Source organism: Azospirillum thermophilum (assembly GCF_003130795.1).
Classification (GTDB): Bacteria; Pseudomonadota; Alphaproteobacteria; order Azospirillales; family Azospirillaceae; genus Azospirillum; species Azospirillum thermophilum.
The window spans coordinates 1,525,211-1,581,234 of sequence record NZ_CP029353.1; the positions used below are offsets into that span (position 1 = coordinate 1,525,211).

At 68.9% G+C, this 56,024-nt stretch carries 50 protein-coding genes and 1 pseudogene (2 of these 51 running past the window's edge); 23 read left to right on the forward strand and 28 right to left on the reverse strand.

The annotated features are described in order from the left end of the window. Positions 1-669, forward strand: partial view of a carbonic anhydrase gene (locus tag DEW08_RS13490; protein ID WP_109327896.1) — the 3' portion only. The gene continues 12 nt to the left of window position 1, outside the view; 669 of the gene's 681 nt are visible here — the last part of the coding sequence; its start codon lies beyond the left edge, outside the window; its stop codon occupies positions 667-669. A 10-nt stretch (positions 670-679) separates the two neighbouring features. Here the strand turns inward: DEW08_RS13490 and DEW08_RS32350 are convergent, their stop codons facing one another. Next, complete coding sequence (locus DEW08_RS32350) at positions 680-910, reverse strand: hypothetical protein (RefSeq protein ID WP_245986225.1); 231 nt, start codon at positions 908-910, stop codon at positions 680-682. Further along, a complete protein-coding gene (locus tag DEW08_RS13495) occupies positions 889-2,430 on the reverse strand; it encodes a tetratricopeptide repeat protein (protein ID WP_245986226.1) in 1,542 nt (513 codons plus the stop codon). Before DEW08_RS13495 ends, DEW08_RS32350 begins: the two co-directional genes overlap by 22 nt. A 214-nt stretch (positions 2,431-2,644) precedes the next feature. On the opposite strand from DEW08_RS13495, the gene DEW08_RS13500 reads away from it, so the two are divergent. Beyond that, positions 2,645-3,082, forward strand: a complete 438-nt coding sequence (locus DEW08_RS13500; RefSeq protein WP_245986228.1) for a hypothetical protein — start codon at positions 2,645-2,647, stop codon at positions 3,080-3,082. Positions 3,083-3,106: 24 nt separating this feature from the next. Here DEW08_RS13500 and DEW08_RS13505 read toward each other — a convergent pair whose 3' ends face one another. Both DEW08_RS13505 and DEW08_RS13510 read right to left on the reverse strand, forming a co-directional pair. Then, positions 3,107-3,568 (reverse strand): TIGR02444 family protein, encoded by a 462-nt coding sequence (locus DEW08_RS13505; RefSeq protein ID WP_109329837.1) that lies wholly within the window; start codon positions 3,566-3,568, stop codon positions 3,107-3,109. Positions 3,569-3,585: 17 nt separating this feature from the next. Further along, positions 3,586-4,671 carry an ATP-dependent 6-phosphofructokinase gene (locus DEW08_RS13510; RefSeq protein ID WP_109327899.1) on the reverse strand — a complete coding sequence of 362 codons (1,086 nt, stop codon included), beginning with the start codon at positions 4,669-4,671 and terminating at the stop codon, positions 3,586-3,588. Positions 4,672-4,850: 179 nt separating this feature from the next. Between DEW08_RS13510 and DEW08_RS13515 the strand changes: the two genes are divergently transcribed. Next, entirely contained in the window at positions 4,851-5,051 is a 201-nt protein-coding gene (locus DEW08_RS13515) for a YdcH family protein (RefSeq protein ID WP_109327901.1), read from the forward strand. Between the two features lie 53 nt (positions 5,052-5,104). Here DEW08_RS13515 and DEW08_RS13520 read toward each other — a convergent pair whose 3' ends face one another. Beyond that, positions 5,105-5,554, reverse strand: a complete 450-nt coding sequence (locus tag DEW08_RS13520) for a group III truncated hemoglobin (RefSeq protein WP_245986229.1) — start codon at positions 5,552-5,554, stop codon at positions 5,105-5,107. 213 nt (positions 5,555-5,767) lie between these two features. Between DEW08_RS13520 and purE the strand changes: the two genes are divergently transcribed. From purE to DEW08_RS13535, 3 genes are all read left to right on the forward strand, one after another. Further along, positions 5,768-6,235 (forward strand): 5-(carboxyamino)imidazole ribonucleotide mutase, encoded by a 468-nt coding sequence (gene purE, locus DEW08_RS13525; protein WP_109329841.1) that lies wholly within the window; start codon positions 5,768-5,770, stop codon positions 6,233-6,235. Between the two features lie 2 nt (positions 6,236-6,237). Beyond that, positions 6,238-7,308: a 5-(carboxyamino)imidazole ribonucleotide synthase gene (locus DEW08_RS13530; RefSeq protein ID WP_109327903.1), complete on the forward strand. Its 1,071-nt coding sequence runs from the start codon at positions 6,238-6,240 to the stop codon at positions 7,306-7,308. 372 nt (positions 7,309-7,680) lie between these two features. Further along, positions 7,681-9,363: an EAL domain-containing protein gene (locus DEW08_RS13535; RefSeq protein WP_109329843.1), complete on the forward strand. Its 1,683-nt coding sequence runs from the start codon at positions 7,681-7,683 to the stop codon at positions 9,361-9,363. Between the two features lie 23 nt (positions 9,364-9,386). On the opposite strand, the gene DEW08_RS13540 is transcribed toward DEW08_RS13535, so the two are convergent. The 5 genes from DEW08_RS13540 to fumC form a co-directional block, all read right to left on the reverse strand. Continuing rightward, positions 9,387-9,614 carry a hypothetical protein gene (locus DEW08_RS13540; protein ID WP_109327905.1) on the reverse strand — a complete coding sequence of 76 codons (228 nt, stop codon included), beginning with the start codon at positions 9,612-9,614 and terminating at the stop codon, positions 9,387-9,389. A 65-nt stretch (positions 9,615-9,679) separates the two neighbouring features. Next, the gene (locus DEW08_RS13545) at positions 9,680-10,417 is read right to left on the reverse strand and encodes a DUF599 domain-containing protein (protein ID WP_109327907.1); all 738 of its coding nucleotides are present in this window, start codon (positions 10,415-10,417) and stop codon (positions 9,680-9,682) included. 77 nt (positions 10,418-10,494) lie between these two features. Further along, a complete protein-coding gene (locus DEW08_RS13550; protein ID WP_109327909.1) occupies positions 10,495-11,031 on the reverse strand; it encodes a GNAT family N-acetyltransferase in 537 nt (178 codons plus the stop codon). A 16-nt stretch (positions 11,032-11,047) separates the two neighbouring features. Then, positions 11,048-11,251: a ribbon-helix-helix domain-containing protein gene (locus DEW08_RS13555; RefSeq protein WP_109327911.1), complete on the reverse strand. Its 204-nt coding sequence runs from the start codon at positions 11,249-11,251 to the stop codon at positions 11,048-11,050. A gap of 61 nt (positions 11,252-11,312) precedes the next feature. Beyond that, positions 11,313-12,701: a class II fumarate hydratase gene (gene fumC / locus DEW08_RS13560; protein WP_109329845.1), complete on the reverse strand. Its 1,389-nt coding sequence runs from the start codon at positions 12,699-12,701 to the stop codon at positions 11,313-11,315. Positions 12,702-12,958: 257 nt separating this feature from the next. On the opposite strand from fumC, the gene DEW08_RS13565 reads away from it, so the two are divergent. Both DEW08_RS13565 and DEW08_RS13570 read left to right on the forward strand, forming a co-directional pair. Further along, on the forward strand, positions 12,959-13,231 hold the full coding sequence (locus DEW08_RS13565) for a hypothetical protein (protein ID WP_109327913.1): 273 nt from the start codon (positions 12,959-12,961) through the stop codon (positions 13,229-13,231). A gap of 366 nt (positions 13,232-13,597) precedes the next feature. Beyond that, positions 13,598-13,810 carry a hypothetical protein gene (locus DEW08_RS13570; protein WP_109327915.1) on the forward strand — a complete coding sequence of 71 codons (213 nt, stop codon included), beginning with the start codon at positions 13,598-13,600 and terminating at the stop codon, positions 13,808-13,810. 28 nt (positions 13,811-13,838) lie between these two features. Here the strand turns inward: DEW08_RS13570 and DEW08_RS13575 are convergent, their stop codons facing one another. Then, positions 13,839-14,342, reverse strand: a complete 504-nt coding sequence (locus DEW08_RS13575; RefSeq protein ID WP_109327917.1) for a GNAT family N-acetyltransferase — start codon at positions 14,340-14,342, stop codon at positions 13,839-13,841. 195 nt (positions 14,343-14,537) lie between these two features. Here DEW08_RS13575 and DEW08_RS13580 point away from each other — a divergent pair, with 195 nt between their 5' ends. Next, the gene (locus DEW08_RS13580; protein ID WP_109327919.1) at positions 14,538-15,089 is read left to right on the forward strand and encodes a peptidylprolyl isomerase; all 552 of its coding nucleotides are present in this window, start codon (positions 14,538-14,540) and stop codon (positions 15,087-15,089) included. 81 nt (positions 15,090-15,170) lie between these two features. Here the strand turns inward: DEW08_RS13580 and DEW08_RS13585 are convergent, their stop codons facing one another. Beyond that, complete coding sequence (locus DEW08_RS13585; RefSeq protein ID WP_245986231.1) at positions 15,171-17,819, reverse strand: serine/threonine-protein kinase; 2,649 nt, start codon at positions 17,817-17,819, stop codon at positions 15,171-15,173. 234 nt (positions 17,820-18,053) lie between these two features. On the opposite strand from DEW08_RS13585, the gene DEW08_RS13590 reads away from it, so the two are divergent. Beyond that, a complete protein-coding gene (locus DEW08_RS13590) occupies positions 18,054-18,965 on the forward strand; it encodes an aldose 1-epimerase (protein WP_109327921.1) in 912 nt (303 codons plus the stop codon). A gap of 16 nt (positions 18,966-18,981) precedes the next feature. Here DEW08_RS13590 and DEW08_RS13595 read toward each other — a convergent pair whose 3' ends face one another. Next, positions 18,982-19,794, reverse strand: coding sequence for a lysozyme inhibitor LprI family protein (locus DEW08_RS13595; protein ID WP_109327923.1), 813 nt, complete (start codon positions 19,792-19,794; stop codon positions 18,982-18,984). Between the two features lie 14 nt (positions 19,795-19,808). Next, the gene (locus tag DEW08_RS13600; RefSeq protein ID WP_245986233.1) at positions 19,809-20,759 is read right to left on the reverse strand and encodes a hypothetical protein; all 951 of its coding nucleotides are present in this window, start codon (positions 20,757-20,759) and stop codon (positions 19,809-19,811) included. Between the two features lie 241 nt (positions 20,760-21,000). On the opposite strand from DEW08_RS13600, the gene DEW08_RS13605 reads away from it, so the two are divergent. From DEW08_RS13605 to DEW08_RS13620, 4 genes are all read left to right on the forward strand, one after another. Continuing rightward, positions 21,001-24,354, forward strand: a complete 3,354-nt coding sequence (locus DEW08_RS13605; RefSeq protein WP_109327925.1) for a transglutaminase family protein — start codon at positions 21,001-21,003, stop codon at positions 24,352-24,354. 208 nt (positions 24,355-24,562) lie between these two features. After that, positions 24,563-26,563 (forward strand): di-heme-cytochrome C peroxidase, encoded by a 2,001-nt coding sequence (locus tag DEW08_RS13610; protein WP_109327927.1) that lies wholly within the window; start codon positions 24,563-24,565, stop codon positions 26,561-26,563. A 266-nt stretch (positions 26,564-26,829) separates the two neighbouring features. Continuing rightward, positions 26,830-29,376: a circularly permuted type 2 ATP-grasp protein gene (locus tag DEW08_RS13615; RefSeq protein ID WP_109327929.1), complete on the forward strand. Its 2,547-nt coding sequence runs from the start codon at positions 26,830-26,832 to the stop codon at positions 29,374-29,376. A gap of 4 nt (positions 29,377-29,380) precedes the next feature. Next, positions 29,381-30,307 (forward strand): transglutaminase family protein, encoded by a 927-nt coding sequence (locus DEW08_RS13620; protein ID WP_245986235.1) that lies wholly within the window; start codon positions 29,381-29,383, stop codon positions 30,305-30,307. 32 nt (positions 30,308-30,339) lie between these two features. Here the strand turns inward: DEW08_RS13620 and DEW08_RS13625 are convergent, their stop codons facing one another. From DEW08_RS13625 to DEW08_RS13645, 5 genes are all read right to left on the reverse strand, one after another. After that, entirely contained in the window at positions 30,340-30,729 is a 390-nt protein-coding gene (locus DEW08_RS13625) for a response regulator (protein WP_109327933.1), read from the reverse strand. Then, positions 30,722-32,290 (reverse strand): sensor histidine kinase, encoded by a 1,569-nt coding sequence (locus DEW08_RS13630; protein ID WP_109327936.1) that lies wholly within the window; start codon positions 32,288-32,290, stop codon positions 30,722-30,724. Before DEW08_RS13630 ends, DEW08_RS13625 begins: the two co-directional genes overlap by 8 nt. A gap of 261 nt (positions 32,291-32,551) precedes the next feature. Next, positions 32,552-34,159 carry a peptide chain release factor 3 gene (locus tag DEW08_RS13635; protein ID WP_109327938.1) on the reverse strand — a complete coding sequence of 536 codons (1,608 nt, stop codon included), beginning with the start codon at positions 34,157-34,159 and terminating at the stop codon, positions 32,552-32,554. Positions 34,160-34,310: 151 nt separating this feature from the next. Further along, positions 34,311-35,351 carry an aspartate-semialdehyde dehydrogenase gene (locus DEW08_RS13640; RefSeq protein ID WP_109327940.1) on the reverse strand — a complete coding sequence of 347 codons (1,041 nt, stop codon included), beginning with the start codon at positions 35,349-35,351 and terminating at the stop codon, positions 34,311-34,313. A gap of 296 nt (positions 35,352-35,647) precedes the next feature. After that, on the reverse strand, positions 35,648-38,149 hold the full coding sequence (locus DEW08_RS13645; protein WP_109327941.1) for a glycogen/starch/alpha-glucan phosphorylase: 2,502 nt from the start codon (positions 38,147-38,149) through the stop codon (positions 35,648-35,650). A 231-nt stretch (positions 38,150-38,380) separates the two neighbouring features. On the opposite strand from DEW08_RS13645, the gene DEW08_RS13650 reads away from it, so the two are divergent. Beyond that, positions 38,381-38,854, forward strand: a complete 474-nt coding sequence (locus DEW08_RS13650) for a GNAT family N-acetyltransferase (RefSeq protein ID WP_109327942.1) — start codon at positions 38,381-38,383, stop codon at positions 38,852-38,854. Between the two features lie 476 nt (positions 38,855-39,330). After that, complete coding sequence (locus tag DEW08_RS13655; protein WP_109327943.1) at positions 39,331-39,804, forward strand: sigma-70 family RNA polymerase sigma factor; 474 nt, start codon at positions 39,331-39,333, stop codon at positions 39,802-39,804. A 70-nt stretch (positions 39,805-39,874) separates the two neighbouring features. Here DEW08_RS13655 and DEW08_RS13660 read toward each other — a convergent pair whose 3' ends face one another. Beyond that, on the reverse strand, positions 39,875-40,525 hold the full coding sequence (locus DEW08_RS13660) for an SDR family oxidoreductase (RefSeq protein ID WP_425429120.1): 651 nt from the start codon (positions 40,523-40,525) through the stop codon (positions 39,875-39,877). Beyond that, positions 40,513-40,734 carry a Rossmann-fold NAD(P)-binding domain-containing protein gene (locus DEW08_RS33800; protein WP_425429124.1) on the reverse strand — a complete coding sequence of 74 codons (222 nt, stop codon included), beginning with the start codon at positions 40,732-40,734 and terminating at the stop codon, positions 40,513-40,515. Before DEW08_RS33800 ends, DEW08_RS13660 begins: the two co-directional genes overlap by 13 nt. 402 nt (positions 40,735-41,136) lie before the next feature. On the opposite strand from DEW08_RS33800, the gene DEW08_RS13665 reads away from it, so the two are divergent. Together DEW08_RS13665 and DEW08_RS13670 are read left to right on the forward strand one after the other, a co-directional pair. Then, positions 41,137-41,361 (forward strand): anti-sigma factor family protein, encoded by a 225-nt coding sequence (locus tag DEW08_RS13665; RefSeq protein WP_109327944.1) that lies wholly within the window; start codon positions 41,137-41,139, stop codon positions 41,359-41,361. A gap of 294 nt (positions 41,362-41,655) precedes the next feature. Beyond that, positions 41,656-43,116: an alkaline phosphatase D family protein gene (locus DEW08_RS13670; RefSeq protein ID WP_109327945.1), complete on the forward strand. Its 1,461-nt coding sequence runs from the start codon at positions 41,656-41,658 to the stop codon at positions 43,114-43,116. 10 nt (positions 43,117-43,126) lie between these two features. Here DEW08_RS13670 and DEW08_RS13675 read toward each other — a convergent pair whose 3' ends face one another. Next, complete coding sequence (locus tag DEW08_RS13675) at positions 43,127-44,422, reverse strand: tetratricopeptide repeat protein (protein ID WP_245986238.1); 1,296 nt, start codon at positions 44,420-44,422, stop codon at positions 43,127-43,129. Between the two features lie 521 nt (positions 44,423-44,943). Between DEW08_RS13675 and DEW08_RS13680 the strand changes: the two genes are divergently transcribed. Next, positions 44,944-45,570, forward strand: coding sequence for a transglycosylase SLT domain-containing protein (locus DEW08_RS13680; protein ID WP_245986241.1), 627 nt, complete (start codon positions 44,944-44,946; stop codon positions 45,568-45,570). Positions 45,571-45,636: 66 nt separating this feature from the next. Continuing rightward, positions 45,637-46,491 carry a 23S rRNA (adenine(2030)-N(6))-methyltransferase RlmJ gene (locus DEW08_RS13685; protein ID WP_109327950.1) on the forward strand — a complete coding sequence of 285 codons (855 nt, stop codon included), beginning with the start codon at positions 45,637-45,639 and terminating at the stop codon, positions 46,489-46,491. Positions 46,492-46,572: 81 nt separating this feature from the next. Here the strand turns inward: DEW08_RS13685 and DEW08_RS13690 are convergent, their stop codons facing one another. The 6 genes and pseudogenes from DEW08_RS13690 to DEW08_RS13715 form a co-directional block, all read right to left on the reverse strand. Further along, positions 46,573-47,211 (reverse strand): phasin family protein, encoded by a 639-nt coding sequence (locus DEW08_RS13690; protein WP_109327952.1) that lies wholly within the window; start codon positions 47,209-47,211, stop codon positions 46,573-46,575. A 323-nt stretch (positions 47,212-47,534) separates the two neighbouring features. Beyond that, positions 47,535-48,515, reverse strand: coding sequence for a branched-chain amino acid ABC transporter permease (locus tag DEW08_RS13695; RefSeq protein WP_109327954.1), 981 nt, complete (start codon positions 48,513-48,515; stop codon positions 47,535-47,537). Between the two features lie 2 nt (positions 48,516-48,517). Next, positions 48,518-49,404 (reverse strand): annotated as a pseudogene (locus DEW08_RS13700) (branched-chain amino acid ABC transporter permease). Between the two features lie 96 nt (positions 49,405-49,500). Next, positions 49,501-50,730: an ABC transporter substrate-binding protein gene (locus tag DEW08_RS13705; RefSeq protein WP_109327956.1), complete on the reverse strand. Its 1,230-nt coding sequence runs from the start codon at positions 50,728-50,730 to the stop codon at positions 49,501-49,503. A gap of 560 nt (positions 50,731-51,290) precedes the next feature. Then, positions 51,291-51,764 (reverse strand): MarR family winged helix-turn-helix transcriptional regulator, encoded by a 474-nt coding sequence (locus DEW08_RS13710; protein ID WP_109327958.1) that lies wholly within the window; start codon positions 51,762-51,764, stop codon positions 51,291-51,293. 282 nt (positions 51,765-52,046) lie between these two features. Next, the gene (locus DEW08_RS13715; protein WP_109327960.1) at positions 52,047-53,108 is read right to left on the reverse strand and encodes an enoyl-CoA hydratase/isomerase family protein; all 1,062 of its coding nucleotides are present in this window, start codon (positions 53,106-53,108) and stop codon (positions 52,047-52,049) included. Positions 53,109-53,371: 263 nt separating this feature from the next. Here DEW08_RS13715 and DEW08_RS13720 point away from each other — a divergent pair, with 263 nt between their 5' ends. The 3 genes in view from DEW08_RS13720 to hemB are tightly spaced (at most 57 nt apart) and all read left to right on the forward strand, a layout consistent with a single transcriptional unit that may run on beyond the window. After that, positions 53,372-54,277 carry a diacylglycerol/lipid kinase family protein gene (locus tag DEW08_RS13720; RefSeq protein WP_109327962.1) on the forward strand — a complete coding sequence of 302 codons (906 nt, stop codon included), beginning with the start codon at positions 53,372-53,374 and terminating at the stop codon, positions 54,275-54,277. 7 nt (positions 54,278-54,284) lie between these two features. Continuing rightward, positions 54,285-55,133: a metallophosphoesterase family protein gene (locus DEW08_RS13725; RefSeq protein ID WP_109327964.1), complete on the forward strand. Its 849-nt coding sequence runs from the start codon at positions 54,285-54,287 to the stop codon at positions 55,131-55,133. 57 nt (positions 55,134-55,190) lie between these two features. Then, positions 55,191-56,024 carry the 5' portion of a porphobilinogen synthase gene (gene hemB, locus DEW08_RS13730; RefSeq protein WP_109327966.1) on the forward strand. It continues 171 nt past the right edge of the window, so only the first 834 of its 1,005 coding nucleotides appear in the window; it begins with the start codon at positions 55,191-55,193; the stop codon falls past the right edge of the window.

The window sequence follows — 56,024 nt, forward strand, 5'->3', positions numbered from 1 at the left end:
AAGGATCAGAACGAGGCCATCCGCCAGCTTCTGGCCGGCATCAAGGGATTCCGGGCGCGCTACTACGAGCGGCGTCCGGACAGCATGCGGCAGCTCGTCACCGAGGGGCAGCATCCCGAGGTGCTGATGATCGGCTGCTCCGACAGCCGCGTCGACCCGGCCCTGTTGACCCAGGCGGAGCCCGGCGAACTGTTCGTGGTGCGCAACGTCGCCAACCTCGTCCCGCCCTACCAGCCCGACGGCAGCTACCACGGCACCTCCGCCGCCATCGAATATGCGGTGAAGGTCCTGAAGGTGTCGCACGTCATCGTCCTGGGCCACGCCCAGTGCGGCGGCATCCAGGGGCTGATCCGGCTGCGCACCGGGCAGGCGACCGACGACGACTTCGTCTCCCCCTGGGTGTCGATCGCCGGGCCGGCCTGCGACCCCTACATCGCCGGCACGAGCGAGGAGGCCAGCCAGGGCGACATCGACCGGCTGCAGCAGTTCCCCGACGTGGTGGAGCGGGCGGCGGTGCGGGCCTCCGTCGAGAATCTGATGACCTTCCCCTTCGTCCGCGAACGGGTCGAGGCCGGGACGCTCAGCCTGCACGGCTGGTGGTTCGACCTGGAAACCGGCGACCTGTGGTCGATCGACCCGCAGACCAAGATCTTCCTGCCGGTCGAGTGACCGGACGCGGTCAGGCGAGCGCCGCCAGCGCGTCGGCCATCCGGCGCGCCACGCTCGCCCAGTCGCCGACGGCCGGCTGGCGGAACAGCCGGGCGGTCGGGTACCAGGGGCTGTCCTCGCGGTCGAGCAGCCAGCGCCAGTCCGGCGAGAAGGGCAGCGCCACCCACAGCGGCACGCCGAGCGCCCCGGCGAGATGCGCCGGACCGGTGCAGGACGAAATCACCAGATCGAGGCCGGCCATGATGGCGGCGGTGTCGGCCCAGTCGGCGATCTCCGGCCCCAGGTCGGTGAAGCCCGGTGGAAGCGCCGCCCCGGCCAGATCCTCCCGTCCCGGCCCCATCTGCAGCCCGAAGAAGCGTATCCCCGGCACGCCGAGCAGCGGCCGCAGCCCCTCCAGCCGGGGCGAGCGCAGGCGGTCGCCGGGGAAACGCGGATTGCCGGCCCACACCAGACCGACCTTCGGCCTCCCCTCCCCAGCCGTTTCCGCCAGCGGGCGACGCGCGCCGGGTCGGGGCGCAGGTAGGGAACCGCCGCCGGCACGCCGTCGAGCGTGGTGCCGAAGGCGAGCGGCAGGCTCATCAGCGGGCATTCCAGGTCGAAGGACGGCAGCGGGTCACCGCGCCCGATCACCTGCGCGACCCCCTCCAGCCCACGCACCAGGGGGAGGAGCGGCGGCTGCACCTCCAGCACGACACGGGCGCCACGGGCGGCGACCAGCGGCACAAAGCGCAGGAACTGCAGGGTGTCGCCCAGCCCCTGCTCGGCATGGAGCAGGATGGTGCGGCCGGCGATCTCCTCCCCCCGCCAGGTCGGCTGCGGGAAGGGGCGCCAGGGCGGCTCCGCCCGGTCGTCGCGGCGGCGCCAGTCGAACTCCGGCCAGCCGCCGGCATAGTCGCCGGCCAGCAGGCGCGCGAATCCGCGGTTCCAGTGCAGGCCGGCATCCTGCGGACGGACCGCGAGCGCCCGGTCGAAGTCGGCCAGGGCGTCGCCCGGGCGGGCGAGGGAGATCAGGGCCGCGCCGCGCGCCGCCCACAGGTCCGGACCGGGACGCCGCACCTCCGCCTCGGCGAAGGCCGCCAGGGACTCGGCGGCGCGGCCCTGCTTGGCGAGCACGCTGCCCAGGCTCTCCCAGGCCTCCCCCAATCCCGGCTGCCGGGCGACGGCGGCGCGCAGTTCGGCCTCCGCCTCCGCCCAGCGCTGCTGCCGGGCCAGCGCCGCGCTCAGCGTCAGGCGGACCATCGGACGATCCCCTGCGGCGACGAGCGCCCGCCGGGCCAGCCGCTCGGCCCCGGCCCCGTCCAGCGCCGCGAGCAGGGCGTCCGCCCGGTTCACCAATGCGTCAGCATGGGCCGGCGCCAGGGCCAGGGCGAGCGCCGCCGACCTTGCGGCCTCCCCCGGCCGGCCCAGCGCCCGCAGGGCGGCGGCACGGCTGGCACGGGCATCGGCGAGCTGCGGGTCGCAGCACAGCGCCCGGCGGTAGGCCTGCTCCGCCGCGACCGCATCCCCCGTCGTCTGCAGCGCCCCCGCCAGGTTGGACAGCACCCCGGCCCCGTCCGGCCGCAGGCAGACGGCGCGGCGCAGCGGCGCCACCCCCTGCGGGGACCGGCCGGTCTGCGACAGCAGGACACCCAGGAGTAGCAGAGCATCGGCGCACAGCGGGTCGGCTTCGAGAATACGGCGATAAAGCTCTTCAGCCTCCGCCCAGCGGCCGGACTGGTGGTGGTCGAGTGCAATCAGAACGGCTTGTTCGACTGTGACCATGGGGCGTCCGCAGTGACAGTTGGCAAGAAGGTGACAATTGGTAGAAATTTGATGGTTGCGATCATTGATGCTGCAACGCACCTTGACGATGCCGCCCTTGGGCAAGCCAGAAGCGAGCACGGCTTTCATTGCAGGTCTGCTCAGGGCCGGCCGCAAGTTGCCAGGATCGAGCGGTCGAATTATGGTGCGCGACCAATAACCGGGAGAGGGTTGGATGTCGATGGGTCTGGACCGGAACGGCTTGCCGTGGCACGCCGTCGGGCGGGTGGCGGGCGGGTTCGCCGGTGCGGTGCTGTCGGCCGTCGTGGCGCTCTCCGGCGGGCAGGCGCTGGCATCCGAAGGCGCCAAGGCCGGCGGCAACGGCTGTCCCTGGGCGCAGGACGTGACGCTGGAAGTCAACGGCAAGGCCCTGACCATCACCCAGACCGTCTTCACCGCCAAGGGCGTCGAGCCGACGGTGATCGACGGCTACCAACTCTTTCCCGAGATCGACCAGCTCAAGCTCCGTATCGTCGGCCCGCGCGGGCGGGAGTGGGAAGCGGCGCTGACCCGGCTCGCCGGCGGCAAGCGCTGCAACGCCTTCTATGTCGGCAAGGCGGTCGCCGTCACCGACACCGAGCAGGACCCCAACATGCTGATCCTGAACCGCTGAAGCGCGGCGGTCAGCAATCTGCGGTCAGAGCGCGTCGATCACCGTATCCAGCGCCGGATCGCCACCCGGCACCGCCAGAAGCAGGTTGGCCGCTGCCGTCTCCCGCGTGCCGCCGGGTGCGGGCCGCAGGCCGCAGGCGGCGAACATCCGATCCTGCTGGATCCGCTCCGCCTCCAGCTCCGCGGCCTTGAGCCGCCGGTAGAGCGCGTCGTCCTCCTCCTTCAGGCGCCGGCGCACCGCACGCAGGGGCCGCACGACCTCCTCCCGCCATGTCCGGCCCCCGGCATCGACCGCGGCGAGCGCATCGGCGGTCAGCCGGACACTGCAGGCCATCCCCGCCCAGGCGGCGAAGAGCAGGACATTCACGTCCACGCCCCTGCGGTCCTGCAGCGACAGGCAGGCGGCCGGAACCCCCGGCCGTCCGTAGACGGCCAGGGAGAAGTCCCAGAAGGGATTGCCGGAACCGGCTGCCGGCCGGTCGTCCACCGGGAAGCCCCGCGCGCTCAATCGCCGAGGCTGATGCCGAGACCGCGGGCGGTCTTGACCAGGGCGCTGTCCAGCTCGACGCAGGAGTAGTGCGCGATGGCCTCGGTGATCGGGACGTCGATCACCCCGCGGTTGGACCAGGCGACCATACGGTCGAACTTGCCCTCCGCGATCAGGTCCACGGCGTGAACGCCGAAGGCCGAGGCGACGAGGCGGTCGCGGGCGCTCGGCGGGCTGCCGCGCTGGACGTGGCCCAGCACGGTGACGCGGGTCTCGGCCCCCGTCGCATCGGCGATCTTCTCGCCGATATAGTCGCCGATGCCGCCATAGCGCTTCTCGCCGCCCTGCAGCAGCTTCTTGACCCCGGTGCCTTCGGCGGTCTTCACCGCCTCCGACACCACGACCAGGGCGAAGTTGCGGCCGGACGCCCGCACCTGCTTTATCTTGTTGGCGATGCTGTCGATCGAGTAGGGCACTTCCGGGATCAGGATGACGTCGGCGCCGCCGGCGATGCCGGCTGCCAGCGCGATGTGCCCGGCGTCGCGGCCCATCACCTCCAGCACCATCACGCGCTGGTGGCTGGCCGCGGTGGGCTGCAGCCGGTCGAGCGCCTCGACCGCCACGCCGACCGCGGTGTCGAAGCCGACCGACACCTCGGTCATGCCGAGGTCGTTGTCGATGGTCTTGGGGATGCCGACCATCTTGAGCCCGCCCTTCTCGGCGAGCTTGTGCAGGATGGCGAAGCTGCCGTCGCCGCCGATGCCGATCAGCGCGTCGAGGCCCAGCTCGCGGTAGCCGCCGATGATCTCGTCGGAACGGTCCTTGGTGGTGCCGTCGCCCATGGGATAGGCGAAGGGGTCGCCCCGGTTGGTCGTGCCGAGGATCGTGCCGCCCTGGCGCATCATGTGCCCGTCCACGTTGGAGAGGTCGAGCGTCTGATACTGCACGGGGCGCTGCAGGAAGCCCTGCGTGCCTTCCTTGATGCCGAGGACCTGCCAGCCGTAGGTGCCGACCGCCCGGTGCACCACGGCCCGGATGACCGCGTTGAGGCCGGCACAGTCGCCGCCGCTGGTGAGGATGCCGATGCGCTTGCGAGCCGTCATGGAACCTGTCCTGTTTCACCTGCCCGTTGCACGGAGGTCCAGTGTTACCCGAACCGGCCGCTCCCGCAAACCATAACCTCTGGACGAGCCCGAGGTTTCGCGGTGCCGCTGCTGAGGAAATCTGCTATAGTCCGCGCCGCTTTGCCAGCCGGCACAACGGGCGCGATGCCACGAGCGCGATGAACGAACAAGAAATCTTGAAGGAAAAACTCGCCACGCTCCGCAGCGAGCACCGCGATCTGGACGATGTCATCGCCCGGCTGGCCGAACGCGCGCCCTATGACCAGCTCCAGATGCAGCGGCTGAAGAAGCGCAAGCTGATGCTGAAGGACCAGATCACCCTGCTGGAGAGCCGGCTGCTGCCCGACATCATCGCCTGACGCATCATCGCCTGACGCGATTGCCTGACGGGGCGCCCCGGCGCCTGATCGGGCTACCGGGCGGCCGGCGCGGCGCTGCCCTTCGTCTGCTCGTTGAAGAACTGGATCCCCATCTGGAAGCTGCGGGCGATCTGCTCCGCCTTGCCGACGAAGAAGGCGGCGCCGTCGGGCGGAAACACCTCGGCCGCCGTCTCGCGGAACAGCTCCAGCCAGCGGGCGAAATGCTCCGGCTCCAGCCCCATGCGGACATGGACCGGCATCGGCCGCCCCTCGTACCGCATGGTCAGCAGCGCGACCGAGGACCAGAAATCGACCATCTTGGACAAATGCGGTTCCCAGTCGGTGATGGCGCGGCCGAAGATCGGGCCGAGCACGGGATCGCCCTGGATCTTGCCGTAGAAGGTGCGCACCATCCGGTCGATGGTCGCCTCGGTGACGCCGGCGGCGGCCATGCGCTCCTCCGCCATGGCGGTTCGGATGTCGGCGCGGCTGGTCTCGCTCATGGTCTTTCACCCGGGAAAACGCTGTGGGATGGGGTCTAGGTAACCTTCCCGGCGCCGCGGTTAAAGGTCTCTTGGCGTCGCATGCGCGGTCCCGCTGGACAGAATCGCCGGTTTTCCTATAAACCGCCGCTTTCAGGACAGACAGGAAAGCAGATCGCCGTGTCCGCCGCTTCCCCGACCTCCTCGCCGGCCGCTCCGCTGGTCGGCATCATCATGGGCAGCCAGTCCGACTGGACCACCATGAAACATGCGGCCGACACGCTGGCCGCTCTCGGCGTGCCGCACGAGGTGCGCATCGTCTCCGCCCACCGCACGCCGCACCGGCTGGTCGAGTACGCGACCAGCGCCAAGGCGCGCGGCCTGAAGGTGGTCATCGCCGGGGCCGGCGGCGCCGCCCACCTGCCGGGCATGGCCGCCTCGATGACGCCGCTGCCGGTGTTCGGCGTGCCGGTGGAAAGCCATGCGCTGAAGGGCATGGACAGCCTGCTGTCCATCGTGCAGATGCCGGGCGGCGTCCCGGTCGGCACGCTGGCGATCGGCAAGGCGGGCGCCATCAACGCCGCCCTGCTGGCCGGGTCGGTCATCGCCCTGATGGACCCGGCGGTGGCCGAGGCGCTGGACGCCTGGCGCGCCCGCCAGACCGCGGCGGTGGCCGAGGCCCCGGTGGACGAGCCGGCCTGACCATGCTCGCTCCCGGCGCCACCATCGGAATGCTCGGTGCCGGCCAGCTCGGCCGGATGACCGCGCTCGCCGCCGCCCGCCTCGGCTACAAGGTCCACGTCTACGCCCCGGACGCCGCCGACAGCCCCTGTGCCCAGGTCTGCGCCGCCATGACCATCGGCGACTGGACCGACCTGGACGCGCTGGAGCGCTTCGCCCGCTCGGTCGACGTGGTGACGCTGGAGTGGGAGAACGTCCCGGTCGAGACGGTCGCCCACCTGCGCCGCTTCGTGCCCGTCCATCCCGGCGGCAACGTGCTGTCGGTGGCGCAGGACCGCGTCGCCGAGAAGCGCTTCGTCAACGGGCTGGGCATCGCCACCGCTCCCTGGCGCGAGGCGCACAGCGCGGCGGACGTCGCGGCGGCGCGCGACGCGGTGGGTCCCCGCTGCATCCTGAAATCCACCCGTCTCGGCTATGACGGCAAGGGACAGGCGCGGCTCGACGCCGACACGGACCCGGCCGCCGCCTGGGAGTCGATTCGCGCGCCGGCCGGCATCGTCGAGGGCTTCGTCACCTTCACCTGCGAGGTGTCGGTCATCGTCGCCCGGCGGGCCGACGGGGCGATGACGGCCTATCCGGCGGTGGAGAACCGGCACAAGGACGGCATCCTCGACATCACCCTGGCCCCCGCCCGCATATCGGCCGGAACCGCGGCGGAGGCCGACGGCATCGCCCGGCGCATCGCCGAGGCGCTGGACCTGGTCGGGGTGCTGGCGGTCGAGATGTTCGTCACCCCGGACGGCCATGTGCTGGTCAACGAGATGGCGCCGCGGCCGCACAATTCCGGCCACTGGACGATGGACGCCTGCCACTGCTGCCAGTTCGAGCAGCTCGTCCGCGCGGTCTGCGGCCTGCCGCTGGGCTCGGTCGAGCGGGTGGCGGATGCGGAGATGACGAACCTGATCGGCGACGACGTGCTGCGCTGGCCCGAGCTGCTGGCGGAGCCCGGCGCCCGGCTGCACCTCTACGGCAAGGCCTCGGCACGGCCGGGCCGCAAGATGGGGCATGTCACGCGGTTGACGCCGCGGCGCTGACGCTCATCCGAAAGCCCGTGCCAGTCGAAAAGGCCCCGCCCCAAGCATTGGCGCGGGGCCTTTTCTTTGGTCCTTCCGGACCGGTTCTGCGGAGTCGCGAGGCGGCTTCGTTGGTGCGACGCAAAAATACAAACGTGTTCAAACAGTTTCCGGCTGCGATAAAACAGCGCGGACCTTGTTCCATCACTTACAAATCGCTGAAAATTCTCTGCAATCACCTATGGCGAAGGTCAGCGGAGATTCTTGCTGCTTTCGTCAGGACGCGAAGCAAGCTACCCTGAGATTCAAAATGTGCCAATTAGGTAAATTTTATTCCAATCTTTTCATCGGGGCGTGATGACGCTGGTGCAGGACATGGTCCCGCGGACCCCCATGCCACAGCCGACGGGGCTGCGTCGGCCGCAATCGAGCCGGGACCGGGACCGGTTCGTCGGCTTCGCCTTCGCGGCGGCGGATCTGCTGATCGAAACCGACATGAAGGGGACCATCCTGTTCTGCGCCGGCGCCCGCTGCCGGCTGACGCAGGGCGACGTCGGCGGGCTGGTCGGATCGAACCTGCTGGAGGTGGTGGCGCCGAGCGACCGCAAATACGTCCACGTCCTGTTCAAGCGCATCCAGGAGAAGGCCCGCATCAAGCCGGCGCGCGTGCTGTTCCAGGGCTATGACGGGCAGAGGTTCCCGGCCCTGCTGGGCGGCTGCCGGCTCGATTCCTGCCCCGGCTCGCTGTTCCTCACCGTGCTGCTCGTCTCCGGCCCGCGGGCGACCGCCGCCTCGCCGACGGCGGAGGGCGAACTGCTGGACATGCACGGCTTCACCGGCATCCTCGAGGAACGGATCGTCGCCGCCCGCGAGAAGGGGCTGGACCACGGGCTGACGCTGCTGCTGATCGAGGGGCTGCAGTCGATGGTGGAGGCCCTGCCGGAAGGCGCGGCCGAGGAGGTCAAGCAGGGGATCGACGCCTATCTGCGGGGCATCTCGGCGGACGGCGACAGCGCCGGCCAGCTTTCCAGCGACCGCTACGGCATCGTCCATGCCGCCGACATCGACGGGCGCGAGGTGCAGGGGCACATCGCCCAGATCATCGAGGCGGCCGGCGGCGCGCTGCCCGGCGGCATCCGGAGCTGGACGGTCGACGTCGCCGACGCGACGCTGGACCCGGCGGACGCCGCCCGCGCGCTGGTCTACACGGTGCAGGCCTTCGCCTCGTCCCAGGGCGGGGAGTTCACCATCGCCAGCCTGGAGGACGGCGCCAACCGCATGATGTCCGACGCGGTGGAGCGCATCGGCCGGCTGCGCGCGACCATCGAGAAGAAGGACTTCGTCGTCGTCTACCAGCCCATCGTCGATCTGGAGACCCAGGCCGTCCACCATCTGGAGGCGCTGACCCGGGTGGACGGCATGCCCTCGCCCGCCGACTTCATCACCTTCGCCGAGGATGTCGGGCTGATCTACGACTTCGACCTGCTGCTGACCCAGTGCGTGCTCGATACGCTGAACGCCTACCGGCTGGAGCCCAAGCTGCCGGACGTGGCGATCAACCTGTCGGCCAAGACGCTGATGAGCCCGATCTTCCTGCGGCAGTTCCAGTCGGTGGTCGAGCCCTATGGCGATCTGGCGCGCAAGCTGCTGATCGAGGTGACGGAGACGGTGGTCGTCACCGACATCGCCAAGCTGAACGACGTGCTGCAGAAGCTGCGGGAGAGCGGATTCCGCGTCTGCCTGGACGATGTCGGGTCGGGCGCCACGTCCTTCCAGTCGCTCTACGGGCTGCAGGTGGACTATGCCAAGATCGACGGGAAGTTCGTCCGCGGCGCGGTGGAGAACCCGCGCGACATGGCGATGCTGCGGTCGATGGTGGATGTCTGCCGCCAGCTCGGCCTGACGCTGATCGGGGAGCAGGTGGAGGAGCCGCAGCACGCCCGCCTGCTGAACGACCTGGAGGTCGGGCTGGCCCAGGGCTTCCTGTTCAGCCGCCCGTCGCGCGACTTCGCCTATTTCGCCAAGGACTGGTCGAAGGTGCGGGCCGGCGGCAAGGTGGTGTGGAAGACCCCCTGAGCCGCAGCCCGCAGCCGGCCGGATCACGCCATCCGGCTGGCGGTCTCCAGACGGTAGCGCGCAAGGTCGAGAAGCTCGCGGTTGCGCAGGAGGGAGTCCTGGTCCAGCGGGCCGTCGTGCAGGCGCAGGCGGCTCAGCAGATCCTCCGCCTCATCCAGGGTGGCCATGATCGCCAGGGCGGTATCGGCGTCCATCGTCGTCGGGTCCTGTCCGGTCGGTCCGCCGCCGCAGTCGTCGTTGCGGCGCAGCATGCACGGCACTACAGCACCGCCCGCGCGACGACGGTAGTGGAAATATCGTCGCAGCTCTCGCGTAATTAGAAGTTCTTATACGAATGTCCGTCTTTGGCGGCCTGATCCTCCAGAAGATCCATCTGTTCGCGAATGATCCGTTCCGTCGCCGAGAAGGCCTGGCGCCGGGCCAGCACGACGACGACGACGGTGCTCGCCAGCAGGAACGGGATCGGGCCGATCACCCAGGCCAGGGCCGCCAGCGCGAAGTAGTAGGCGCGCATGCCGCCGTTCAGCGCCGTCACCGCCAGCGTCAGGGCGTCGGCCATGTTCTCCACCATCCTGCGGTGGACCGCCTGCGGCAGCGGCCGCACCGGCGCGGCGCCGATCAGGGCGCAGCAGTAATTGTACTGGCGAAGCGCCCAGGTGAACTTGAAGAAGCCGAAGGTGAAGATGACGATCAGCAGCAGCATCTTCGCCTCGAACAGGTCGCGCGAGGTCTGGACGGTGAAGGTCAGGCTGGTGATCAGTTCGTGCGTCCGGTCGATGCCGCCGAAGGAGCCGACCAGCCCCGCCAGGATCAGCATGTTGGTGGAGGCGAAGAAGGTGCAGCTGTGCATCGTGTGGCCGAAGAGCTGCGAGTCCATGATGCGGTTGTCGCGCTCCATCATCCGCTCCATCCAATGGCGGCGGATGACCTTGAGGTGCTGGTTGACCAGCTTGCCGCCGGCCAGCAGATGATCCTGCGTCAGCGTGAACCCCACCCAGCTCGCGAGGAACCAGCCGAGCGCGATCAGGTCGAGCAGGGTCATGTCGGGCGGCAAGGGCGGCTCTTTCGGTCGGGACCAGGACGAGGCCTTGCGTGTACGCCGTGCTGCGGCGCGCTGTCCAGAGGCCGCGCTCAGCCCTGCCGGAGGAAAAGGTACCAGTAGAGCGCCGTCTCGCCGCCGCCGGGCCGCGGCGGGCCGTAGAGGTGGCGGTCGAAGCCGCCGAGGACGAAGCCATAGCGCTGGTAGAACCGGCAGGCCGGCACGTTGTTCGACTGGGTCTCCAGGCGCAGGCCCGGCAGTCCCTGTTCCCGCGCCCAGCGCACCGCCTCATCCATCAGCAGACGGCCGGCGCCCTGCCCCCTCAGGGACCGGTCGACCGCCAGATCCTCGATCAATCCATAGCCGTTCCAGGCGACCGAGGCGAGCAGGTAGCCGCCGAACCGCCCGTCCCGCCGCAGGACGGCCAGCAGCCCTCCGTCCGTGACGCCGCCGGTGATCTCCTCGGGATCGAAGCCATAGGATTTGCGGTAGGGAGGGATCGCCGCGACCGGGCCCAGCCCGGGGCCGTCGAAGGGCGGGCGGGCCTCGCAGGTCACCGCGAAGGAGAAGTCGCAGCCCGCGACCTCCTCCCCGGCCGGCAGGCTGTCGGCGCGTTCGACGGTCAGCATCGCCCGGACATCCTCCTCAGCGCTTCCCCTGCACGGCGTTGAGGACGTGGACGCGGATGGCGCTCGACAGATTGCCGGTGCGGGTCTGGTCGATCTCCTCGATCAGGGCGTTGACCGACAGGCCGCGCGCCTGCGCGACCCCCTTCAGCGCCTCCCAGAACTCCTCTTCCAGGGAGACGCTGGTGGGGTGGCCGGCGATCAGGACGGAACGCTTCTTCATGGCGGGGAACCGGGTGCGGGCAGGGACGGGCTGGTCCGCTCCACCCTAGCACGGAAGCCCGTCACCGTCCGATCATGGCTTCGGGACGGACCCACTGGTCGAACTGCTCCGCGGTCAGCAGGCCGAGCGCCACGCCGGCCTCCTTCAGCGTGGTGCCGTCCCTGTGGGCCTTCTTGGCGATCTTCGCCGCGTTGTCGTAGCCGATGTGCGGGTTCAGCGCGGTGACCAGCATCAGGCTCTCGCTCAGGAGCTGGCCGATGCGCTCACGGTTCGGCTCGATGCCGGCGACGCAGTTGTCGGTGAAGCTGACGGCCGCGTCGGCCAGCAGGCGGATCGACTGCAGGACGTTGAAGGCGATCACCGGCTTGAAGACGTTCAGCTCGAAATGGCCGGTGGCGCCGGCGACGGTGACGGTGGTGTGGTTGCCCATCACCTGGGCGCAGACCATGGTCATCGCCTCCGACTGGGTCGGGTTGACCTTGCCGGGCATGATGGAGGAACCGGGCTCGTTCTCCGGCAGCGCGATCTCGCCGATGCCGCAGCGCGGGCCGGAGCCGAGAAGCCGCAGGTCGTTGGCGATCTTCATCAGCGACACCGCCAGCGTGTTGAGATGTCCGTGAGCGTCCACCAGGGAATCGTGGGTCGCCAGCGCCTCGAACTTGTTCTCCGCCGTGACGAAGGGAAGGCCGGTGAAGGCGGCCACCTCCTCCGCGAAGGCCCCGGCGAAGCCGGGCCGGGCGTTGAGGCCGGTGCCGACCGCGGTGCCGCCCTGGGCCAGCCGGTAGAGCTGCGGCAGGGCGCCGCGGGTCCGCTCGATGCCATAGGCGATCTGCGCGGCGTATCCGGAGAACTCCTGCCCCAGCGTCAGCGGCGTGGCGTCCTGCAGGTGGGTGCGGCCGATCTTCACGATGTCGGCGAAGTCCCGCGCCTTGGCGTCGAGCGCCGCGTGCAGATGCTTCAGCGCCGGGATCAGCGCCTGCTCGATCTGCTCGGCGGCGGCGATGTGCATGGCTGTGGGGAAGCTGTCGTTGGACGACTGCCCCATGTTCACATGGTCGTTGGGATGGACCGGCGTCTTGGACCCCAGCGTGCCGCCCAGCAGCTCGATCGCGCGGTTGGCGATCACCTCGTTGGCGTTCATGTTGGTCTGGGTGCCGGAACCGGTCTGCCAGACCACCAGCGGGAAATGGTCGGACAGGCGTCCGTCGATCACCTCCTCCGCGGCGGAGACGATGGCATCGCCGAGGGTTCCGTCGAGCGCCCCGAGCCGCATGTTCGCCCGCGCCGCCGCCCGCTTCTGGATGCCGAGCGCGCGGACCAGCGGCCCCGGCATCCGCTCGCCGCCGATGCGGAAATTCCTCAGCGAGCGCTGGGTCTGCGCCCCCCAATAGCGGTCGGCGGGAACCTCGATGGGGCCGAAGCTGTCGGTCTCGGTACGCATCCCGGACATGGGGTCCTCGTGCTGGTTGTTCCGTTGCTGGTTCAGCCACATCTCTTCTCGCGGATGCCGCTCGGCAAGGGGCCTAGGCCGGAAGTGGGCCGGCAGGACAGGGTTACCGGCCGTGCATGAGGCGCCCTCCGCCAGGACGTCTCGAACAGGACATCCCGAATTTGTTCTTGTTGCGTTCCATGTTTTCCCTTACGCTTCGTTCCAGACCCGCCTCTGGCAGATCATCCCGGCACTCATCACCGCGAATGGAGGGTGGCATGCAGGACTTCGCCATGGATCACGTCCGCTCGTTCATTGCCCGTCCGCGGGTTGCGGAGATGCAGGCGCGCGGCTGGCGGATCGTCGGCCCCGGCGAGGAGGGCTCGCTTCTGATGGAAGGCCCGCAGCCCGGCGGACGGCCCGAACCGGTGGGTCTCTTCGTCGGCGACCTGTTCGACGAGATGATCGCCCGCGCCCTGGCCCGGGCCGATGCGGCGGATGCCATGACTGCCGCGCCGCATGAGGCGCGTCCCCATCGCCGGGCGGCGTAGCCCTACCCCTTCCGGGCGGCGAACCGGCTCTTCTGCCGGAGGGTTCCTCTCCACCCAATGCCCTGCGGGCAGCGGTGCAACAGTGCCGCTGCCCTTTGTGTTTTCAAGGGCATGGGTGGAGACACCGTCCATCTGCATCAACGTTTCGTAGCGACCCTCACCCGGCGTCCTGCCAAGCACTACCCCCTATTCGGGCGGAAAGCATTACCACCAAAGAGTATAACTGCCACTATTGCCGGCCCGCGAAGTACCTCTCAAGAAGCGACACCACCAAAACCTCTGTTAGCGAGTCATTAACCGCACGCATGCCCAAATAGACGCATCAGGATCGTCAGGGGCGCTCGCCCAGAACAAGGAATGTCCACAATGATCGCCGTCACGAAGTCCGAGAAGATCATCGCCTCTTCCCTGGAGCACATGACCTTGATCGATGAGTTCATCCGGCTGACGCAGGAGCGGATGGGCACGCAGGACGACGCGTTCGTGCGCGACAGCCTGGCGGATCTGCTGTCCAACCTGCGCGACGAGCGGTCCGGCTACGCCGAGCTCCTGGGGGCCGTGGCCTTCAACCGCGCGTGACGCGGGGGCAAGCGCATCGCGCGACCCGTCACCCGGCGGCCGGCTCGTCGGCATCGGACTCCGCCAGGGCACGGATGGCGTCGCCGGTCAGGCGATAGCTCATCCACTCCTCCATGTGACGGAAACCGAGGCGGCCGTAGAAGTCGCGGGCCGGGTTCCAGTCCAGCACGCTGAGATCGACCCGGCGGCATCCGCGCTCCACCGCCCGGCGGGCGACCGCGGCGAGCAGCTTCCGCCCGACCCCGTAGCGCCGCGCGTCTGGCGTGACGTAGAGATCCTCGACGAACAGGCCCGACCGCCCCTCCCAGGTGGAGAAGTTGCGGAAGGTCAGGGCGAATCCGACGGGCACGCCGTCCAGTTCCGCGATCAGCGCCTCGAAGACCGGGGTCTCGCCCCACCCCTCGCGCCGGAAATCCTCCTCCGTCGCCTTCACGGCCTGGGGCTCGCGCTCGAACTCCGCAAGCTCGCGGACGAAGCGCAGGATCGTCGCGCAGTCCGCCTCGACGGCAGGGCGGATGGTCACTGTCGGCATGGCGCTCCTCCTCTTCTGGCAGGCTCTTCTGGCAGGCCCGGCATCCGGTGTCCTCCGGCGGGGGCCGGCGGACGATAGCGATCCCCCCGCGGAGCGGCAACAGCGGGTGGTCCCCCGACCAGCCGCACACTTTGCTTTGGCCGCGCTTTCCCCTATGGTCGCGATCGCGGAATTCGGCACATCGGAGATTTTCGCATGCTGCGGTGGACCCGCATCCTGATGGCGGCGCTGTTCGCCACGCTTCTATTCGCTCATGGGGAGGCCAAGGCCTTGGATCCTGAAAACACCCTCTACCTCGACCTCAAGGACGGCCGCGTGGTGATCGAGATGCGCCCCGACCTTGCGCCCAACCACGTCGCCCGCATCAAGGAGCTGACCCGCAAGGGCTTCTACGACGGCGTCGTCTTCCACCGCGTGATCGACGGCTTCATGGCCCAGACCGGCGACCCGACCGGCACCGGCAGCGGCGGCTCGGGCATGCCGAAGCTGAAGGCGGAGTTCAACTCGGCCCCGCACATCCGCGGCACCGTGTCGATGGCCCGCACCATGGACCCGAACAGCGCCGACAGCCAGTTCTTCATCTGCTTCGGCCCGACCCCGCACCTCGACCGCCAGTACACGGTCTGGGGCCGCGTCGTGGAGGGCATGGATCTCGTCGACAAGATCAAGAAGGGCGCCCCGGGCAGCGGCGCCGTGAAGGATCCGGACAAGATCATCAAGATGCAGGTCGCCGCCGACGCCAAGTGAGCGTCGCCGGCGCGCAGTCGACCGAGAGGGGCCGGCGACCGTCCGGCCCCTTTTGTATTTCCCGGCCGCGGAAGTGCCGGATCAGCCGCCGAGCGCGCCGGTCATGGCGCGCAGCAGGTCGCGCATCGACTGCGGCCGGTCCTGCCAGCGCATGGCGAGGCCGGAGAGGATCACCTTCTCGAAGGCCGGCGTAATGCCGGCGCACAGCTCGCCCGGCCGGGGGACCCGGTCGTTCATGAAACGGGTGGTGGCATCGGGCGGCGTCTTGCCGGTCAATGACAGATAGGCGGTGGCGCACAGCGCATAGACGTCGGACCAGGGACCCTGCCTGCCCTCCTGGGAATACTGCTCCGGCGGCGCGAAGCCGGGCTTCAGGATCACGGTCAGCCCCGGCCCCTCCATCGCCTGCCGGGCGGCGCCGAAGTCCAGCAGCTTCTTTTCGCCCGTATTGGTGACGAAGATGTTGTCCGGGCTGATGTCGCGGTGGATGAAGCCCTGCTCGTGGACGGCCTGCAGGGCCTTCATGATCGGCGTGAGGATGGCCAGCGTTCGCCGGACGTCGAGCCTGCCGCCCTGCTCCGCGATGACCTTCTTCATGGTGCGGCCGTCCAGCAGCTCCATCACCAGATAGGCGGTGCCGTTCTCCTCGAAGAAATCCTGGACGCCGACGATCTCCTTGATGTCGCGCAGCCGGGCGAGCATGCGCGCCTCGTCGAGGAACTTGGTCAACCCGGCCTTGAAGCTGCGGGCGTGCTCGTCCGAGAAGGGGATGACGGCGCTGCCGCCGGGGGTGCGGGCGATCAGGTTGGCCGGATAGAACTCCTTCACCGCGACCTTGACCTGCAGCCGCTCGTCCCAGCCGAGATAGGTCGCGCCGAATCCGCCCTGCCCCAGCACCCGGCCGGTCCTGTAGCGCCCCTGCAGGATGGAGCCCGGCGTCAGGTGGATGCCCGCACGGTTGTCGGACTGGAGCGGATAGCCGCAAGCGCGGCACGGCTCCTGCCCCACGCGCGCGGCGAAGCAGCAGGGGCACAGCGCGCCGCCGGCCACCGGCCTGGAAGGCGCCGGCGGCAGCGAGGGCGGGGACGCCGCCGCCGGGCGGCCCCGCGCAGCGGCCGGCGGCACGGCCGGCGGAGCGGTGACGGTGGCGATGCCGTCCCGTCCGGCAGGCAGCAAGGCCGGCTGCATGGTGGGCTGAAGGGGGGCGGACGGCTGCGGTGCGGCGGCCGGCGTCTGGCGCAGCTTGTCCAGGAGTTCGAAGAGGCGGCGCACCTCCGCCTGCGCCGTCTCGCCACCGGAGGACGCCGACAGCTCCGCCTGGAACTGCGGCTGGCGCACGATCTCCATGATGTGCTGCCGCATCATCGGCAGCGCCCCCTCCTCCCGCACCAGCCCGGAACAGGCGAGTTCGGCAAGGCGGATGGTGCGGCGGCGCAGCGACGTCTCGATCTGGCGCAGCCGGGCGACCAGCAGGCCGCGCCGGGCATACTCGTCGACGATGAAGGCGAGCCGCCCGGCCAGCCGGGCCCTCAGCTCCGGCGGCAGGACGGAGCTGCGCACCGCCTCCACCGCAGCGGCCAGGGACCGCTCGACCAGCGCCACGTCCGGCGTCTGGAGCACCATGTTCTCCACCAGCAGCTCGTTGCCGAGCGCCGCGTCCAGCGCATCGGCGATCTCGCCGAGATGGCGCTCGGCGGCGGGCGATGCAGCGACCGTCACGAGATAATGGATGCGGCAGATCAGGTCCGCCTGCCCCTCCGCGATGCCGATCAGGGAGCGGCGATAGGCGCTGGCGCCGCCCTGCTCCAGCCGGCGGGAATAACGGACGGTCAGGGCGTCGGCCATCGGCGGGCCGCCGACCAGCCCGGCGGGGGTCAGCAGGTGGCCGGTCAGGGTGCGCAGATACTCCGCCTCCTGGTCGAAGGCGCCGCGGCCGAGCGGCTGGGGAGCGCGGAGCTGCCGGCGGATGCGGTCGAGCACCATGGCACGGGCCTGCGGCAGGCGGTCCTGGCGGAACAGGGCGTTCAGCACGCCGAGCCTGCTGGGGCCGTTCGCCTCCATCGCCACCCGGCCGAACAGAAGCTCGCACAGCGACACCAGCACGCCGCCCATCAGCAGGTTGGTCCCCAGCAGCTCCTGCGATGCGGCGGGCATGGCGAGCAGGTCGCCGATGGCGCCGTCCACCGCATCGGCAAGCCCCGGATCGCGGTCCCATTGCTGGAGTTCCAGCAGCCGGTCGAGCTTGCCGGTCCAGCTCCTGATCTCGGCGAGCTGGAGGCTGAGCGCCACCCGCAGGTCGTAGGCGCGGTCGCCGGTCGGCGACCTGCCGGGAGGGGCCGCCAGCACCGCGTCCAGCCCGCCGCGGCCGGCGAAGGCCACCTGGGCGGCGCGGGCCTTCACCCAGGTCTCGTCGATCGCGGCCTGCAAGGCGAGACGGCGGGTGCGCTGGTCCTGGCCGGGCTGCCGGGCCTGGACCGTCGCCACCTTCTGCGCGGCATTCTCCACGAGCTGCCCCTGCTCCATCAGCGTCTTCAGCAGCTTGGCGTGGTGGATCGCCTCGGTCGGCGTGATCAGCAGCGACTCGAGATACTGGCGCAGCACGATGCCCAGCACCATGCGCCCCCGCGGCCCGTGGAACTCGGCAAGCGTGCCGCACGGCTCCGCCTCGTCGATCATGCCGACGCTGACGGAGACCGGAGCAACCGGGCGGAGGGGCAAGGGCCTGGACACGCTGACCTTATGCTGACGGGAACGGCAGGCTATACTCACCGCCGGTTGCGGGGCACCCGGCGGTCACCACGCAGTGTCGCCCGGCGAGGGTAAAGGCGCGGTATATGATTGGAACAATTTTCGTCAATTTCCTACATCCTGGGGCAAGCGAAAGGTCGCAGGGCCAACTGCTTCCCTTCCCCCGCCCAACTGTGAGATACCGCAATGCAGCAACCGCGGAGCGGAAAGGCCGTGATGGATCGACAGGTTGAGCAGCGCGCCGACGACCTCGCAACCCTGCGGCACGGCGCCATCGCCTGCCTGCTGGCCCCGGACTGCGGCGGGTCGATCGCCCGCCTGACGGTGGAGGGGCCTCGCGGCCCGATCGACCTGCTGCGCCCCGCCAGCCCGGCGGCGCTCGCCGGGACCTTCGCGCCGGACATGGGCTGCTTTCCGCTGGTTCCCTTCTCCAACCGCATCGGCGGCGGGCGCTTCACCTTCCGCCAGCGGCGGGTCAGGCTGGAGACCGATCCCGGCTCGCCCCACCGGATCCACGGCCATGGCTGGCAGAATCCCTGGATGGTGGAGGGGCTGGACGGCCGCTCCGCCCGGCTGACCTACCGGCACGGGGCCGACGACTGGCCCTGGCGCTATGCCGCCGCCCAGGACATCTCGGTCGAGCGCGACGGCCTGACGGTGTCGATGGAGCTGGTGAACCTGTCGGACGAGCCGATGCCGGCCGGGATCGGGCTGCATCCCTATTTCCCGAAACCGCCGGGAACGGTGCTGACCGCCAATGTGGCGACCGTCTGGCGCAACGACGACACGCTGCTTCCCCTGGCGCGCGAGGCGGTGCCGGAGGCCTGGGACTTCCCCCGCGGCGTGCGGATGGACGAGGTGGTCCTGGACAACGGCTTCACCGGCTGGGACGGGGTGGCGACGCTGGATCTGCCGGCGCTCGGCCACCGGCTGACGATCGCCGCCGACGGGCCGTTCGGCCACCTGATCGTCTATGCGCCGCGCGGCGAGTCCTATCTGTGCGTCGAGCCGGTCAGCCACATGACCGACGCGGTCAACCGCACCGAGGAGCCGGACGCCGGTCTGCGCGTCCTGGAACCGGGAGAGCGGCTGGCCGGTACGGTCCGGCTGCGCGTCTGCCCGCTCTGACGGCCTGTCCGATGCGTCACCGGCAGCGGACGTAGACCGCGCCCAGGGTGGTCGGCTGCTCCAGGCGCAGCAGAAGCCGGTCGACGCGCGGCGCCTCCGCCGCTTCGAGCGCGAGCGTCCCCCTGGCGCCGCCGTCCGACTCCAGCGGGACCGGCTGGGCGCCCTCGGCCGGCAGCGTCGCCGACAGGGTGGCGGGCAGCCTCGCCTCGACGGGAAGTCCGGGAATGCGCGGATCGACGATGCTCACCGTCATCTCGCGCGACACCTCCAGGTAGGCGGTGCGGCAGTCGTCGATGGGCGAGCGGGTCTGCGGATCGGCCTTGGCCCAGCGACCGACGAAGGCGGCGGCGGTCACCGGCCGGGTCAGCGCCGCCGGGCGGGCCGGCAGCGGCGCCAGCGGACGGGCCGACGCCTCGCCGATGGTCACCGGCAGGTCGGAGACCGGAGCGAGCCGCGCCTTGCGCTGCGCCTCGAGCGCGGCGGTGCGGTCGGCGAGCGAGCGCGCCAGGCAGTCGGCCCGCCCCTTCGCCTTCTTCGCGTCCTCCAGGTCGGCCGCGGTGACCGGGCAGGCGGCGTCGCGGCGCTGCCGCCACAGCGTCTGGGCGGCGGCCAGCGCCTCCCGCCCGGCGGCATCCGTCGTCTCGCCCAACGCGGCGGCGGCGGCCTCCAGGCGCTTGAGGGCATCGGTCAGGCCGGGCTCGCGGCAGATGAGCTGGTCGGCCGGCGTCGCGGCGCCGGAGCAGTCGGGAACCGGCGGAACCGCGGTCTCGGCAGCCGGAACGGAGCCGGCCAGCAGGCAGAGGCCCATCGCAACGAAGGCAGCGCGCATATCGGAAAAACCCTTCAGGCCGGAAACGCTTCCAGCACGCTCTTGATCTGGCGCTGGAAATCCTGGTCGCTGCGATAGCGCGTCAGGACCGACTTGTCACGCTGAACGAAGAAGACCATGTCGTCGCGCGTCGGCAGGGAGCGCGGCGATGGCTTCTCCAGCAACTCGCCGTTCCAGTCCACCCGTGCCATGAAGTAGACCGCGCGGGAGAAGTACATGAACAACTTGTTGTCCGACGCCAGTTTCTCCCGGCGCAGAAGCGCGTAGTAGTAATAGTTCCGGCCATGGAAATAGTGGTTGAAGATCGCCTGCAGGGCGGCGAAGCGCTCGTCGGGGCTGGTGATCTTCTTGAGCTGCTTTTCCATGCGATAGCCGTTGACGAAATACTCCCGCGCCTCGTGCTCGAAGGAGAAGGCGCTGCCCTTCATCATGGCCATCTGCTCGCCATAGCGCTTCAGGATGCGGCTCAGCAGCAGTTCCAGGAACCGGCGCTCCGGCCCCAGCGTGTCCGGAATGCGCGGCAGCATCTCGAAGACATGGCGCAGGTGGTAGGGGTGGCGCACCATGACGATCGGCACCGACAGGCCGCGCTTCGCCGGCGCCCTGCGCTCCGCCAGCAGGGTCACCGCCGGAGAGACGGAGGCCATGGTCGCCTGGATGGTGTCGTACAGCTTCCAGCGCAGCGAGGTCTCGGCGGATCTCGCCCCGATGTTGAAGCGCGCCAGCACGCGCTTGAGGCGGCTGCGCCAGTTCTCCTTCGGCAGCTTGTGGGTCGGCAGGTTGGGCACGACCAGCGGATTGCCCAGCACGTCGGCCGGCGGCGGCAGCGGCTTGAAGTTGAAGTACTTCCCCGTGACCACGCCGCGCTGGCCGCCCATCGGCGCACGATCCTGCGCCGAATCACCGCTCATCGAGGAAGCCGCCAGCGCCACCATCGCCCAGCCGTCACCCTGTCCCGCCGCCATACGCCGATGCCCGTCCGCCGCCTTCGGCAGGCGGGCGGCGAGGCCGTTAACCGTTATAGGCCTCTATGCCAAAGGAATAAAGGCGCTGTGGCAGAGTGCGCGCCGGCGCAGCTTTTTCGCAACCGCAAAAAAATCCCGATACTTCCCTGTCGGCATATGCGCTTCGGTGGTACGGTTGTGGAACCGGCGCCGGACAGGGGGTGCCGCGCATCGACGTCATCGGCCACAAGCGGGGTAATCAATGGCGATCCACGTTGCGCTCAACCACAGGACCATCTACCGCTACGACCGGCCGGTGTCGCTCGGCCCCCAGATCGTCCGGCTGCGGCCGGCGCCGCACTGCCGGACACCGATCCTCAGCTATTCCCTGCGCGTGACGCCGAAGCTGCACTTCCTGAACTGGCAGCAGGATCCCCAGTCGAACTACCAGGCCCGCTTCGTCTTCCCCGAGAAGACGCGGGAATTCGTCGTGGAGGTCGACCTCGTCGCCGAGATCGCGGCGATCAACCCCTTCGACTTCTTCCTGGAGGAGAAGGCCACCCACTGCCCCTTCCCCTATGAGGAGTGGCTGGAGCGCGAGCTGCGCCCCTATCTGGAAACGGAGGAGCCGGGGCCGCTGCTGGCCGCCTACCTGAAGACGATCCCGCGCGACCGCGTGCCGACGATCGACTTCCTGGTGGCGATCAACCAGCGCCTGCAGCAGGAGATCGGCTACGTCATCCGGCTGGAGCCGGGCATCCAGAGCTGCGAGGAGACGCTGGACAAGCGCACCGGCTCCTGCCGCGATTCGGCATGGCTGCTGGTGCAGATCCTGCGGCACATGGGACTGGCCGCGCGCTTCGTGTCCGGCTACCTGATCCAGCTCACCGCCGACCAGAAGGCGCTGGACGGCCCGTCGGGACCTGAGGCCGACTTCACCGACCTGCATGCCTGGACGGAGGTCTTCCTGCCCGGCGCCGGCTGGGTCGGGCTCGACCCCACCTCCGGCCTGCTGGCCGGCGAGGGGCACATCCCGCTGGCCTGCACGCCCGACGCCTCCTCCGCCGCGCCCATCTCGGGGCTGGTGGACGAGTGCGAGGTGGAGTTCGGGCACGAGATGTCGGTGACCCGCATCTATGAGGCGCCCCGCGTCACCAAGCCCTACACGCCGCAGCAATGGTCGGAGATCGAGGCGCTTGGCCACCGCATCGACGAGGAACTGAAGGCCGGCGACGTCCGGCTGACCATGGGCGGCGAGCCGACCTTCGTCTCCATCGACGACATGGACGGGGCGGAGTGGAACACCGCCGCCCTCGGCCCCGCCAAGCGCAGGCTGGCAGCCGACCTCGTCCACCGGCTGACGAACCGCTTCGCGCCCGGCGGCCTGCTGCATTTCGGCCAGGGCAAATGGTATCCCGGCGAATCGCTGCCGCGCTGGGCGATGACGGTCTACTGGCGGCGCGACGGCGAGGCGATCTGGGCCAACCACGATTTGCTGGCCCGCGAGGACACCGACTACGGCCACACCGCCCAGGACGCCGGGCTGTTCCTGGTGACGCTGGCGAAGCGGCTGGGCATCGACCCGGCCCTGGTGCTGGCCGCCTATGAGGATCCCTGGCATTACCTGCGCAAGGAATCGCAGCTTCCCGTCAACGTCGATCCGCTGAACAGCAGGCTGGAGGACAAGGAGGAGCGCGAGCGGCTGACCCGCGTCTTCACCCGCGGCCTGAACGAGCCGGTCGGCTTCGCCATGCCGATCAACCGGCGGATGACCCAGCAGGGGCCGGTCTGGCTGTCGAGCAGCTGGCCGCTGCGGCAGGAGAAGCTGCTGCTGATCCCCGGCGACAGCCCGGTCGGCTACCGGCTGCCGCTGGGCTCGCTGCCCTGGGTGGCGCCGCAGGACTACCCCTTTGCCTGGGAGACCGATCCCTTCGAGGAACGCTCCCCCCTGCCCCCGCATCCGCTGCAGATGCACCGCCGGCCGCAGGCCGCCGCCGTCGAGGCCGACCGCGGCGTGCATCGCGACAAGCGCCTCGCCCAGCTCCAGCGCGCGATGGCGGAGGTGCGGACGGAGCTGCCGGAGGAGGGCAAGTCAGCCTGGTGGATCGTCCGCACCGCCCTGACCTGCGAGGCGCGCGACGGCCGGCTGCATGTCTTCATGCCGCCGATGAACACGCTGGAGGACTATCTCGCCATGCTGGCGGAGATCGAGGCCACGGCGCTGGAACTCGACATGCCCGTGGTGATCGAGGGCTACCAGCCGCCGAAGGACCCGCGCCTCAACTCGCTGGCCGTCACCCCCGACCCCGGGGTGATCGAGGTGAACATCCATCCGTCCCATGGCTGGGACGAGCTGGTGCGCAACACCACCGGGCTCTATGAGGACGCGCGGCAGTCCCGGCTCGGCGCCGAGAAGTTCATGATCGACGGGCGCCACTGCGGCACCGGCGGCGGCAACCATGTGGTGATGGGCGGCGCCACCGCGGCGGACAGCCCGTTCCTGCGGCGGCCCGACCTGCTGCGCAGCCTGATCACCTACTGGCAGAACCACCCGTCGCTGTCCTACGCCTTCTCCGGCCTGTTCGTCGGACCGACCAGCCAGGCGCCGCGCGTCGACGAGGCGCGCGACGACCAGCTCTACGAGCTGGAGATCGCCTTCAACCAGATCGACCGCGCGGCGGCCGGCGGCGACTGCCCGCCCTGGCTGGTCGACCGGGTGCTGCGCAACCTGCTGGTCGACGTGCAGGGCAACACCCACCGGGCGGAGTTCTGCATCGACAAGCTCTATTCGCCCGACAGCTCCAGCGGGCGGCTCGGTCTCGTCGAGTTCCGCGCCTTCGAGATGCCGCCGCACGCCGAGATGAGCCTGACCCAGCAGCTCCTGATGCGGGCGCTGGTCGCGCGCTTCTGGAAGACGCCGTACAAGGGACGGCTGGTGCGCTGGGGCACGGAGCTGCACGACCGCTTCATGCTGCCCTTCTTCGTCGAGCAGGACCTCGCCGACGTGCTGGCGGAGCTGCGCGACCACGGTTATCCGCTGCAGGACAAGTGGTTCGCGCCGCACATGAACTTCCGCTTCCCGGTCTACGGGCATGTCCAGCAGCGCGGCATGACCATGGAGCTTCGCATGGCGCTGGAGCCCTGGCACGTGCTGGGCGAGGAACCGGGCGGCGGCGGCACCGTGCGCTATGTCGACAGCTCGGTGGAGCGGGTGCAGGTGCGCGTCACCGGGCTGACCGATGCCCGCTACGTCGTCACCTGCAACGGCCGGCGCGTGCCGCTGATCCCCACCGGGACGGAGGGCGAGTTCGTCGCCGGGGTGCGGTACCGGGCGTGGCAGCCGCCGTCCTGCCTGCACCCGACCATCCCCGTCCACACGCCGCTGGTCTTCGACATCCTCGACGGCTGGGCCGGGCGGTCGATCGGCGGCTGCACCTACCACGTCATGCATCCGGGCGGCCGGAACTACGAGACCTTCCCGGTCAACGCCAACGAGGCGGAGGGGCGGCGCCTTGCCCGCTTCTTCCCCTTCGGCCACACGCCGGGGCCGGTCGACATGCCGGCGGAGGAGCGCAACCCGCAGTTCCCGATGACGCTGGACCTGCGGCGGGGCTGAGTCGCGGCGGGCGGAGCGGCCGGATCCCCGCTCCGCCCCACCCGTGCCGGGCCTGGAGCGGGAACAGCACGGCACAACCCACACCTGTGCATGCTGGCGGGAGAAATCTTCCCGCCCTACGACAATTGGCCTACAGCTCTTTCGATTATCCCGGATACCTTTTCCCGCAATAGGGGAGCCACCCTATCCAGAAGGGGAATGGACCGGGATGACGAGGATCCATCTTGCCGCCGCGGCACTGCTGCTGAACGCCTGCGCCGACCAGCCGCCGGCGCCGCCGCGCACCACCACGCTGAAGCCGTTGACCGAGATCGGCGGCATCTGGTACCTGGACCAGAACTGGGACCAGGACGCCCGCCAGTGGTACTATAATACCACGCAGGGCTCGCAGATCATGCCCTACGACTGGTTCATGGCGCTGGTCGATCCCGCCACCGGCAAGCCCTTCGTCGAGAGCGTGACGACGCGCTTCGGCTATCTGGCGGGCAGCCCCGGCAAGTGGAACCCCGACCGCCTGCCGGTCGGCTTCGCCCAGGACAAGGATGCCGACGGGTCGGCCTGGATCGGCATGACCTGCGCCGCCTGCCATACCGGCGACGTGCGCATCAACGGCAGGACGATCCGCGTCGACGGCGCCGTCACCACCGGCGACCTCTACGCCTTCATCGACGGGCTGAGCAAGGCGGTCCACGCCACCGCGACGGACGAGGCGCGGTTCGCCGCCTTCGCCGAGCGCGTGCTCGGCCCCAATGCGCCGGTCGGCAAGCGCATCTCGCTGGCGGCCAAGCTGAAGAGCTTCGACAAGAGCTTCGCCGCGTTCGTCGCGGCCAGCACGCCGGACACCCCCTGGGGACCGATGCGCACCGACGCCTTCGGCATGATCTTCAACCGCGTCTCGGCGATCGACCTCAATCTGCCGAAGAACAACCGGGCGCCCAATGCGCCGGTCAGCTATCCCTACCTGTGGGATGCGGCGCACCAGCCGAAGGTGCAGTGGAACGGGCTGCTGGACAACAAGACCGCCTTCGACGCGCTGGGCCGCAACGCCGGCGAGGTGCTGGGCGTGTTCGGCAAGATCACGCTGAAGCCGCCGGCGGACGCCGCCCATTACTACTACTCCTCCACCGTCCGCGGCCGGAACCTGGTGGCGATGGAGAACCAGCTCCGCGCCCTGCGCTCGCCGCTGTGGCCGGAGCAGGTGGCCGGCCGCATCGACCCGATCAAGGCCGCCGCCGGCGAGGAGATCTACACGCGGACCTGCGGGAGCTGCCACGCCGTCCTGCCGCGGGAGAAGGGCTATGACACGGCGCCGATCACCATGGTGCCGCTGTTCAACTGGCCGAAGCCGAAGGATCCGCAGGCCGTCCTGGCCGCCTACATGACGATGTGCGCGGCCGGCGTCGATGCCGCGGTGGCCAAGGGGCTGGTGTCGGTCAACTACGCCGCCGATCCGAAGATGGCGCTGGACGCCGTCTGCCGGAAGGTCGACACCGGCGTCATCGCCGGCGTCGCCATGCCGCCGAAGCTGCTGGGCGGCGCCCCGCTCGACAATCCGGATCTCGCGGCGAACCTGCTGTCGAACGCCGTCATCGGCGCGATCTTCGGCGACATCGCCCGCGAGCCCGGCCTGATCGAGGATCTGCTGCTGGGCGACAAGGCCCCGCCGCCCTGGAAGGGCGCGCCGGAGGGTGGATGGACCGCCGCGTCCGCCAAATCGGGCAAGTATGCCAAGCCGGTCTTCGACACCACGCCGCTGGTGAAGAAGGGGGCTGCGATGACCGACGATCACCGCAAGCTGCTGAGCGTCCTCGCCAGGCAGAAGGGCGGCGAGGTCCAGGCCGTCAGCCCGGAGGCGACCGCCGAGGCCGCCGCCGACACCACCGCCAAGCTGGCCGAGACGGTGATGTCGCTGCTCGCCTACAAGGCGCGCCCGCTGGACGGCGTGTGGGCGACCGCCCCTTACATGCACAACGGCTCGGTCCCCAACCTCTATGAGATGCTGCTGCCGCCGGAGAAGCGGTCGGTCAGCTTCCGGATGGGAACCACGGCGATCGACCCGGTGAAGGTCGGCGTCGACACCGCGGCGCAGGACAACAGCTTCGTCTTCGACACGACCAAGCCGGGCAACCGCAACACCGGCCACGACTTCGGCAAGGACCTGTCGGACGAGCAGCGCTGGCAGCTCATCGAGTATGTGAAGTCGCTGTAAGGGCCTGACGCCTCGACAGCGGCCGGCAGGCTTCGGGCGCGGGCACCCCCGCGCCCGTCTGCTTTCCGGAGCACGGCGGAGGGACGGCCGGGGGACGGCCGGCATCTGGCGGCCGGGATCGCCGGGGGGCGGGACCTGCCGCCGCAGCCGCCGTCCTTGCATCGCCGCCGCGGGACGTTCACAGTGCAAACAACCACATGGCCTAACGACCGTCCGACGAGACCTTGACCGAGACCGCCCCCCCTTTCCCCGAAACGGCTCCCCTGATGGGACCTCAGCCGGTGCCGTTCGGCCAGGGATCGCTGTTCGGCGAGGCGGACGCCATCGGCTATGGCAGCGGTCCGGTCTATGACGAGATGGTCACCGGCCAGGGCCGGCTGCGGCCGCACTGGCAGACCTTCATGGGGACGCTCGGTCCGCTCGACCCCGACCTGATGGCGGTCCGCTGGGAAGAGGCGCGGCGCCTGCTGCACCAGAACGGCGTCACCTACAACATCTACGGCGATCCCAAGGGGATGGAGCGGCCATGGCCGCTCGACATGATGCCGCTGCTGCTGCAGGCGCACGAGTGGAAGGCCATCGAATCGGGGCTGATCCAGCGCGCGACGCTGCTGAACGCCATCCTGACCGACCTGTACGGCCCGCAGACGCTGACCCGCTTCGGCCGGCTGCCCCATGCGGTGATCCATGCCGATCCGGGCTTCCGCCGGGCGGTGCACGGCATCCGGGTGCCCAACGACATCCACCTGCATTTCTACGCCGCCGACCTCGCCCGGGCGCCCGACGGGCGCTGGTGGGTGCTGTCCGACCGCACCCAGGCGCCGAGCGGCAGCGGCTATGCCCTGGAAAACCGGGCGGTGATGGCGAAGGTGCTGCCCGACAGCCTGCGCCACTGCCAGGTGGAGCGGCTGGCCCCCTTCTTCGAGACCTTCAAGGACACGCTGCTGTCGCTTGCCCCGCGGCGGGACCGGCCGCGCGTCGTCCTGCTGACCCCCGGCCCCTACAACGAGACCTATTTCGAGCATGTCTACCTCGCCCGCTACCTCGGCATCACGCTGGTGGAGGGGGCCGACCTGACGGTGCGCGACCGGCAGGTGTTCCTGAAGACCCTGTCGGGGCTGGAGCCGGTGGACGTCATCCTGCGCCGGCTGGACGCCGACTTCGCCGACCCGCTGGAACTGCGGGCCGACAGCTCGCTGGGCGTCGCCGGGCTGATCGAGGCGGTGCGCGCCGGCACGGTGGTGGTGGCGAACGCGCTCGGCTCCGGCCTGCTGGAGTCGATGGCGATGAAGTCGTCGCTGCCGACGCTGTGCCGCCACCTGCTGGGCGAGGAGCTGCGGCTGCCCGGCGTGGCGAGCTGGTGGTGCGGCAACGACGCCGAACGGGCCTACGTCATCGACCATCTCGACGGGCTGGTGGTCAAGCCGGCCTTCCCGTCCCTGTCCTTCGAGCCGATCTTCGGCTCCGCCCTCTCCGCCGCCGAGCGCGCCGGGCTGGTGGAGCGCATCCGGCAGCGCCCCTGGTATTATGTGGCGCAGGAGCAGATGGCCCTGTCGACCGCCCCGGTCTGGCACGAGGGCAGGCTGCAGCCGCGGCCTCTGGTGCTGCGCGTCTTCGTCTGCGCCACGCCCAACGGCGGCTATGCGGTGATGCCCGGCGGGCTGACCCGCGTTTCGACCGAGGCGGGACGGCTGGTCGTCTCGATGCAGAGCGGCGGCGGCAGCAAGGACACCTGGATCCTCTCCCCCCGCCGCAGCGATTCCGGTGCCGCCCAGCCCCGGCCGGCGACGGCGGAGCTTGCCCCGGTGATCGCCCGGCCGGCCGCCAACGACCTGCCGAGCCGGGTCGCCGACGGGCTGTTCTGGATGGGCCGCTATGCCGAACGGTCGGAGGGAGCGGTGCGGCTGCTGCGCGCCACCCAGACCCGCCTGACGGAAGGCGACCTGCCCGGCGCCATGGCCCAGCTCCGCCCGCTGCTGCAACTGCTGGCCTGGGAAGGCATGGTGCCGCAGGAGCTGTCGCAGGCGCCGGAACGGACCGGAACGCGGGCCCTGCGCAACGCGCTCTATGCCGCCGTCACCGACCCGGACCATCCGAACAGCCTGCGCACCCAGGTGATGCGGCTGCACCGCACGGCCTACACGGTGCGCGACCGCCTGTCGCTCGACATGTGGCGGGTCATCACGACGATCGACCGGCAGAGCCTGCCGCCGCGCCACCGGCTCGATTCCGCCGAACTGCTGCTGCGGATGGACGACATCATGACGAGCCTGGCGGCCATCGCCGGGCTGATGCAGGAAAGCATGACGCGCGGCCCCGGCTGGCGCTTCCTCGACATCGGGCGGCGGATCGAGCGGGCGCTGCACATCGTCGGGGTGATGCGCGGAACGCAGGTCGCCGACCTCGACCGCCGGGACGAGGCGATGCAGTCCGCAGGGCTCGCCGTGCTGCTGGAACTGGGCGAGAGCGTGATGACCTATCGCGCCCGCTACCTGACCAGCGTGCAGCGCACCCCGGTCCTGGAACTGCTGCTGGCCGACGAGACCAACCCGCGGGCGCTGGCCTTCCAGCTCGCCGCGCTGGAGCGCCACATCGGCCAGCTTCCCGGCCGCGGCTCCGGCAGCGCCGCCGACCCGACCGGCGGTGCCCTGCCCATCGTCACCTCCGCCCGCGCCTCGCTGCGCAAGGCCGAGGCGCTGCGCTCCAGCGAGGCGCTGCATGCGCTGCTGGACTCGCTGGCGACCAGCCTGCCCGACGTCTCCAACTTCCTGGCCCACGCCTATTTCAGCCATGCCTTCGCCAGATCAGCCTGAGGCGGTGGACGCCCCGACCTATCTGCCCGGTCTGGCGCCGCCGGCCGTGCGCTACCGCGTGCGCCACGTCACGGCCTACGATTATGGCGAGGAGGTGCCGATCTCCCACCATCTGCTGCACCTGACGGCGCGCGCCCACCCGCGCCAACGCGTCCGGCGCAGCACGCTGACCATCGACCCGGTGCCGGCGGTGCGCAGCGACCGGACCGACTATTTCGGCAACACGGTCACCTATGTCGCGGTGCAGGAGCCGCATCGCACCTTCACCATCACCGCCGACAGCGAGGTGGAGGTCTTCCTGCTGCCGCAGCCCGATCCGTCGGCCTCGCCGCCTTGGGAGCAGGTGCGCGACAGCCTGCGGGCGCTGCCCGGTCCGGACGACGGCGCCGAGATCGGCCAGTATGCCTTCGACAGCGCGCTGGTCTCGGCCAGCCCGGAGCTGCTCGCCTACGCCTGCATCTCCTTCACCGCCGGCCGGCCGGTGGCGGAGGCGGCGGTCGACCTGATGCGCCGCATCAACGCCGAATTCACCTTCGACCCCAGCGCCACCACCGTCGCGACGCCGCTGGCCGAGGTGATGAAGCACCATCGCGGCGTCTGCCAGGACTTCGCCCAGATCGTGATCGGCTGCGCGAGGTCCGTCGGGCTGCCGGCCCGCTATGTCTCCGGCTATCTGCGCACCCTGCCGCCGCCGGGACAGCCGCGCCGGATCGGCGCCGACGTCAGCCATGCCTGGGCGTCGGTGTGGTGCGGACCGCAGGGCTGGCTGGACCTCTGCCCGACCAACAACCTGGTGGTGAACCAGGATTTCGTCACCATAGCCTGGGGCCGCGATTACGACGACGTCAGCCCGGCCCGCGGGGTGCTGATGGGCGGGGCCGGACACGGCCTGTCGGTCAGCGTGGATGTGGAGCCGCTGTCGGGCGCCTGACCACCCGCCCGGGAGGCGCCAGACGAAGGGCGTCAGGTGGTGAGCGGCAGGCCGAGCATCCGCTGGAGCGTGTTGAGGATCACCACCGGGCTGACCGGCTTGCGCAGGACCTCCAGCGGCTTCCAGCGGTCCTGCATCAGGTCGTTGTCGCCGGTCTCGGGCGTCAGGTAGCCGGTCATCACCACCACGGGAAGCCGGGTGTCGAGCGCCCGCACCTCGCGGATCAGGGTCTGGCCGTCCTTGCGCGGCATGCGCAGGTCGGTGACCAGCGCGTCGGCCCGGTCCTGCAGCAGCCGCTCCATCGCTTCCTGCCCGTCATAGGCGACGGTCACCCGGAAGCCCTTGTAGGACAGGAAGTCCTCAAGGGCCATGGCGGCCAGCGCCTCGTCCTCGGCAACAAGGATGTGCGGCAGGTCAGGCATGGGCCAACTCCTGGTCGTAGGACAAGCGGGACTGGACGGGGAGCGTCACGGTGAAGCGCGCCCCGCGCCGCCCGCTGCCATACTCCAGGTTGGACGCCTCGATGCGGCCGTGCATGGTCTCCACGATGCCGTAGCCCACGGAGAGGCCGAGGCCGGTTCCCTTGCCGACATCCTTGGTCGTGAAGAAGGGATCGAAGATGTGCGGCATGATCGCCGGGTCGATGCCGCCGCCATCGTCGACGACGGAGATGGTCACGGTGCCGCGGGCGAAATCCTCCCGCATCGCCACTTCGATGCGGCCGGCCTCGTGGCCGGTGACGCGCCGCTCGACGATCGCGTCCCGGGCGTTGGACAGCAGGTTGAGGACGAGTTGCTCCAGATAGAGCGGCCGCCCCTGCACCTCGCTGTCGCCGTCGGCGTCGACCGTCACGGCAATGTCCTCCGCCGCGAACTGGTTGGCGACGAGCGCGACGGCATGGCGCACGCTGTCGCTCGGGCGGAACTGCCGCGCGCCACCGCCGTCGTGGCGACCGAAGGTGCGGACATTGTCGATCAGCTTGCCCACCCGCTCGGTCTGCTCGCCGATCAGGGTCAGGACATGGTCGATGCGGTTGGTATCGACCTGACCGTCGCGCACGCGGGCCAGCAGGTTGTCCGCCCACATGCGGATGACGTTCAGCGGCTGGCTCATCTCGTGGGCGAGGCCGGCGGCCAGCGTGCCGAGCGTCACCAGCTTGGAGGTCTGGATCATGTCCTCCTGGAAGCGCTTGCGCTCGGTGATGTCGCGGGAGCTGCCGAGGATCTGGATGATCCGCCCCTCCGGATCATGGACCGGGACGAGCACGGTGTGATAGGTGCGCCGCCCGACCGGCAGCTCGTGCGTCTCTTCATAGTCGAGCGTCCGGTCGAGGGCGCAGCATTCGAGGTAGCGGGCGAGCACGGCGCGGGCGACCTCAGGCTCCAGGGCCTCCTCCACCGGACGGCCGCAGACCTGCTCGGGGTCCAGGCCGGTGAGGCGGACATGGGCGGGATTCAGCGCGTCGAACACGAACCGGCCGTCCGGCCGGACCGAGACGATGAACAGCGCCTCCGTCATGTTGTTGAAGAAGCCGGCGTAGCGCAGCTCGGCAAGGCGGCGGATCTCCACCTCGCGCTGCAGGGCGGCGTTGGTCTCGGCCATCTGGCGCGGGCTCGGCAGGGCGAGCAGCCGCGGCATCAGCAGCCAGAGCGTCACGGCGGTGAGCAGCGAGGCGATGGCGGTGATCGCCTTGATCACCCCCTCCGTCACATAGTCGGCGTTCCACAGCGTCCAGACGCTGAAGAAGTGGGTGGTGCCGCAGGCCAGGATGAAGACGGCGAACAGCAGCGCCAGCCAGCCGAAGGCGACGTCGCGGCGGCGATGCACGAAGTAGAGCAGCGTGACCGGGATGGAGTAGTAGGACAGGCCGATCAGCACGTCGGACGAGACATGCAGAGCGAGGATCTCCGGCTGCCAGAGCAGACACACCCCGTGCGGGACGAATCCGCTGGCATCCAGAAGCGTTTCAATCCCAGTCGCCATGCTTACCCTTGCCCTCTCCGGACCGCCCCGTCACACCGCTCCCGCGAAACAACTGCCGCCGTCGCGCGACGAAACCCCGCCGGCCATCAATCGAAGCTTGTCGCCCATGCCCGGCAAGTCAAGTTGGCTTTCAGCAGGACTCTGTGCCGAAAGCAATAGAATGCGCAGGAGCCGCCGGACCGCCAAAATAACGCCTGCTGAAGACCATGACGGCGAAGGAAAGGGGGAATAACCGGCCCCCACTCTCCCCCGCCGCACGCCTCATACCGCAGTATGCACCTTGCGGTTCTGTTCCCGGGTCTTGAGGAACCGCAGAGCCGGATAGTCTTCCTGTGCCCGGTTGAGATGCCAGGCGTTGCGCGCCAGGAAGACCAGCGCGCCGTCATGATCCTCCGCCAGCGCGGACCGGTTGAGGTCGATGAACTTCTCGAGCTGGACCTTGTCGTCGGTCTCCACCCAGCGGGCGGCGTCGAGACCGGCCCCTTCGAACCGGGCGGCGATGCCGTATTCCGCCTCGATGCGGGCGGCCAGCACCTCGAACTGGAGCTGGCCGACGACGCCGACCACCCAGTCGGCTCCGGTCAGCGGCTTGAAGACCTGGGATGCCCCCTCCTCCGCGAAATGCTCCAGCGCCTTGCGCAGGTGCTTCACGCGCATCGGGTCGTCGGGGCGCACGCGCTGCAGCAGTTCCGGCGCGAAGCTCGGCACGCCGGTGAAGCGCAGCTCCTCCCCCTCGGTCAGCGTATCGCCGATGCGCAGCGTCCCGTGGTTGGGGATGCCCATGATGTCGCCGGGCCAGGCCTCCTCCGCCAGCTCGCGGTCGCGGGCGAGGAACAGCACGGCGTTGTTCACCGCCATCGTCTTGCCGGAGCGGATGTGCTTCAGCTTGGCCCCGCGCTTGTACTTGCCGGAGCAGATGCGCACGAAGGCGATGCGGTCGCGGTGGTTGGGATCCATGTTGGCCTGGACCTTGAAGACGAAGCCGGTCAGCTTCTCCTCGTCCGGCTCGACGGTGCGCGGCTCGGCCGGCTGGGGCCGCGGCGACGGCGCGCTCTCCGCCAGCCCGCGCAGCAGCTCGCGCACACCGAAGTTGTTGATCGCCGAGCCGAAATAGATCGGCGTCAGGTGGCCGGCGCGATAGGATTCCAGGTCGAAGGGCGGCATCAGGCCGCGCGCCATCTCCACATCCTCGCGCAGCTTGGCGACGGCATGGGCCGGCAGCAGCTCGTCCAGCTTCGGATCGTCGAGACCCTGGCACTCGATGCCCGCGTCGACCTCGTCGCCCTTGGTGCGGTCCATCAGGATCAGGCGGTCGCGGATCAGGTCGTAGCAGCCGAGGAAGTCGCGGCCCATGCCGATCGGCCAGCTCGCCGGGGTGACCTCCAGCGCCAGCGTGCTCTCGATCTCCGAGATCAGGTCGAAGGGATCGCGGGCCTCGCGGTCCATCTTGTTGCAGAAGGTCATGATCGGCACGTCGCGCAGACGGCAGACCTCGAACAGCTTCAGCGTCTGGCTCTCGATACCCTTGGCGCCGTCGATGACCATCACGGCGGAATCGACCGCGGTCAGCGTGCGGTAGGTGTCCTCCGAGAAGTCCTCGTGGCCCGGCGTGTCCAGCAGGTTGAAGGTGCGGCCGTCATAGTCGAAGGTCATCACCGATGCGGTGACGGAGATGCCGCGCTCGCGCTCCACCTTCATCCAATCGGACTTGGCGCGGCGCTGCTCGCCGCGCGCCTTCACGGCGCCGGCCATCTGGATGGCACCGCCGAACAGAAGCAGCTTTTCGGTGAGGGTGGTCTTGCCGGCGTCGGGGTGCGCGATGATCGCGAAGGTTCGACGCCGGGAAACAGCGTCCTGAAGCTCGGACATCCGCGAATCCCGTACCTGATGCGAAAGACGGAGAAAAGGGCCGGGAGCGGCATCCGCCCCGCGGCCCTGTTCATTCAGCCGTATAGATAACAGTGCCGGGCACCGGGTTAAAGAGCCGAAGAGCCTTCCGGCGCCCGTCGCACAACAAGATTCAGAGAGCCAGCTCGGCGATCTGCACCGCGTTCAGCGCCGCGCCCTTCAGGAGCTGGTCGCCGCAGACGAACAGGTCGAGGCCGTGGTCGCCGAAGATCAGGCTGCTGCGGATGCGGCCGACCTCGACGTCGAACTGGCCGGTGGCGTTCAGCGGCATCGGATAGACGCCGTTGGCCGGATCGTCCGTCACCGTCACGCCCGGCGCGTCCGCCAGCACCGCACGGGCGGCGTCCGGCGTGACCGGCTGGATCGTCTCGATCGTGATCGCCTCGGAATGGGCGCGGTAGGTCGGGATGCGGACGGCGGTGCAGCTCACCGGCAGGTCCGGGACCTCCATGATCTTCCGCGTCTCCCAGGTGACCTTCATCTCCTCCTTCGTGTAGCCGTTCTCCTGGAAGGCGTCGATCTGGGGGATCAGGTTGAAGGGGATCGGATGGCGGAAGACGCTGTTGGTGACCGGCTTGCCGTCGAGCTGGTTGCGCGTCTGCTCCTCCAGCTCCGCCATGCCCTCGGCACCGGCGCCGCTGGTCGCCTGGTAGGTGGAGACGATGACGCGCTTCAGGCCGAAGGCCTTGTGCAGCGGGCCGAGCGCCACGACGGCGATGGCCGTGGTGCAGTTGGGGTTGGCGATCAGCCGGCTGCCCGCGGCGTAGGCCTGGCGGAAGACGTGCGCGTTGATCTCCGGCACGATCAGCGGGATGTCGGCGTCGTAGCGGAAGGCCGACGAGTTGTCGATGACCAGCGCCCCGCCCTCGGCCAGCGCCGGGGCGTGCTGCTTGGCGAAATCGCCCGACACCGCCAGCAGAACCACGTCATAGCCCTTCACCACCGCCGGATCGAAGGCCTGCAGGGTCAGCGCGCCGTAGGGGGTCTCCATCACCTTGCCGGCGCTGCGCTCGGACGCGAACAGGCCGAGCTCGGCGACCGGGAAGTTGCGGCGGTGGAGAACGCTGACCATCTCGCGGCCGACGGCGCCGGTGGCACCGACGATGGCGACGCGGCGGGGGGAGGCGGCGGGGTTGCTGGGTTGGCTGCTCATCGGGAGTTCCGTCCTGTTCCTGGTGTTTCCGGTGCGGATCGCGGCCCCCGAAAACAACGAAGGCCCCGTCCGGATCCGGCGGGGCCTCGTGGTGGGTGAAACGCTGGTTCGACCGATCAGCACACGCCACAAGACGGCCCGCCGAGGCGAGTCGCTTTTTTGGTAGTGGTCGTGGTGGTGGTCATGCGGATCATGGGTGAGTACTTATCCGAACGGTTCGGCCTTGTAAAGCGCAAGCTTCTCTCGAAAGGGCGGCCGGCCCGGATTTCCCGGAACACGGCCGCCATGATCGCGGATCAGCGGAACCCCTCGCCGCCGTCGTCGACCGCGCGCACCGGCTTCACCTCCCAGATCTCCTGGGCATACTCGTTGACCGTACGGTCGGAGGAGAACCAGCCCATGTTCGCGGTGTTCAGGATCGCCTTGCGCGTCCATTCCTCCGGATCGCGGTACAGCTCCATCGCCGCCTCCTGCGCCCGGCAGTAGTCGGCGAAGTCCGCCGTCACCAGGAAATGGTCGCCGCCATCGGTCAGCGCCTGCAGGATCGGATGGTAGCGGTTGGGATCCTCGGGCGAGAAGACGCCGGTGGAGATCATGTCCAGCGCCCGCTTCAGGCTGGGGTTGGACGCGATCACCTCGCGCGGGTTGAAGCCGCCGCCGGCCTTCAGGTCGGCGACCTCCTCGGCGGTCAGGCCGAAGATGAAGATGTTGTCGGAACCGACATGCTCGCGGATTTCGACGTTGGCGCCGTCGAGCGTCCCGATGGTCAGGGCGCCGTTCAGCGCCAGCTTCATGTTGCCGGTGCCCGAGGCCTCCAGGCCGGCGGTCGAGATCTGCTCCGACAGGTCGGCGGCCGGCATGATGATCTCCGCCGCCGTGACGTTGTAGTTCGGCAGATAGACGATCTTCAGGTTGTCGTGCACCGCCGGGTCGTGGTTCACCACCTTGGCCACGTCGTTGATCAGTTTGATGATCAGCTTGGCCATGTGGTAGGACGGCGCCGCCTTGCCGGCGAAGATCTTGGTGACCGGCACCCAGGAGACCATGGGGTTGTCGCGCATCTCGTTGTAGAGCGCCACCGCATGCAGCAGATTCAGGAGCTGGCGCTTGTACTCGTGCATGCGCTTGACCTGCACGTCGAAGATGCTGTCCACCTGCACCTCGACGCCGGTCTGGCGGGCGATGTAGGCGGCGAGCCGCTTCTTGTTCTTGCGCTTGGCCCGGCGGAACTCCTCGCGGAACACCACGTCGTCCGCCTTCTCCACCAGGGAGGTGAGCTGGCCGAGGTCATGGATCCAGCCGTCGCCGATCCGGCTGGTGATCAGTTCGGACAGGGCGGGGTTGGCCTGCTTCAGCCAGCGGCGCGGGGTGATGCCGTTGGTCTTGTTGGTGATGCGGTCGGGGAATTCCTGGTGGAAGTCGGCGAAGACCGTCTGCTTCATCAGGTCGGTGTGCAGCGCCGAGACGCCGTTGACCTTGTGCGAGCCGAGGAAGGCCAGGTTGCCCATGCGCACGCGGCGGTCGCCGCGCTCGTCGATCAGCGACAGCCGGGCCAGCCGGGCGTTGTCGCCGGCCGCCCGCGCCTTGGAGCGGTTCAGGAAGCGGGCGTTGATCTCGTAGATGATCTGCATGTGCCGCGGCAGGACGCGCTCCACCATCCGCACCGGCCAGGCTTCCAGGGCCTCCGGCAGCAGGGTGTGGTTGGTGTAGGCGAAGGTGGCGCGGGTAATGTCCCAGGCGCGGTCCCAGCGCACCGCATGCTGGTCGACCAGCAGGCGCATCATCTCGGCGATGCCGATGGCCGGGTGGGTGTCGTTGAGCTGGATCGCCGCCTTCGACGGCAGATCGTCGAAGTTGTTGTGGTGCTGCAGGAAGCGCCGCAGGATGTCCTGCAGCGAGGCGGAGGTGAAGAAATACTCCTGCTTGAAGCGGAGTTCCTTGCCCGTCTCCGTCGCGTCGTTCGGGTAGAGGACGCGGCTCAGATTCTCGGACAGCACCTTCTGCTCGACCGCCTTCATGTAGGCGCCGTCGTTGAAGTGGCCGAAGTTGAAGTCGCGCGTCGCCCGCGCCGACCACAGGCGCAGCGTGTTGATCGTCTCGCCGCTGTAGCCGACCACCGGCGTGTCGTAGGCCATCGCCAGCACGCGCTCGGCATCCACCCAGCGGTAGGCCTTCTCGCCGACGCTGTCGCGGAACTCCTCGACGCGGCCGTAGAACTGCACGGGATACAGCACCTCCGGCCGCGGGAACTCCCACGGGTTGCCGAACTGCAGCCACTGCTCCGGATACTCGACCTGCCAGCCATGCTCGAAGCGCTGCTCGAACAGGCCGAATTCGTAGCGGATGCCGTAGCCGTAGCCGGGCAGGGCCTGCGTCGCCATGCTGTCGAGGAAGCAGGCGGCGAGGCGGCCGAGGCCGCCGTTGCCCAGCGCCGCGTCGGGCTCGGCATCGATCACCTCGTCCATCGACAGGCCCAGCCGGTCGAGCGCCTGCCGGCACTCCTCCATGATCCCCAGGTTGGACAGGCTGTTGGTCAGCAGCCGGCCGATCAGGAATTCCAGGGACAGGTAATAGACCCGCTTGGCGTCCTCCTGGTAATAGCGGCGGGTGGTGTCCATCCAGCGGTCGACCAGACGGTCGCGCACCGACAGGGCCACGGTGTGGAACCAGTCGCGCCGCGTCGCCGCCCGGGCATCCTTGCCGACCGAGTAGACCAACCACTCCAGGAACGACCGTTTCAGGCCATCGACGTCGAGACTGCGGCGTTCGATTTCACGGGTCTTGTACCGAGCGTCCATGTCCAAGCTTTCTTCGTTGAAGGACCGGTTGGGGCGGTCTTGCGCCAGTATAACGGGCCGGCGCCGCGTTGCTAACGGCGGGAGTGTCCGGCCTGTTGGTTAAGTAACCCTTTCCGAGTCGGGGGATAGGACCGTTTCCTCTCTGCTCAAAGGAAGTAAGATGGTCAGGGTTTCCGTTCTTCAACAGGCCGCCCTGCCTCAGGCTCCCTCTTTCATTGCCCGGATACGCCAGTGGAATCCACCCCTCCGATCGTACGGCCCGCCCGGCTGACCGACCTGCCGGCCCTGCTGGAGGTGGAGCGCCGCTGCTTCGCCACCGACCGGCTGGACCGGCGCAATTTCCGCTACACGCTGACCCATGCCAAGGCCCTCTGCCTGGCCGGGGAGGTGGATGGGCAGGTCGCGGGCTATGCCATCGTCGCGTTCCATGCCGGAACGACCATTGCCCGGCTGACGTCGCTGGGCGTCAACCCGGACCGGCGCCGCTGCGGCCTCGGGCTTCGCCTGCTGCACGCCGCGGAGGATGCCGCGGTCCGCCGCGGCTGCCGGTCGATGCGCCTGGAGGTGCGTCGCGACAACACCACCGCCATTGCCCTATATATAAGGTGCGGCTACCGGCTGTTCGCCAGCTACCTGGATTATTACGAAGACGGCACGGACGCGCTGCGCCTGGAGAAGCGCTTCCCCGTCGCTGTCGTCTCCTGACCTCCCGGTTGCGGCCATTGCCCGCCGCCGAGCCGCGCCGGTTGCGCCGATGCCACAGTGGGAAGGCGAAATCGGCGCGTGCCGCGCCCCCAGCATTTTCCCGGCGGTTTTTCTGGAGCGTGACACGGAAGTCGCATTTCATCGTTCCGCCTGGGGAACAACCCATCTGGCCCCGCGTTTAGAATGCAACGCACCACGAACGGGAGCACCTCCGGAAGCAGCAAGGCGCTTTCGGATCCGCTCTTTCGGAGACCGATGGGGAGTCCGATGACGACAGTCCGTTCCGAAGACCCCGAGGGGCTGGCCGCCTTCTCGTAGCGGCGGCCGACAAGACCGAAGCCAATTCCGACGACAGCAGTGATCTCCGGTGAACCGGTGCGCCCCAGCGTGCGCCGGACGGGGATCCGCCGTCTCCGTCAGGGGCGCCGCAGGACCGGCAGCCCCGCCGACAAAAGAATTCCGGAGGAAGGACAATCATGGCGTACTCGTTCGAAGCCGAACTGATCCGCTGCATGCCGAACCTGCAGCGCTACGCCTGCAAACTGACCCGCGACGCCAGCGCGGCCGAAGACCTGACCCAGGACTGCCTTGCCCGTGCCCTTTCCCGGCAGCATCGTTTCGAACCCGGTACGAATATGCAGGCTTGGTTGACCACCATGCTGAAGAACCTGCATTTCAACAACCTGCAGCGCGACAAGCATGTCACCAAGGTGGAACTGTGGGACGGCGCGATGTCGGTCGAGGCCTCGCAGATCGCCCGGCTGGTCTTCCGCGACGTCGACCGCGCCTTCTCCGCCCTGACCCCGAGCCAGCGCAAGGTCGTGAAGCTGGTCGCCATCGAAGGCCGCCCCTATCAGGAGGCGGCGGAGAAGCTGAACGTGTCGATCGGCACCATCCGCTCCCGCCTGTGCCGCGCCCGCGAGCGGCTGAACACCCTGATGGCCGCCTGAGTCCCCGGCCGGGGCGGCTCCTCCCGGCCCTGCGCCGGAAAGAGCCGCCGCCCGTATCAGCCCGCCGAGATCAGCCGTTCACCACCGAGCCGCCGTTGGGGTGCAGCACCTGCCCGGTCATGTAGGACGAATCGTCCGACGCCAGGAAGACGTAGCAGGTCGCCACCTCCTCCGGCTGGCCGGCGCGCTTCATCGGCACGTCGCTGCCGAAGGATTCCACCTTGTCCTCCGGGAAGGTCGAGGGAATCAGCGGCGTCCAGATCGGCCCCGGCGCCACCGCGTTGACCCGGATGCCGCGCTCCGCCAGCGCCTGCGACAGCGAGCGGGTGAAGGCGACGATGGCGCCCTTGGTCGAGGAATAGTCGAGCAGCATCGGGCTGCCCTTGTAGGCGGTGACCGAGGTCGTGTTGATGATGCTGCCGCCTTCGGTCATGTGCGGCAGGGCGGCCTTCACCAGGAAGAACTGGCTGAAGATGTTCGTGCGGAAGGTCCGCTCGAGCTGCTCCGCCGTGATGTCCCCGATCGATTTCTGGGGATGCTGCTCGGCGGCGTTGTTGATGAGGATGTCGATGCGGCCATGCTCCTCGATCATCTTCGCGACGGCGCGGCGGCAGGTCTCCTCGTCGCCGATGTCGCCGCGGATGAGGGAGCAGGGCTGTCCCTCCCCGCCGACCAGGCGGCGGGTTTCCTCGGCGTCTTCATCCTCGTTCAGGTAGACGATGCCGACCTTGGCCCCTCGCGGGCGAACAGCACCGCGATGGACCGGCCGATCCCGCTGTCGCCGCCGGTGATCAGCGCGACCTTGTCGAGCAGCTTGCCGGTGCCGCGATAGCCGGGCTTGGTTTCCGCCGGCTGCGGCGTCATCGGCTCCTGATGGCCCGGACGGCTGTCCTGGTGCTGGGGCGGCTGGCGCCCTTCCTGCTGAGACATGGCAACTCTCCGTTCGTGGTGGCCCCGAGGAGAGCGTCCCCGGAACTTGCGTTGCCGCCGGACAACAGGCGTGGATCACGGCCGTTCCGAGGGGCAGGCCACTGGAACAACCCCCGGACCCGCTGTTACTTTCCGCGAGCGAGACCAACAAGGCGAAGAGAGGGGGACGATCATGCGAACAGGGGGCCTACGACCGGGTAGGAGACGGTCGGAAGGGCGAATTGTGACGGTCATGCGGATGTACCGTTACCGAACGGCTTGGCGATCGGCGGCGCGTTCCCCATAAGAAGAGGTAAGGCGACGCAGCCGCCGGTTCCCGGCCCTGGATTTCACGCCGGATGTGTCACGGATTGTTACTCGTCCCTGGGCCTCAACCCCGGCGACGCTCCGGGATCGAAGAAGATGAAGCGTGTGACGATGGATCATATCAACGCATACTTGGACGGCGCCCTCGACGATGCGGAACGCCAGGAGCTGGAACATGCTCTGGCGACCGATGCCGAGGCCAAGGCCCTGCTGGCGCTTCACCGCCAGCATGTCGAGGAGTTGCACCGCCTCTACGACCCGATCCTGGAAGAGGACGTGCCGAGCCGCATGCTGGACCTGCTGCGCAAGCGCAGCAACTGATCCCCCCGGACAAGGCCGCCCGGACAAAAGGCGGAGCAGGCCGCCACCGCCGGCCGCGCGGCCGGCGCCACAGGGCCGCCCCAGCCAAATAGGTATCTGCAAAGACAATGTTTGCGACGCATCGAGCAGGCGACCGGACGAGCAGGCCGGCCGCCTTTCTTCTTGCCCGGACGCAGCGGCCGCGTGGCTGCCGCACGTGGTTGTCGCTGGGCGGACTGCCTGGATTGCGCTATTGGGTCAGGACGGGATCGCCGACGCGGCCCGACCCGCCCGGCTTTGACTTGATGGAGCATCATGGCTCACCGGCGCAGCGAACCGCGCATCATTCTGGGACCGGTCCTGTATCTGCGGGGCGAACAGGGCGACCGCTGGCGCCTGTCCGCCCTGTTTGTTCTGGATGGCGAGACGGAACCGGACGATCTGCGGGTGGACGGCGTCACCCTGCCCGTTCCGCCACGCCACGTCACGCAATGGCATCAGCGGCACGTCTGGCGCTTCGATTTCGCGATTCCCCGCGGGGCCCAGGACACCGAGGCGACCTATGGCTTCCCCGACGGCCCATCCTGGCGCCTGATCGTTCCGGCTCGCACCCCGCTATTGCGCTTTGCCTACATTTACGGGTCCGCAACGTCTGACATCCCTGGCGGGCGCGAGTCCGGCACAGCAGCCGTTTCGACGTGGCGAACGCTGCTGCAGCGCCATCAGGTCGAGAAGTTCCACGCCCTGCTGCAGGGCGGCGGACAGATGGCGGGCGACCGGCTGCTGGACGACTGTCCGGAGCTTGCCGCATGGCGCGCCGAATCGGCCCGCTCGCGCGCCGCGGCCCCCCTGTCGGCCGGCCTTGCCGAGGCGGTGGTGTCCTTCTACTTCGACTCCTACCTGCGGGAATGGTCGCGGCCGGAGGTGGCGGAGGTGCTGGCCCGTGTCCCGTCCGTCATGATGTGGGGACCGCCGGACGGCGCCCCGGACCTTGCCAGCGATCCGCAGTCCAAGGTCGTTCGCTCCGTTCTGATGGCAGCGCGCCGGCACTTCACGCTGTTCCAGCTCGGCGCGGTGGCGGAGGCGATGCCGGACAGCGTCTGGGGCTCCGCCCGCGCCACCTTCACTCAAGGGCACCTGCTGGGCGATGTCGGTCTGCTGGCGCTCGACCTGCGCAGCGAGCGGACGAGCACGCGGGTGATGTCGGACCGGGTCTGGTCTCTGCTGCCCGGCTGGCTGGAGCGGTTCGCCGAGGCCCGCCACCTGATCCTGCTGTCCGACACGCCGCTGCTGTTCCCGTCCACCGCCAGGCTGGAGACCCTGGCCGCCGCCCTGCCCGACCGGCTGGCCGACGCCGCGGCGCTGCGCGACCTGTGGCGCAGCCGCGGCCATGCCGAGGAATGGAAGCGGCTGATCGGGCTGCTGTCCGGCTTTTCCCGCCGCACCGGCTGCCGCATCACGATGCTGTCCGGCGCCGTGGGACTCGGCGGGCGCAGCCTGCTGCGCGGCGACGGGGTGGAGATGTGGCAGGTGATGGCTCCCTTCGCCGGACGCACGCCGCCGTCGCCCTGGGTGGCGCGGGGGCTGGAGCATCTGGCGGCCCGGCGGGAGCAGCCGCTGCCGGGGTTCCAGCTCGAAACGCCCGGCTTCACGGACGGCGGACGCCGGCTGCTCGACGGGCGCGGCTGGGTGTCCCTGGTCTTCGACGGCAAGGGTCAGCTTCAGGCCCGCTGGACCGTCCAGGACGACAGCCGCACCTACGCCCAGGCGATCTGAGGCCCCGGGTTCAGCGCTCCAGCACGAAGAGCAGCCCGGGCACTCCCACGCCCTTCTCGCGCCGCGGCGTGCAGGGCTCCGTCATCAGGACGCGCAGGCCTGCGGATTGCGCCGCCGTCCGGATATAGGATTCGGAATGGGCATAGCGGCGCGCCGGACCGAGAGCGAACGCCTCCGCCCCCTCCAGACGCTCGACCGTCGCGGCGAAGCGGCCGCCGGCAGCGAGATGGCCGGCCGCCGCACGGAAGAGCGGGGCGAGATCGCCGATATAGACCAGCACATCCGCTGCGACCAGCAGGTCCCACGGCGCGTCCGAGGACTCCAGCGCCGCAACGACGTCCCCGACCTCCAGCGAATCGTAGAGGCGCCGGTCGCGCGCCTTGTCGACCATCCGGGGGGACAGGTCGACGCCGGCGAGATGGCCGGCAAGCGGCCGGAAGGCGACGCCGGCCAGCCCGGTGCCGCAGCCGAGATCGAACACCCGCAACCCGCCGCGCGGCCCGCCGAGCCTGTCGACGGCATCCCGCAGCAAGTCCGGCGCGGCATAGCCGAGCTTGCCGACCAGATCCCGGTCGAATCGGTCGGCGTAGCGGTCGAACAGGGCCCGCACATAGGCGGCGGACAGGTCCGCCCCCTCGCCGGCCTCCAGCGCGGCGATCAGAGCTGCACCACCATGCCCGTCGTCCGGATCGAGCTCTCGGGCACGGCGCAGCGCGGCAAGGGCCTTGTCCGGCTCCCGCAGCGCCACCCAGGCCTCGCCGATGCGATGCTGCAGACGGGCATCGTCCGGATGGCGCCGGGCAAGCGGTTGGAGCAGTTCGGCCGCCGCCAGGGCATCGCCTTCGGCGATCAGCAGGGCGCCGAGGGCAAGCGCAGCCCCGACGTCGTCCGGCCGCAGCGCGACGGCCTCCCGGTACTCGCCAAGCGCCTCGCCGGCCCGTCCCGCCGCCGCCAGCGCCCGGGCATGGCCAAGACGAACCACCGCGGCATCCGGCCGCTCGGCAGCCAGGAGAGCGAACCGCTCGACCGCCTCCCCCGCCCGCCCGCCGCGCAGAAGCGCCTCGGCATGGCCGGTCCGCCAGTGCCAGGAGCCGGGATCGAGCAGAACGGCGTGTTGAAAGGCTGAAATCGCTTCGGGGGTACCACCGGGCTGCCCGGCCAGCGTCTCGCCCAGCGCCGCCCAGGCCTCGCCACCAGCGGGATCCAGCAGGACGGCGCAGCGGAACGCCGCGGACGCGCCGGCCGGATCGCCGGCGTAAAGGCGGTCATAGCCGCGGGCAAAGCAATCGTCGATGGATGGAAGCACGCTTACCGGTCCCCAATGGAGCATCCGGCCCGGTCAACCGGGTTCGGAAAGGGGCGCAGTTTATTGCCTGACCCCGGGCGTCCGCGCAAGGGGGGTGCGAAAATCCTTTCGGCGTGTGATTCGAGCGACACGCCGCCGCACCCGGCATTTTGGCACCTGCGAAGGCAGCTTTCGTCCAACTGGCTGCACCCTTGGTAATAGACCCACCCGAATCAAAGGGTTAAGCCCAGGCTTCCGAGGTATACGCCCTTCTTCCGCAGATGCGCTGTGACCTTCGACGGACGTTCGGTGTGGTATTACCAGGGCGCAATTGGGTTGACGATGGAGCAATTTTTTGAAAATGTGGCCGCGGCGCCCAATCGGGAGGCGCTGAACATCTGGGTAGGAGGCGGTCGCCGTAAGCGACTCGGTGACCGGAACAACGGCCCCGCGCGGGGGGCCAAAAAAAGCCAGCCGACAGGGTTTGGCACGAACAGAGGAGGTCGGAGATGCGAGGACGAAAACAGCGCGGAGGCGTCGCCATGGCCCGCCGGATCGCACTGGGAATCGGACTCTTGATGGCCCCGCTGGCCGCCAAGCCCGCTCTGGCGCAGGATAGCTGCGTCACCGCGGCCGTCGAGGTGGAGCAGAAGCTCAACATCCCCTCCGGCCTTCTCGTCGCCATCGCGCTGGTGGAAAGCGGCCAGGACGGCGCCCCCCATCCCTTCGCGATGAGCGTCCAGGGCCGTCCCTACTACGCCCGCAACGTTTCCGACGCCGCCCGCAAGCTCCGCGACTCCCGCGGCAACCTCCGCTCCGACACCTATGTCGGCTGCATGCAGCTCTCGGTCGACTCCCATCGCGGCCAGTTCCAGCCGGTGGAGCGTATCGTCGACCCGCGCGAGAACGTCCAGTATGCCGGCAAGCTCCTCCTCCGCTTCCATGGCGAGGAAGGCAACTGGAAGACCGCGCTCGCCCGCTACAATGGCGGCTCCGTCCGCCGCGCGCAGGGCTATGTCTGCAAGATCTGGCAGCACCTGAACGAACTGAACGAGCAGAGCGCCAAGCTGCTCGCCTCGTCACGCTGCGACGACACCGATCCCGTCAGCGTGGCCCCCAAGACCCGCCGCAGCTTCCAGCGCGCCCAGGAAGTCGCCGCCATCAACTGACGTGCTCCCGCGGGTTGGGAATGGGATGCTGGCGCGGCCCGTCCTGATCGGGTAGACCAGCGCACCATGAACTATCGTCACATCTTCCACGCCGGCAATCCGGCCGACGTGATGAAGCACGCCGTCCAGGCGCTGATCCTGACCCATCTGCGGGCCAAGGAGGCGCCTTTTTGCGTGCTCGACACCCATGCGGGCATCGGCCGATATGATCTGGCGTCGGTCGAGGCGCAGAAGACGCTGGAGTTCGAGGAGGGCATCGCCTGCCTCTACGGGCGCCCGGCCCCGCATCCGGCGGTATTTCCCTATCTCGATGCCGTTGCCGCGCTGAATGGCGGCGGCGCCCTGCGCTGGTACCCCGGCTCGCCGCGAATCGCCCGTGCGTTGATGCGCCCGCAGGACCGCATGGTCCTGGCTGAACTGCATCCCGCGGATGCCGGGACGCTGAAGGAGGAGTTTGCCGGCGACCGGCAGGTGGCGGTGCACGAGACCGACGCCTGGCTGGCGCTGAAGGCCTATCTCCCGCCGAAGGAGAAGCGCGGGCTGGTCCTGGTCGATCCGCCCTTCGAGCAGCCCGACGAGTATGGCCGGATGGCCGAGGCGCTGGCGAAGGCGCACCGCCGCTGGTCCACCGGCATCTATGCGCTGTGGTATCCGATCAAGGAGCGGCCGGCGGTCTGGCGCTTCCACGACGCGATCGAGCGCGCCGCCATCCCCAAGACGCTGGTGGCCGAGCTGACCTGGCACCCGGAGGATACGCATCTGCGGCTGAACGGCTGCGGCCTCGTCATCGTCAACCCGCCTTGGAGGCTGGACGAGACGCTGCGGGAGATGCTGCCGGCCCTGCACGGCGCCCTGCCCCACAGCGGCGGCGGCGCCAAGGTGGACTGGCTGGTGCCGGAATCTGCGGAGAAGCCCGCATAAAAATATCCCCCGGCCGGCACGACCGGGGGAAAGGCCAGGATGGTCCGGTTGTCGGCCCGGAGCCGTCCGGTACCGGCCCGATCAGAATCGGGCGGTTTGCTGGGCGGCCGCGTCCGTCCGCTCCTTCAGCCGGCGCACCGCGTCGTTGGCGGACTTCGCCGACAGCTCCGACACCTTGACGCTGCGGTTCAGCAGCAGTTCGACGTTGTCCTTCACCAGATTGCTCTGCGCGACATAGAAGTCGCGGACCGACCGGCTGCGCACCAGGGCGTTGACGCCCTCGGCATTGCGGGTCGCCGCTTCCTGGGCCATGCCCATCCACTCGCGCATGATGGTCTGCCAGCCGTCCATCAGGACCGAGCCGCACTTCACCATGGCGTCGAGGTTCTGCTGCGCCTCCTTGGCGACTTCACCCTGGTTGTCGGCGGTGAAGCCCATCAGCTTCTGGAACTGCGCCGCAGCCGTGCCGGCCATCTGGTTCGCCGCGTCGACGCCCTGGCGGGTCACGCCGGCCGCGGTCTCAAGCGTGCGACGCCCGGTATCCGCCCCGGCCTGGGCCGCGGTGCGAGCGGTATCAGCCGCCTCGTCACCAATGTTGCGGGCCGATTCCGCCGCCTTGCGGGTGGTGGATTCGACGGCCTGCGCAATCTCGTCGGCTCCCGTGCGAGCCTTCGAAGCGGCCTCGCGGGTGGCCGTGGGGGTGTCCTTTTCCGTTGCCATTCTGCTTCAGCTCCTGATTGCGTTATCGCCCGGTCTGGGACGCTTCTCCCAATATTGTTGCGACGGTCAACTTTGCTGCACTGCCGCAACCGCTGTGGGTATAACACGCTCAGGAAAACTAGTTCCAACACTCAAAGTAATAATTGCACGACCGCAATTTCGGGTAGGAGCCATTGTTTAAAATATCGAGCATCCTTCATGACGGTCCTCGGGCTTATCGATTACAGGATTATGTAAGCTCGAGTTCAAGCAATGAAAAACGCCGCGGTTGGAGATCGCGGCGCTTTTCGTTCAGACCGGCAAGGTGGACGTCTACGAAACCATCAACGGCCCTTGTTCAGGCGGGCGACGATCTCGCCGACGATGCCCCGGCGGAACAACAGCACGCACAGGACGAAGATGGCGCCGATCACCACGGGAACCGGCAGGTTGGTCGCCGCCAGATAATTCTCCAGCGTCACCACCAGGGCGGCGCCCACCACCGGACCGTAGAGCGTGCCCATGCCGCCCAGCAGGGTCATCAGCACCACCTCGCCCGACATCTGCCAGGTCACATCCGTCAGGGTGGCAAGCTGGAAGACGATCGCCTTGGTTCCGCCGGCGAGCCCGGCCAGCGTCGCCGACAGCACGAAGGCCAGCAGCTTGTAATGGTCGGTGCGGTAGCCGAGCGAGATCGCCCGCGGCTCGTTCTCGCGGATCGCCTTCAGCACCTGGCCGAAGGGCGAATTCACCGTCCGCCAGACCACCAGGAACCCGAAGAGAAAGACCGCCAGCACCGTGTAGTACATGGCGAGCGGCTGGTTGAGGTCGATGACGCCGAACAGCATGCCGCGCGGGACAGCCTGGATACCATCCTCGCCGCCGGTGAACTTGAGCTGCAGCGCCAGGAAGAACACCATCTGGCTGAGCGCCAGCGTGATCATCGCGAAGTAGATGCCCTGCCGGCGGATGGCGAGCGCGCCGAAGACCAGGCCCAGCACGGCGGAGAAGGCCGCGCCCAGGATGATGCCGAGTTCCGGCGGAAAGCCCCAGACCTTGACCGTGTGGGCGGTGATGTAGGCGGCGCCGCCGAAGAAGGCGGCATGGCCGAAGCTGAGCAGCCCGCCATAGCCGATCAGCAGGTTGAAGGCGCAGGCGAACAGCGCGAAGCACAGCACCTTCATCAGGAAGACGGGATAGAGCGCGAAGGGAGCCGCCAGCAGGATCACCAGCCCGGCAAGCCCGACGAGCAGCCCGGCCGGCAGGCCCGAGGAGGCTGCACCCGTCAGGGGGCGCCGGTCGTCGGTGGTCGTGTGCGTTGCCATGATCACTTCTCCCGTCCGAACAGGCCGGCGGGCTTGACCAGCAGCACCACGGCCATGATGACGAAGACGACGATGTTGGAGGCCTCGGGATAGAAGACCTTGGTCAGCCCCTCCAGAAGCCCAGCGACAGGCCGGTGACGATGGCGCCGAGGATCGAGCCCATGCCGCCGATCACCACCACCGCGAACACCACGATGATCAGGTTCGAGCCCATCAGCGGGCTGACCTGGTAGATCGGCGCCGCCAGCACCCCGGCGAAGCCGGCCAGCGCGACGCCGAAGGCGTAGGTCATCGACACCATCACCGGCACGTTGATGCCGAAGGCCTGCACCAGCGTCGGGTTCTCGGTCGCCGCCCGCAGATAGGCGCCGAGCCGCGTGCGCTCGATGGCGTACCAGGTGCCGAAGCACACCACCAGCGAGGCGACCACCACCCAGCCGCGGTAGTTGGGCAGGAACATGAAGCCGAGGTTCTGGCCGCCGCGCAGCATCTCCGGGATCGGGTAGGGCTGGCCGGAGACGCCGTAGAAGTGGCGGAAGGCGCCCTCGAAGATCAGCGCCAGCCCGAAGGTCAGCAGCAGGCCGTAGAGGTGGTCGACCTTGTAGAGCCGGCGCAGCATGGTGCGCTCCAGCACCAGCCCGATGGCGCCGACCACGATGGGCGAGAGGATCAGCGCGATCCAGTAGTTGATGCCGAGATAGGTCAGCAGCAGCCAGGCGACGAAGGCGCCGACCATGTAGAGGGCGCCGTGCGCCATGTTGACGACGTTCAACATGCCGAAGATCACCGCCAGCCCGAGGCTGAGCAGCGCGTAGAAGGAGCCGTTGATCAGCCCCAGAAGGAGCTGGCCGAACAGCGCCTGGGGCGGAATGCCGAAAATGGTGCTCATATGCGCGTGTCTCTCCCCCGGTGGGACCCCGCCGCCGTCCGGGGCGGCCGCGGCGGGGTCTTTCGCCCTAGAGGCCCGGTCTCCCCAAGCTGCCGATCACTTGGCGGCGAGCTTGCAGCCGCTTTCCTCGAAGGACGCGAAGGCCTCGTCGCCGGGGATGGTGCGGATGATCTGGTAGTAGTCCCACGGCCCCTTGGACTCGGAGGGCTTCTTCACCCGGGCCAGATACATGTCGTGCACCATGCGGCCGTTCTGCAGGATCTTGCCGTTCTTGGCGAACATGTCGTTGACCGGCATCTCCTTCATCCTGGCGGCCACCGTCGGGCCGTCGTCGGTTCCCGCGGCCTCCACCGCCTTCAGGTAATGGCGGACGGCGGAATAGCTGCCGGCCTGCACCATGGTCGGCATCTTGCCGGTCTTCTCCATGAACTTCTTCGACCAGGCCCGCTTCTCGTCATCCATGTCCCAATAGAATCCGGTCGTCAGCACGAGGTCCTGCGCGACCGGCAGGCCCAGCGCATGAACGTCGGACAGGAACAGGAGCAGGCCGGCCAGCTTCTGCTTTCCGCCCTGCGTCAGCCCGAATTCCGCCGCCTGCTTGATCGAGGTGATGGTGTCGCCGCCGGCATTCGCCAGACCGATCACCTGGGCGCCCGAGGCCTGCGCCTGCAGCAGGAAGGACGAGAAGTCGGCGGTGTTGAGCGGATGGCGCACCGACCCGACGACGGTGCCGCCGGCCTTCTTGACCTCGGCCGCGGTGTCGGCCTCGAGCTGGTGGCCGAAGGCGTAGTCGGCGGTCAGGAAGTACCAGGTCTTGCCGCCTTCCTGCACCATGGCGCGGCCGGTCCCCACCGCCAGCGCCCGGGTGTCGTACGCCCAGTGGAAGCCGGTCGGCGAGCAGGCGTCGCCGGTCAGCCGGGAGGTCGCCGGGCCTTCCATCAGGAAGATCTTCTTCTTCTCGCGGGTCACCTCCTGGACGGCCAGCGCGACGCCGGAGTTCGGCACGTCGACGATGACGTCCACCCCGTCCTGGTCGATCCACTGGCGGGCAATGTTGGAGCCGATGTCCGGCTTGTTCTGATGGTCGGCCGCGATGACCTCGATCGGCTTGCCGAGGATCTTGCCGCCGAACTCCTCCGCCGCCATGCGGGCCGCCACGGCCGAGCCCTCGCCGCCGAGATCGGCATAGAGGCCGGAGCGGTCGTTCAGCACGCCGATCCTGATCATGTCGCCGGACAGCTTGCCCTGCTGCGCCGCAGCCGTCCCGTGGGCCGCGCCGATGGCAAGCGCGGCAAGGGCTGCGCCGGCGAGATAACGAGAGATCATATGGTTTCCTCCCCTCGGTGGTCGCGCTCTGTGGCGTCCGTTGGTCTTCCCAGACGTTTCTTGCCCAACCATTTGCCGGCCGGGCGTTTTTTGGCCGGACGGCGCGGAGCGCCCTTCCGACCTTGCGGTCCTAATATGCAGGCGCAACCGGTTGCAAGCGAAGCGGAAATTCCGCCACACAAGCAATTTCCAACGAAACGTCAAGGTTCTGCCACAAACCGACCACCCCCGGATGCAAGGGAGGGGAGGAGGCTGCACCGCAAACGGGCGGAAGACCCGGCAAGACAGGGTGAAGGCCGGCGCGAATCGCCGGGCGGCAGGGGGCCGGACAGAAAAAAGGCGGCGGTCGAAAGACCGCCGCCTGTCACGTTGACCGGGTCGGGCGCCTATATCTGCCCGCCCCTGATCGGAGCCATTGCGGATACCGCATCGCAGGATCGCTGGAGACCTCCTGGCAGCACCCCGAGAGCCGGCCGGCCGGCGCTGTATAACGGGACGGACCGCGCGCCGCCGCCGCCGGGATGCCGCACCAGCCGGGAGGAGAGCCCGAAAGCCTCCCGTCAGGCCGCCGAGGTCATGGGAAAGCCGCTGTAATCGAGAGACGCGGACCAGAACCGCTCCAGCCGGCGCAGCGTCTCGTTGGCCTTCACCAGTTCGTCGTCGCTGAAGCCGGCCTTTTCCAGGGCGACCAGATGGCGCTCGAACATGCGGCTGATGTGCTCGCGCAGTTCCAGCCCCTTCTCCGACAGGCGGACGCGCACGGACCGGCGGTCGTGCGGCGAGCGCTCCTGCCCGAGATAGCCGTTCTCGACCATCTTCTTCACATTGTAGGAGACGTTGGAGCCGAGATAGTAACCACGCGCGGTCAGCTCGCCGACCGTCATCTCGTCCTCGCCAATATTGTAAAGAATAAGGCTCTGGACGTTATTGATATCCTGGATGCCGAGACGGTCCAGTTCAGTCTTCAGCACCTCGAGGAAGTGGCGGTGAAGCCGCTCGATCAGGAGGATGCTTTCATAATAGGGTTTACGCACCGCGGTCTCCTTTGGCTCTAACCGGACAGTCCCCGCGCAAGGACCTTCCCGGGACCTTAAGACGAGATTAACCGATCATTGGCCGGCAATCATCTTAATAATTCCCAAAAATCCAGCGCGAACTGCCTTCTCGCTATGAATACGGTGGGCCGTGGCACCGCGGTTACGGTACGCACGCACCGTCCGCGGGTACCGTGGCCCACCGCTTTCATCCTATAACCGACGGGTTTATGACAAGTCTCGATTTGTTCGAGCCCTAACGACCGCGGGAGGAGGCCGGGATCAGTCGCGGAACTCCAGGTCGCCGCCGGCCGGCTCGGCGAAGTGCCGCTCCACGTCGGTCTGGCTGACGCCGGCCAGATCCGCCGGCTTCCACTTCGGGTTCTTGTCCTTGTCGACGAGGACGGCGCGGATGCCCTCGTAGAAGTCGTCGCCGGCGAGGCAGGCGAGGCTGAGGCGGAGTTCCTGACGCAGGCACCCCTCGAAATCCAGCCTGGCGCCGCGGCGCAGCGCGGAGAGGGTGACCTTGAGGCTGGTCGGCGACATGCGCTTCAGCGTGGCGATCTGGCCGGCGGCCCACTCCGTGCCCTCGGCCTCCAGCGCCTTGACGATCGCCTCCATGCCGTCATGGGCATAGCAGCGGTCGATGGCCGGGCGCAGCGCGGTCACCGCCGCCTCGCCCGCCGGCTCCCTGTAGGCGGCGATCGCCTCGTCGGGGCTGACGCCGCCGGCGAGGTCGGACAGCAGAGCCTCGATCCGGCCGCTCGGCACGAAGGCGTCCGCGGCGTTGATCGCCAGCATGTCGGCCGCCTTCAGCCGGTCGCCGCTGAGACCGAGCCAGATGCCGACCTGGCCGGGCAGACGCGGCAGGAAGTAGGTGCCGCCGACGTCGGGGTAGAGGCCGATGCCGGTTTCCGGCATGGCGAACAGCGTGCGCTCCGTCACGATACGGTGCGAGCCGTGCTCCGACAGCCCGACGCCGCCGCCCATGGAGATGCCGTCGATCAGCGCGACATAGGGCTTCGACAGGCGCTTGATCAGCCGGTTGAGGATATACTCCTCGCTGAAGAAGGCGCGGATCTGCGAGCCGTCGCCCCGCCCCTCGCGCGCCGCCTTGCCGGCCTCGTACAGGCTGACGACGTCGCCGCCGGCACAGAACGCCTTCTCCCCGGCCCCCTGGATCACCACCGCCTTCACGTCCGGATCCGCGTTCCAGGCGCGGAGCTGCGGGTCGAACAGGCGAATCATGTTGAGGGTCAGCGCGTTCAGCGCCTTCGGCCGGTTCAGCGTAACGAGGCCGATGGCACCCCGGCGTTCAAACAGAATCTCAGCAGAGTCGCTCATCGTCTTGATTCTTCCCGCAATTCTTGGCGATTCCACCGGATGGGCCGGCGCTCCGGACCCTGCGGCCCCCCATAGCGCGACCAGCCGGCGCGCGCGATGATACGGGACGCAATCAGCCTGTCAAACCATGCCATACGGTACCGCACAGAATCCCCTGCCCATGCGCGGCAATGGAACAGAGCGGGGGCTTGGCGGGTTCCGCCCTCACCCACATCTACAGGGCGCTCATCAAACGACAAGACACGAACGGCGGGGACAGCGGGATGAAGGTGGCGATCGTTCTCAACCAGTCGGCGGGAAGCCTGGTCGGACGCCCGATCGAGGAGGCCGTCGCCCCGATCCGCGCCGCCTTCGAACGGCACGGGGCGGAGGTCACCCTGGCGGCGGTGGAGCCGGCCGACTGTCCCGAGGCGATCCGCCGCGCCCTGGACTCCGATGCCGAGGTGGTGGTGGTCGGCGGCGGCGACGGGACGGTGAACACCGCGGTCAACCTGGTGATGAGGAGCGGCAAGGTCCTCGGGGTCATCCCGCTCGGCACCCTGAACCTGCTGGCCCGCGACCTGAACATCCCCTTCGACCTGGAAGAGGCGGCGGAGGCGCTGGCCGCCGGCGAGGTGCGCGCCATCGACATCGCCGAGGTGAACGGCGACTATTACCTGAACAGCTCCGTCCTCGGCTTCTACCCGGCGGTGGTCCAGGAGCGGGAGCGCCAGCGCAAGATGCATCGCCTGCTGAAATGGCCGGGCATGGCGGTGGCATTGGTGAAGACGCTGCGCCGCCTGCCGCTGCTCGACGTGCGTCTGGACTGGGGCGAGGGGCCGCGCCGCGTGCGCACGCCGGTGCTGGCGGTGTCCAACAACGTCTACGACGACGGCTTCCGTCTGGTCGTCCGCCGCAGCGTCCTCGATTCCGGCAACCTCGGCGTCTATGTCGCCCGCCACCGCGACGCCTGGGCGCTGATGCGGCTGCTGGGACGCATGGTGACGGGAACCTGGAAGCAGGACGACGAGTTGGAGACGCTGACGGCCTCCGGCCTCATGGTTCACAGCCGGCGGCGGACCCTGCGGATGGTCAATGATGGCGAGGTGAAGCGGATGACGACCCCGCTGCAGTACCGGATCCACAAGAAGGCGCTGAAGGTGCTGGCGCCGAAGGCCGCCGGGGATTGATGCCGCGGTGAAGACGCTGGCCCACATCTCCGACCTGCATTTCGGCCGGATCGACGAGCGGGTGGTCGAGGGGCTGCTGGCCGACCTGACCGTGCAGCAGCCGGACCTGATCGTGATCTCCGGCGATCTGGTCCAGCGGGCCAAGCCCCGCCATTTCCAGGCCGCCCGCGCCTTTCTGGAGGCGCTGCCCTTCCCCTATCTGGTCGTGCCCGGCAACCACGACATTCCGGTCTACAACGTCCTGCGCCGCTTCTTCGACCCCTTCGGCTATTACCGCCGCTACATCTCCACCGACCTCAGCCCCTTCCACATCGACGACGAGATCGCGGTGCTCGGGCTGAACACCGCGAGGTCGGTGATCTTCGATTTCTCCGAAGGCCGGGTGAACAGGTCGCAGATCGGCCGCGTGCGCGAGGTGTTCTGCGAACTGCCGGACAGCGTGTTCAAGGTGCTGTTCACCCATCATCCCTTCCTGCCGCCGCCCGACGCGCCGAAGACGCGGCTGGTCGGCCGGCACAAGCTGGTGCTGCCGGCGCTGGAGACCTGCGGCGTCGACCTGCTGCTGGCCGGGCATCTGCACCGCGCCTATTCCGGCGATATCATGACCTTCCACACGCAGGTTGCCCGGTCGATCCTGGTCGCCCAGGCCTCCACCGCGACCTCCACCCGGCTGCGCAACGAGGCGAACGCCTACAACCTGATCGCCATCGACCCGCCGCGGGTGCGGTTCGAGGTGCGGTCATGGGAGGGGGCGGCCTTCGCCGCCGGGCTGGTCTCGGTATGGAGCAAGACGGGCCAGCGCTGGGAGCTGCAAGAGCAGGATACGGGATTCAGGCCTGTGACCGGGGCGGCTTGAGTCCCGCCGCCGATGGGGCGTAGGATCGCCCCGCACTCATCGAGGGTAGTTCCCGTTATGCCGAGCATCCTTCCCGCCTCCTTTCCGCGTACCCGCATGCGCCGCAACCGCGTCGACGGCTGGACGCGCCGCCTCGTCGCCGAGAACACGCTGACCGTCGACGACCTGATCTGGCCGGTCTTCGTGATCGAGGGGGAGAACCGGCGCGAACCGGTCGCCTCGATGCCGGGGGTGGAGCGCCTGACCATCGACCTGCTGGTCGAGGCGGTGGGACAGGCCGGTTCGCTCGGGATCCCCTGCGTGGCGCTGTTCCCGGTGGTCGGCGCCGACAAGAAGTCGGACGACGCGGCCGAGGCCTATCGTGCGGACAACCTGATGAACCGGGCGATCCGCGCCCTGAAGGCGGCGGTGCCGGAGGTCGGGGTGCTGTGCGACGTGGCGCTCGACCCCTACACCAGCCACGGCCATGACGGCATCCTGCGCGACGGCTACATCCAGAACGACGAGACGGTGGAGGTTCTGGTCCGTCAGGCGCTGGCCCAGGCGGAGGCCGGCGCCGACATCGTCGCCCCGTCGGACATGATGGACGGCCGCATCGGCGTGCTGCGCGACCGGCTGGAGAGCCAGGGGCACCAGCTCGTCCGCATCTGCTCCTATGCCGCCAAATACGCCTCGGCTTTCTATGGCCCGTTCCGCGACGCCGTGAATTCCGGCGGCTTCCTCAAGGGCGACAAGACCACCTACCAGATGAACCCCGCCAACAGCGACGAGGCCCTGCGCGAGGTCGCGCTGGACCTGCAGGAGGGGGCGGACATGGTGATGGTCAAGCCCGGCCTGCCCTATCTCGACATCATCCGCCGGGTGAAGGACGAGTTCGCCGTCCCGACCTTC

What these genes read in the sequence shown, in the direction of transcription:
- DEW08_RS13575 (WP_109327917.1), bottom strand. Translation starts at nt 14,342, where the DNA reads ATGCCGACAGTGACCATCCGCCCTGCCGTCGAGGCGGACTGCGCGACG.
- DEW08_RS13510 (WP_109327899.1), bottom strand. Translation starts at nt 4,671, where the DNA reads ATGACGGCTCGCAAGCGCATCGGCATCCTCACCAGCGGCGGCGACTGT.
- purE (WP_109329841.1), top strand. Translation starts at nt 5,768, where the DNA reads ATGGGCAGCCAGTCCGACTGGACCACCATGAAACATGCGGCCGACACG.
- DEW08_RS13630 (WP_109327936.1), bottom strand. Translation starts at nt 32,290, where the DNA reads ATGGCGACTGGGATTGAAACGCTTCTGGATGCCAGCGGATTCGTCCCG.
- fumC (WP_109329845.1), bottom strand. Translation starts at nt 12,701, where the DNA reads ATGTCCGGGATGCGTACCGAGACCGACAGCTTCGGCCCCATCGAGGTT.
- DEW08_RS13685 (WP_109327950.1), top strand. Translation starts at nt 45,637, where the DNA reads ATGAACTATCGTCACATCTTCCACGCCGGCAATCCGGCCGACGTGATG.
- DEW08_RS13515 (WP_109327901.1), top strand. Translation starts at nt 4,851, where the DNA reads ATGAACGAACAAGAAATCTTGAAGGAAAAACTCGCCACGCTCCGCAGC.
- DEW08_RS13570 (WP_109327915.1), top strand. Translation starts at nt 13,598, where the DNA reads ATGATCGCCGTCACGAAGTCCGAGAAGATCATCGCCTCTTCCCTGGAG.
- DEW08_RS13565 (WP_109327913.1), top strand. Translation starts at nt 12,959, where the DNA reads ATGCAGGACTTCGCCATGGATCACGTCCGCTCGTTCATTGCCCGTCCG.
- DEW08_RS13705 (WP_109327956.1), bottom strand. Translation starts at nt 50,730, where the DNA reads ATGATCTCTCGTTATCTCGCCGGCGCAGCCCTTGCCGCGCTTGCCATC.
- DEW08_RS13535 (WP_109329843.1), top strand. Translation starts at nt 7,681, where the DNA reads ATGCCACAGCCGACGGGGCTGCGTCGGCCGCAATCGAGCCGGGACCGG.
- DEW08_RS13600 (WP_245986233.1), bottom strand. Translation starts at nt 20,759, where the DNA reads ATGGCGGCGGGACAGGGTGACGGCTGGGCGATGGTGGCGCTGGCGGCT.
- DEW08_RS13555 (WP_109327911.1), bottom strand. Translation starts at nt 11,251, where the DNA reads ATGAAGAAGCGTTCCGTCCTGATCGCCGGCCACCCCACCAGCGTCTCC.
- DEW08_RS13610 (WP_109327927.1), top strand. Translation starts at nt 24,563, where the DNA reads ATGACGAGGATCCATCTTGCCGCCGCGGCACTGCTGCTGAACGCCTGC.
- DEW08_RS13715 (WP_109327960.1), bottom strand. Translation starts at nt 53,108, where the DNA reads ATGAGCGACTCTGCTGAGATTCTGTTTGAACGCCGGGGTGCCATCGGC.
- DEW08_RS13670 (WP_109327945.1), top strand. Translation starts at nt 41,656, where the DNA reads ATGGCTCACCGGCGCAGCGAACCGCGCATCATTCTGGGACCGGTCCTG.
- DEW08_RS13605 (WP_109327925.1), top strand. Translation starts at nt 21,001, where the DNA reads ATGGCGATCCACGTTGCGCTCAACCACAGGACCATCTACCGCTACGAC.
- DEW08_RS13530 (WP_109327903.1), top strand. Translation starts at nt 6,238, where the DNA reads ATGCTCGCTCCCGGCGCCACCATCGGAATGCTCGGTGCCGGCCAGCTC.
- DEW08_RS13665 (WP_109327944.1), top strand. Translation starts at nt 41,137, where the DNA reads ATGAAGCGTGTGACGATGGATCATATCAACGCATACTTGGACGGCGCC.
- DEW08_RS13625 (WP_109327933.1), bottom strand. Translation starts at nt 30,729, where the DNA reads ATGCCTGACCTGCCGCACATCCTTGTTGCCGAGGACGAGGCGCTGGCC.
- DEW08_RS13580 (WP_109327919.1), top strand. Translation starts at nt 14,538, where the DNA reads ATGCTGCGGTGGACCCGCATCCTGATGGCGGCGCTGTTCGCCACGCTT.
- DEW08_RS13720 (WP_109327962.1), top strand. Translation starts at nt 53,372, where the DNA reads ATGAAGGTGGCGATCGTTCTCAACCAGTCGGCGGGAAGCCTGGTCGGA.
- DEW08_RS13540 (WP_109327905.1), bottom strand. Translation starts at nt 9,614, where the DNA reads ATGCTGCGCCGCAACGACGACTGCGGCGGCGGACCGACCGGACAGGAC.
- DEW08_RS13500 (WP_245986228.1), top strand. Translation starts at nt 2,645, where the DNA reads ATGTCGATGGGTCTGGACCGGAACGGCTTGCCGTGGCACGCCGTCGGG.
- DEW08_RS13690 (WP_109327952.1), bottom strand. Translation starts at nt 47,211, where the DNA reads ATGGCAACGGAAAAGGACACCCCCACGGCCACCCGCGAGGCCGCTTCG.
- DEW08_RS32350 (WP_245986225.1), bottom strand. Translation starts at nt 910, where the DNA reads ATGGCCGGCCTCGATCTGGTGATTTCGTCCTGCACCGGTCCGGCGCAT.
- DEW08_RS13550 (WP_109327909.1), bottom strand. Translation starts at nt 11,031, where the DNA reads ATGCTGACCGTCGAACGCGCCGACAGCCTGCCGGCCGGGGAGGAGGTC.
- DEW08_RS13495 (WP_245986226.1), bottom strand. Translation starts at nt 2,430, where the DNA reads ATGGTCACAGTCGAACAAGCCGTTCTGATTGCACTCGACCACCACCAG.
- DEW08_RS13695 (WP_109327954.1), bottom strand. Translation starts at nt 48,515, where the DNA reads ATGGCAACGCACACGACCACCGACGACCGGCGCCCCCTGACGGGTGCA.
- DEW08_RS13615 (WP_109327929.1), top strand. Translation starts at nt 26,830, where the DNA reads ATGGGACCTCAGCCGGTGCCGTTCGGCCAGGGATCGCTGTTCGGCGAG.
- DEW08_RS13590 (WP_109327921.1), top strand. Translation starts at nt 18,054, where the DNA reads ATGGATCGACAGGTTGAGCAGCGCGCCGACGACCTCGCAACCCTGCGG.
- DEW08_RS13645 (WP_109327941.1), bottom strand. Translation starts at nt 38,149, where the DNA reads ATGGACGCTCGGTACAAGACCCGTGAAATCGAACGCCGCAGTCTCGAC.
- DEW08_RS13640 (WP_109327940.1), bottom strand. Translation starts at nt 35,351, where the DNA reads ATGAGCAGCCAACCCAGCAACCCCGCCGCCTCCCCCCGCCGCGTCGCC.
- DEW08_RS13520 (WP_245986229.1), bottom strand. Translation starts at nt 5,554, where the DNA reads ATGAGCGAGACCAGCCGCGCCGACATCCGAACCGCCATGGCGGAGGAG.
- DEW08_RS13680 (WP_245986241.1), top strand. Translation starts at nt 44,944, where the DNA reads ATGGCCCGCCGGATCGCACTGGGAATCGGACTCTTGATGGCCCCGCTG.
- DEW08_RS13595 (WP_109327923.1), bottom strand. Translation starts at nt 19,794, where the DNA reads ATGCGCGCTGCCTTCGTTGCGATGGGCCTCTGCCTGCTGGCCGGCTCC.
- DEW08_RS33800 (WP_425429124.1), bottom strand. Translation starts at nt 40,734, where the DNA reads ATGTCTCAGCAGGAAGGGCGCCAGCCGCCCCAGCACCAGGACAGCCGT.
- DEW08_RS13655 (WP_109327943.1), top strand. Translation starts at nt 39,331, where the DNA reads ATGGCGTACTCGTTCGAAGCCGAACTGATCCGCTGCATGCCGAACCTG.
- DEW08_RS13635 (WP_109327938.1), bottom strand. Translation starts at nt 34,159, where the DNA reads ATGTCCGAGCTTCAGGACGCTGTTTCCCGGCGTCGAACCTTCGCGATC.